Source organism: Actinoalloteichus hoggarensis, from assembly GCF_002234535.1.
GTDB classification, from domain to species: Bacteria; Actinomycetota; Actinomycetes; order Mycobacteriales; family Pseudonocardiaceae; genus Actinoalloteichus_A; species Actinoalloteichus_A hoggarensis.
Genome location: NZ_CP022521.1, coordinates 6,129,698 through 6,187,368, shown reverse-complemented (window position 1 = coordinate 6,187,368; position 57,671 = coordinate 6,129,698). Strand labels below are relative to the sequence as shown.

General features: G+C 71.3%; 46 protein-coding genes (1 of these 46 cut by a window edge). 23 read left to right on the top strand and 23 right to left on the bottom strand.

The features are described 5' to 3' along the window. Positions 1–164 carry the beginning of a TetR/AcrR family transcriptional regulator gene (locus AHOG_RS26320; RefSeq protein WP_093943715.1) on the bottom strand. 706 nt of this gene lie to the left of the window's left edge, so the window shows 164 of its 870 coding nt (coding positions 1–164); it begins with the start codon at positions 162–164; the stop codon falls past the left edge of the window. A gap of 92 nt (positions 165–256) precedes the next feature. Between AHOG_RS26320 and AHOG_RS26315 the strand changes: the two genes are divergently transcribed. Beyond that, a complete protein-coding gene (locus AHOG_RS26315) occupies positions 257–2,092 on the top strand; it encodes a right-handed parallel beta-helix repeat-containing protein (RefSeq protein WP_093943714.1) in 1,836 nt (611 codons plus the stop codon). Positions 2,093–2,123: 31 nt separating this feature from the next. Here AHOG_RS26315 and AHOG_RS26310 read toward each other — a convergent pair whose 3' ends face one another. The 3 genes from AHOG_RS26310 to AHOG_RS26300 form a co-directional block, all read right to left on the bottom strand. Beyond that, positions 2,124–2,621 carry a DUF2771 family protein gene (locus tag AHOG_RS26310; RefSeq protein ID WP_245856454.1) on the bottom strand — a complete coding sequence of 166 codons (498 nt, stop codon included), beginning with the start codon at positions 2,619–2,621 and terminating at the stop codon, positions 2,124–2,126. 132 nt (positions 2,622–2,753) lie between these two features. After that, positions 2,754–5,360, bottom strand: coding sequence for an MFS transporter (locus AHOG_RS26305; RefSeq protein WP_093943713.1), 2,607 nt, complete (start codon positions 5,358–5,360; stop codon positions 2,754–2,756). A gap of 163 nt (positions 5,361–5,523) precedes the next feature. After that, the gene (locus AHOG_RS26300) at positions 5,524–6,378 is read right to left on the bottom strand and encodes a glutaminyl-peptide cyclotransferase (protein ID WP_245856453.1); all 855 of its coding nucleotides are present in this window, start codon (positions 6,376–6,378) and stop codon (positions 5,524–5,526) included. A 60-nt stretch (positions 6,379–6,438) separates the two neighbouring features. Here AHOG_RS26300 and AHOG_RS26295 point away from each other — a divergent pair, with 60 nt between their 5' ends. Continuing rightward, positions 6,439–7,857 (top strand): DUF3027 domain-containing protein, encoded by a 1,419-nt coding sequence (locus AHOG_RS26295; protein ID WP_093943712.1) that lies wholly within the window; start codon positions 6,439–6,441, stop codon positions 7,855–7,857. Further along, positions 7,854–10,955, top strand: coding sequence for a sacsin N-terminal ATP-binding-like domain-containing protein (locus tag AHOG_RS26290; RefSeq protein WP_093943711.1), 3,102 nt, complete (start codon positions 7,854–7,856; stop codon positions 10,953–10,955). The genes AHOG_RS26295 and AHOG_RS26290 overlap by 4 nt, the downstream gene beginning before the upstream one ends. Before the next feature lie 211 nt (positions 10,956–11,166). Here the strand turns inward: AHOG_RS26290 and AHOG_RS26285 are convergent, their stop codons facing one another. Next, the gene (locus AHOG_RS26285) at positions 11,167–11,460 is read right to left on the bottom strand and encodes a DUF2530 domain-containing protein (RefSeq protein ID WP_245856452.1); all 294 of its coding nucleotides are present in this window, start codon (positions 11,458–11,460) and stop codon (positions 11,167–11,169) included. A 360-nt stretch (positions 11,461–11,820) separates the two neighbouring features. Here AHOG_RS26285 and AHOG_RS26280 point away from each other — a divergent pair, with 360 nt between their 5' ends. The 5 genes from AHOG_RS26280 (at position 11,821) to AHOG_RS26255 (ending at position 17,943) form a co-directional block, all read left to right on the top strand. Next, positions 11,821–12,603, top strand: a complete 783-nt coding sequence (locus AHOG_RS26280; protein ID WP_157737053.1) for a hypothetical protein — start codon at positions 11,821–11,823, stop codon at positions 12,601–12,603. Beyond that, positions 12,600–12,935 (top strand): hypothetical protein, encoded by a 336-nt coding sequence (locus tag AHOG_RS26275; protein ID WP_093943709.1) that lies wholly within the window; start codon positions 12,600–12,602, stop codon positions 12,933–12,935. The genes AHOG_RS26280 and AHOG_RS26275 overlap by 4 nt, the downstream gene beginning before the upstream one ends. Positions 12,936–13,893: 958 nt before the next feature. After that, positions 13,894–15,447: an NCS2 family permease gene (locus AHOG_RS26265; RefSeq protein ID WP_093943707.1), complete on the top strand. Its 1,554-nt coding sequence runs from the start codon at positions 13,894–13,896 to the stop codon at positions 15,445–15,447. A gap of 167 nt (positions 15,448–15,614) precedes the next feature. Beyond that, on the top strand, positions 15,615–16,043 hold the full coding sequence (locus AHOG_RS26260; protein WP_093943706.1) for a MarR family winged helix-turn-helix transcriptional regulator: 429 nt from the start codon (positions 15,615–15,617) through the stop codon (positions 16,041–16,043). A gap of 181 nt (positions 16,044–16,224) precedes the next feature. Beyond that, a complete protein-coding gene (locus tag AHOG_RS26255; protein ID WP_093944831.1) occupies positions 16,225–17,943 on the top strand; it encodes an MFS transporter in 1,719 nt (572 codons plus the stop codon). A 380-nt stretch (positions 17,944–18,323) separates the two neighbouring features. Here AHOG_RS26255 and AHOG_RS26250 read toward each other — a convergent pair whose 3' ends face one another. Then, entirely contained in the window at positions 18,324–19,820 is a 1,497-nt protein-coding gene (locus AHOG_RS26250; RefSeq protein WP_093944830.1) for a glutamate-cysteine ligase family protein, read from the bottom strand. Positions 19,821–20,006: 186 nt separating this feature from the next. On the opposite strand from AHOG_RS26250, the gene AHOG_RS26245 reads away from it, so the two are divergent. Beyond that, entirely contained in the window at positions 20,007–20,837 is an 831-nt protein-coding gene (locus AHOG_RS26245; RefSeq protein ID WP_093943705.1) for a TrmH family RNA methyltransferase, read from the top strand. Between the two features lie 191 nt (positions 20,838–21,028). After that, complete coding sequence (locus tag AHOG_RS26240; protein ID WP_093943704.1) at positions 21,029–21,649, top strand: DUF2537 domain-containing protein; 621 nt, start codon at positions 21,029–21,031, stop codon at positions 21,647–21,649. A gap of 299 nt (positions 21,650–21,948) precedes the next feature. Here the strand turns inward: AHOG_RS26240 and AHOG_RS26235 are convergent, their stop codons facing one another. Together AHOG_RS26235 and AHOG_RS26230 are read right to left on the bottom strand one after the other, a co-directional pair. Beyond that, complete coding sequence (locus AHOG_RS26235) at positions 21,949–23,814, bottom strand: ABC transporter ATP-binding protein (protein ID WP_093943703.1); 1,866 nt, start codon at positions 23,812–23,814, stop codon at positions 21,949–21,951. Continuing rightward, on the bottom strand, positions 23,811–25,844 hold the full coding sequence (locus AHOG_RS26230; RefSeq protein ID WP_245856451.1) for an ABC transporter ATP-binding protein: 2,034 nt from the start codon (positions 25,842–25,844) through the stop codon (positions 23,811–23,813). The genes AHOG_RS26235 and AHOG_RS26230 overlap by 4 nt, the downstream gene beginning before the upstream one ends. Before the next feature lie 373 nt (positions 25,845–26,217). Here AHOG_RS26230 and AHOG_RS26225 point away from each other — a divergent pair, with 373 nt between their 5' ends. From AHOG_RS26225 to AHOG_RS26215, 3 genes are all read left to right on the top strand, one after another. Next, positions 26,218–26,454: a hypothetical protein gene (locus AHOG_RS26225; RefSeq protein ID WP_245856450.1), complete on the top strand. Its 237-nt coding sequence runs from the start codon at positions 26,218–26,220 to the stop codon at positions 26,452–26,454. Between the two features lie 358 nt (positions 26,455–26,812). Continuing rightward, complete coding sequence (locus AHOG_RS26220) at positions 26,813–27,832, top strand: OmpA family protein (protein ID WP_093943701.1); 1,020 nt, start codon at positions 26,813–26,815, stop codon at positions 27,830–27,832. A gap of 9 nt (positions 27,833–27,841) precedes the next feature. Next, positions 27,842–28,879 (top strand): sunset domain-containing protein, encoded by a 1,038-nt coding sequence (locus tag AHOG_RS26215; RefSeq protein ID WP_093943700.1) that lies wholly within the window; start codon positions 27,842–27,844, stop codon positions 28,877–28,879. Positions 28,880–29,010: 131 nt separating this feature from the next. On the opposite strand, the gene sepH is transcribed toward AHOG_RS26215, so the two are convergent. Next, entirely contained in the window at positions 29,011–30,021 is a 1,011-nt protein-coding gene (gene sepH / locus AHOG_RS26210; RefSeq protein WP_093943699.1) for a septation protein SepH, read from the bottom strand. Between the two features lie 217 nt (positions 30,022–30,238). Continuing rightward, positions 30,239–31,375 (bottom strand): phosphoserine transaminase, encoded by a 1,137-nt coding sequence (gene serC, locus AHOG_RS26205; RefSeq protein WP_093943698.1) that lies wholly within the window; start codon positions 31,373–31,375, stop codon positions 30,239–30,241. 365 nt (positions 31,376–31,740) lie between these two features. Between serC and pdxH the strand changes: the two genes are divergently transcribed. The 8 genes from pdxH (at position 31,741) to AHOG_RS26165 (ending at position 43,338) form a co-directional block, all read left to right on the top strand. Then, entirely contained in the window at positions 31,741–32,394 is a 654-nt protein-coding gene (pdxH, locus tag AHOG_RS26200) for a pyridoxamine 5'-phosphate oxidase (RefSeq protein ID WP_093943697.1), read from the top strand. Positions 32,395–32,595: 201 nt separating this feature from the next. Further along, on the top strand, positions 32,596–34,515 hold the full coding sequence (locus tag AHOG_RS30395; RefSeq protein WP_311770200.1) for an MFS transporter: 1,920 nt from the start codon (positions 32,596–32,598) through the stop codon (positions 34,513–34,515). 159 nt (positions 34,516–34,674) lie between these two features. Beyond that, a complete protein-coding gene (locus AHOG_RS26190) occupies positions 34,675–36,054 on the top strand; it encodes an APC family permease (protein ID WP_093944828.1) in 1,380 nt (459 codons plus the stop codon). Between the two features lie 148 nt (positions 36,055–36,202). Continuing rightward, positions 36,203–37,129: an aldose 1-epimerase family protein gene (locus tag AHOG_RS26185; RefSeq protein ID WP_093943695.1), complete on the top strand. Its 927-nt coding sequence runs from the start codon at positions 36,203–36,205 to the stop codon at positions 37,127–37,129. Between the two features lie 192 nt (positions 37,130–37,321). Continuing rightward, positions 37,322–38,539, top strand: coding sequence for an amidohydrolase (locus AHOG_RS26180; RefSeq protein WP_093943694.1), 1,218 nt, complete (start codon positions 37,322–37,324; stop codon positions 38,537–38,539). Between the two features lie 113 nt (positions 38,540–38,652). After that, positions 38,653–39,723, top strand: a complete 1,071-nt coding sequence (locus tag AHOG_RS26175) for a carbohydrate kinase family protein (RefSeq protein ID WP_093943693.1) — start codon at positions 38,653–38,655, stop codon at positions 39,721–39,723. Between the two features lie 760 nt (positions 39,724–40,483). Continuing rightward, entirely contained in the window at positions 40,484–41,788 is a 1,305-nt protein-coding gene (locus AHOG_RS26170; RefSeq protein ID WP_093943692.1) for a citrate synthase, read from the top strand. A 224-nt stretch (positions 41,789–42,012) separates the two neighbouring features. Then, positions 42,013–43,338 (top strand): cryptochrome/photolyase family protein, encoded by a 1,326-nt coding sequence (locus tag AHOG_RS26165; protein ID WP_245857089.1) that lies wholly within the window; start codon positions 42,013–42,015, stop codon positions 43,336–43,338. Between the two features lie 151 nt (positions 43,339–43,489). Here AHOG_RS26165 and AHOG_RS26160 read toward each other — a convergent pair whose 3' ends face one another. Genes AHOG_RS26160 through AHOG_RS26145 form a run of 4 tightly spaced genes read right to left on the bottom strand, consistent with a single transcriptional unit; the run spans position 43,490 to position 46,648 of the window. Continuing rightward, entirely contained in the window at positions 43,490–44,710 is a 1,221-nt protein-coding gene (locus AHOG_RS26160; protein WP_093943690.1) for an ABC transporter permease, read from the bottom strand. Next, positions 44,707–45,618 carry an ABC transporter ATP-binding protein gene (locus AHOG_RS26155; protein ID WP_211290497.1) on the bottom strand — a complete coding sequence of 304 codons (912 nt, stop codon included), beginning with the start codon at positions 45,616–45,618 and terminating at the stop codon, positions 44,707–44,709. The genes AHOG_RS26160 and AHOG_RS26155 overlap by 4 nt, the downstream gene beginning before the upstream one ends. Beyond that, the gene (locus AHOG_RS26150; RefSeq protein WP_093943689.1) at positions 45,615–46,379 is read right to left on the bottom strand and encodes a hypothetical protein; all 765 of its coding nucleotides are present in this window, start codon (positions 46,377–46,379) and stop codon (positions 45,615–45,617) included. The genes AHOG_RS26155 and AHOG_RS26150 overlap by 4 nt, the downstream gene beginning before the upstream one ends. Beyond that, complete coding sequence (locus tag AHOG_RS26145; protein ID WP_093943688.1) at positions 46,376–46,648, bottom strand: helix-turn-helix transcriptional regulator; 273 nt, start codon at positions 46,646–46,648, stop codon at positions 46,376–46,378. The genes AHOG_RS26150 and AHOG_RS26145 overlap by 4 nt, the downstream gene beginning before the upstream one ends. A gap of 174 nt (positions 46,649–46,822) precedes the next feature. On the opposite strand from AHOG_RS26145, the gene AHOG_RS26140 reads away from it, so the two are divergent. Then, positions 46,823–47,008: a hypothetical protein gene (locus tag AHOG_RS26140; protein ID WP_157737052.1), complete on the top strand. Its 186-nt coding sequence runs from the start codon at positions 46,823–46,825 to the stop codon at positions 47,006–47,008. Positions 47,009–47,367: 359 nt separating this feature from the next. Here AHOG_RS26140 and AHOG_RS26135 read toward each other — a convergent pair whose 3' ends face one another. The 6 genes from AHOG_RS26135 to AHOG_RS26110 all read right to left on the bottom strand — a co-directional run bounded on the left by AHOG_RS26135 (position 47,368) and on the right by AHOG_RS26110 (position 53,376). Continuing rightward, positions 47,368–48,378, bottom strand: a complete 1,011-nt coding sequence (locus tag AHOG_RS26135; RefSeq protein WP_093944826.1) for an NADP-dependent oxidoreductase — start codon at positions 48,376–48,378, stop codon at positions 47,368–47,370. 99 nt (positions 48,379–48,477) lie between these two features. Beyond that, entirely contained in the window at positions 48,478–49,275 is a 798-nt protein-coding gene (locus AHOG_RS26130) for a GNAT family N-acetyltransferase (RefSeq protein ID WP_157737051.1), read from the bottom strand. A 69-nt stretch (positions 49,276–49,344) separates the two neighbouring features. Then, positions 49,345–49,734, bottom strand: a complete 390-nt coding sequence (locus AHOG_RS26125) for a hypothetical protein (protein WP_093943685.1) — start codon at positions 49,732–49,734, stop codon at positions 49,345–49,347. A 2-nt stretch (positions 49,735–49,736) separates the two neighbouring features. Further along, positions 49,737–52,559 (bottom strand): FtsK/SpoIIIE domain-containing protein, encoded by a 2,823-nt coding sequence (locus AHOG_RS26120; RefSeq protein ID WP_093944825.1) that lies wholly within the window; start codon positions 52,557–52,559, stop codon positions 49,737–49,739. A gap of 76 nt (positions 52,560–52,635) precedes the next feature. Beyond that, positions 52,636–52,887, bottom strand: a complete 252-nt coding sequence (locus AHOG_RS26115) for a hypothetical protein (protein ID WP_157737050.1) — start codon at positions 52,885–52,887, stop codon at positions 52,636–52,638. Between the two features lie 228 nt (positions 52,888–53,115). After that, positions 53,116–53,376 carry a hypothetical protein gene (locus AHOG_RS26110; protein ID WP_157737049.1) on the bottom strand — a complete coding sequence of 87 codons (261 nt, stop codon included), beginning with the start codon at positions 53,374–53,376 and terminating at the stop codon, positions 53,116–53,118. 252 nt (positions 53,377–53,628) lie between these two features. On the opposite strand from AHOG_RS26110, the gene AHOG_RS26105 reads away from it, so the two are divergent. Further along, complete coding sequence (locus AHOG_RS26105) at positions 53,629–55,404, top strand: M14 family zinc carboxypeptidase (RefSeq protein ID WP_169725908.1); 1,776 nt, start codon at positions 53,629–53,631, stop codon at positions 55,402–55,404. Positions 55,405–55,432: 28 nt separating this feature from the next. Here the strand turns inward: AHOG_RS26105 and AHOG_RS26100 are convergent, their stop codons facing one another. The 3 genes from AHOG_RS26100 to AHOG_RS26090 form a co-directional block, all read right to left on the bottom strand. Further along, complete coding sequence (locus tag AHOG_RS26100) at positions 55,433–55,627, bottom strand: DUF397 domain-containing protein (protein WP_093943681.1); 195 nt, start codon at positions 55,625–55,627, stop codon at positions 55,433–55,435. Further along, a complete protein-coding gene (locus AHOG_RS26095; protein WP_260404580.1) occupies positions 55,624–56,478 on the bottom strand; it encodes a helix-turn-helix domain-containing protein in 855 nt (284 codons plus the stop codon). Before AHOG_RS26095 ends, AHOG_RS26100 begins: the two co-directional genes overlap by 4 nt. Before the next feature lie 97 nt (positions 56,479–56,575). Continuing rightward, positions 56,576–57,616: a hypothetical protein gene (locus tag AHOG_RS26090; protein ID WP_093943679.1), complete on the bottom strand. Its 1,041-nt coding sequence runs from the start codon at positions 57,614–57,616 to the stop codon at positions 56,576–56,578. Positions 57,617–57,671 lie beyond the last annotated feature (55 nt).

The following is a 57,671-nucleotide window of genomic DNA, read 5'->3' as shown; positions in this document are numbered from 1 at the left end:
CGCATCGACAACTCGGCGAGGCCGTCGGCGTCGGCCAGTTCGACGGCCGTCGCCACGATGCGCGACAGGCTCAGCCGTTCGTCCGCCGCCTGCCACGTCGCCGGGCTCCAGAGCAGATCGACCGTGCGCTCCGGGTCGAGCGGACGGTCGTCGTCTCTGTTCATTCCCGCCTCCGTTGATCCCGCGCCGTGCCGACGTGGCATCGATGTTTATGGTGTAATCCGAAGTATATGGCATAACTAAGGAGGATGCACGGATGTCGAACACCGCGATCATCGTCGCGACCTGGGGTGACGACACCTGGCCGGGGACGCCCGACCTGCCGCTCGCGACGCTGCCCGCCGCGCAGCGTGCGGTGCGGGAGCGGACCGCCGAGATGACGGGGGACCTGGTGGTCCGACTGCGGGCGGGGGTCTACACGCTGGATCGCCCGCTGGAGTTCCGTGCTGATCAGGGTGATTCCGGCGTTGGGGGGCACCGGGTGGTCTACGAGCCGTACGGGTACGGGACCGCCGAGCAGGAGGAGGTCGTCGTCAGCGGCGGCCGCGCGATCGGCGGGTGGACGCGGGGGCCCGGCGGCGTGTGGTCGGCCCCCGTCGGCGACCTGGAGCCCCGCTGGCTCCACTGCGCAGGTCGTCGGATCGGACGGGCCGTGTCGACGGCCGGCCTGCCGGGATATGTGACGAAAACAGAGTTCGGATACGTCACGGACAGCGCGATCCCGCAAGGATGGGCAGGCCCGGACGGCATCGAGTTCGTCTACACCGGGGTCTATCCGTGGACCCAGGCTCGCTGCGCGGTGGCCGAGATCACCGCCGACGGCGACTCGACGAGGATCGTCATGGCCCAGCCGGCCTGGGACCACGCCCGACGGCTCTACGTCGGCGAGTGGAACGGCGCCGAGGGCAACGATGCCGAGGGCGACGCGGGTTGGGAGCCGCTCGACGCCCCGTCCGAGGTGGAGAACAGCCGTACCTTCCTCACCGAACCCGGCACCTTCGTCCTCGACCGGTCCGTTCCCGGCAGCCACCTCGTGCACTACCTTCCCCGGCCGGAGGAACAGCCGGACACCGCCACCGTTCTCGCGCCGGTACTCCAGACGCTGGTGAGTGGGCACGGGACGGCGCGGCGGCCGCTGACCGACCTCACGATCCGGGGACTGACCTTCGCCCACGGCGAGTGGTCGGGCGTCCGCGAGACGGGTGGTTACCTGCACTACCACGGCGACACGCACTACACGGGCGGGGCGGTGACGGAGATCGTGCTGCCCGAGGGCATGGGCAGGGTGACCGTCCCCGTCGACACGGCGCAGCTGCCCGCGAACGTGACGTTCTCCCACGCCCGCCGGATCGTGCTGGCGGCGAACCGCTTCACCGGCCTCGGCGCGGGCGCACTCGAGATCGGACCGGGCTGCACGGGGGTGGTGGTGCGCGGCAACACCGTTCACGACGTGTCCGGCAGCGGCATCGCGGTGCGGCAGGCCGCGGACTGTCTCGTCGAGGACAACCTGGTGCATGCCGTCGGCGCCGAGTACCGAGGCTCGCCCGCGATCCTGCTCGCCGCGACACGGGACGTCGTCGTGCGCCACAACGAGGTTCGTGACGTGCCGCACGCGGGCATCGTCGTCCTCGGCGGCGAGAGCGCTCGCGGAGCGCAGATCATCGGAAACCTCATCCACCACACGATGACGGTGTTGGCCGACGGCGGCGGCATCTACGTCTCGGCGCCGCAGGGCTCGTCCTTCGCGGGCGGCACGGTGCTGCGAGGCAACGTCATCCACGACACGATCACCTCGTACAACTTCGGCCTCTACACCGACTACGGCGCGGCCTGGGTGACCGTCGCAGGCAACGTCGTCCATCGAGGCGACACGCCCGCGGTGCTGACGGTCGCGCCGCCGTTGCGTCACGTCGCGTTCCTCGGGAATTACTGGGACGACCTGCCCATGGGTCATGACGACCCGCCGGAGACGGTGTACCTCGCCGGGAACACCGTGCTGCCGAAGGAGGACTTCGAGGCCGCCCTGGCCGCCGATCCGGCAGGCGCCGACATCATCGCCTCGGCGGGGCGACGCCCTCTTCGACCGGAGTAGCACCCTCGTCACAGGCTCGGCCGGGAGTCGGTCAGCGATCGTCGACGGAGAGCACCCAGATCCCGCTGGTGATGAAGCCGACCCCGGTCTCCGGGTCCTCGACGAGGACCGCGCCGAACCGCTGGACCTCCACGGCCTCCAGCTGAGCATCCGCCTCGGGCAGCCGCAGGGTGTAGGCCAGCCGTTCCTCCGGCGCGAACACCTCGCTGCGGCCGTCCACCACCTCGCCGTCCACCCGATAGCGGAAGACCACCTGCCACGGCGTGTCCCCGACGTGATGCGGCACCGAGATCTGCAGCGGTGCACCCGGCGGGACCCGCAGCACTCCCACGGCGGCCTCGTTCACCGAGCATTCGGTCAGCTGGGCGTCGCAGAGCTGCGCGGGCTCGACATGGATGGTCTCGCGATCCGCGTAGAAGCTCACCCTGGGCGTGGCCGGGGCTGCGCAGCCCGCCACCGTGAGGCAGGCCAGCATGGTCGCGGCGAGTCTGGCGAGCCGGGACCTGTTCACCGGCGGGGCGTCGGACACGACAGGCAGCCTAGTTCGCCGCCGCCCGGCGGCCGACCGGGTGGTGGGCGACGTACCGGAGTCGCGTCCGTCGGGCCCGGCGGCGATCCCGGTACCGCCGTCTGCCGACGGCATCGAGCTACTCGCCGAGCCTCACCGATCCGGCGGGGCCTCGATGGCCGTCGCCGTCGACGGGGACCGGGGTGCCACGTCGTCCGACCGACCCCTGCCGAGCTGCGGCCGCCGGGGAGCGTCCCGTCGATCCGGCGCGGGCGGCCCGCCGGGTCGGAAGCCGCGGGAGGGCAGCAGAGACCGGCCCCTGCTCGTCAGCACCGTCTGCACCAGGCCGAGGACCAGCAGTACCGACAGCACCGTGAAACCGATCCAGTACGAGGGCGGCAGCAGCAGTCCGAGCACGCCGCCGAAGACCCAGGCGAGTTGCAGGATCGTCTCCGAGCGCCCGAAGGCGGAGGCCCGAGACTCCTCCGACATCTCCCGCTGCACGACGGAGTCCAGTGAGATCTTGGCGAGCGCGCTGGCCGTCGAGCCGACCAGCGCCACCAGCGCCGCGGTGAGGATGCCTGGCACGATCGCGGCGAACACGGTCGTCGCCAGCGCCGCGCCCACCGAGATGAGGATCACCTGATGCGGTCTGCCCATCCGCAGTCGGGCGCCGACGCCGTTGCCGACGAAGTTGCCGAGCCCCGCCGCACCGACGATCAGCCCGAGCAGCATCACCTGGACGCCTGCCGACTCCTCGGTCTCGGCCTTCACGACGAAGGCGGCGAAGAAGGTGAGGAAGCCGGTCAGGGTGCGGGCCGTGCCGGTGCCCCAGAGGCCGACGACCACGTTCGGGCCCATGGGCTGTCGGCGTGCCTTGCGCGGTCGGGCGCTCAGCGAGGCGGGGACCTCGCCCTCGGTGACCTCCACCCACGCCGGGATGCGCAGGCACAGGACCGCGCCCGCCCCGGCCAGGAGCACGGCGAACCACAGTGCGCCGTCCGAGTCGAACACCGCGGCCAGCCCGCTGGCCAGCGCGCCGAACACCCCGCCCGCGGCCAGTCCGAAGATGTTGAGTCGAGCGTTCGTCTCGACGAGCGTGATCTCCGAGGGCAGCACTCGTGGGGTGACCGCGCCCTTGAGCACCCCGAACGACTTCGACATCACCATGCAGCCCAGGGCCGCCGGATACAGCAGCCAGCTGTCGAAGTTGACGGCCATCACCGCCAGCAGCGCGACACGGGTGGCGAAGGACGACGCCAGGGCGATGCGCCTGCCGCGCTGCAGGCGGTCGAGCGCCGGCCCGATCACCGGGGCGATCAGTGCGAAGGGGGCGACGGTGATCAGCAGGTAGAGCGCCACCCGGCCCCGGCTCTCACCGGTGGCCGCCGAGAAGAACAAGGTGTTGGCCAGGGCGACCGCGATGGCGGCGTCGACCGCGTAGTTCATCATCACGGCGTAGGTGAGGCGGTTCAGCCCGGACTTGTCCGCGCCGTCGGCGTGCGCGGCCCGGCGGAACGCCTGGACGGCCTGGCCGGTGAGCTGCCTGCTCCGATACATCGCCACGCGGGTGACGGTCAGCTTCTTCGGGCCTCGGGGATGCTCGGGGTGGTGCGCGCTGTCGGCCGGCTCCTCGTCGGCCGGGTGATCGACCCGGCGGGCGGGCACGGCCCGGTCGCCGAGGCGCTCCTCGGTGTCGTCCCGGCTCCGCGGTCGGCGCGTGCCCGGCTCGCCGCGCCGGGGCTCGCCGTCGTCATAGCCGTCGTCGCCGTAACGATCGCGGTCGTGGCCGTCGCCGTACCGCTCGTCGCCGTAGCGATCGCGGTCCTCGCCGCTCCGTTCCCTCGGCGGGCGACCTTCGCGGTGGTGGTCGCGGTGATCGTCGCGACCGCCAGCCCGCCGATCGTGATCCGGTCGGTTCCGGCGGCCGTCCGCCCTCGCCGCGTACGTGTGGTGCTCGTCATCGGGGTCCGATCGCCGGGGCGACCGGTCGCGCGGCTCGTCCTGCCTGCGTCGAGTCCGATCGTCGGGATCGTGGTCGTCCAGGTCCGTGTACTCGTCCTCGTACCGGTCGTCCCGAGGGCGATCACTCTCGCGACGATCACTCTCGCGACGATCACTCTCGCGACGATCACTCTCGCGACGATCACTCTCGCGACGATCACTCTCGCGACGATCAGGCCCGTAGCGGTCATCCCGGCGGCGGTCGTCCTCGTACCGGTCGTCCTCGTACCGGTCGTCGGCGTACCGGTCGTCGGCGTAGCGGCGCCGGTATCGCTCGTCGTCACGGCCGTCGCCGCCGTAGCGTTCGTCGCCGCGGCGATCGTCCGAGTATCCGCCGTCGGATCGGGCGCGTCCGTCGCGCCGGACCCGGTGGTGCCGATCGCCGCGATGATCCCTGTCGTCGCGGGCCCGGTCGTCGTCCCGGTAGTCGCGGGTGCGTCCCTCGTCGGAGTATCGGTCGCCTCGATCCCGTCCGCGGTCGTCGAGGTAGCGATCCTCGCCGCGTGCGTCGCCGGGTGATGCCGACCGCGCGCCTCGGCTTCGACGCTCCTCGCGGTCGTACTCCTCCTGGTCGTACTCGTCGGCATAGCGCGCAGGCCGTCGCTTTCGCGGCCGGTCCGGCTCGACACGATCAGGCCTGCGGGCGGGCGGCTGCCTGCGCGGCGACGTGTCTCGGGGCGTCCTCGCCTCGGCCGCGTCGTCACGATCCCGCCCGTCGTGGTGCTCGATCTCGGTGCGGCGGCTCGGGCGCAGCATGCCCTTCCGCCCGGCACGGCCGCGACGACGGTCGGGCTCTTCTGGCGGATCGGAACGCAGCACGGGGTCAATCCTGCCGTACGCGAGCCCTTACGCGGGCCTGGTCGCGGCGGTGAATCCCCGTCGCCGGAAGATCGCCGTCGAGTTCACGCCGATCGCCCGGTCACTCCGAAGGGACGAATCGGACCCGGAAGGTGCTCGGCCAGTGCTTGCCCGTGAGCAGGAACTCGTCGGTGTCGGGTATCGCGGCGATGCCGTTGAGCACGTCGGCGCCCGGCCGCTGCTCGGGCGGCAGCAGGCCGGTGGCGTCGACCACGCCGGTCACCTCGCCGCTGTCCGGGTCGATCCGCAGGATGTCGTCGCTGAACCAGACGTTGGACCACACCTGGCCGTCGACGCATTCCAGCTCGTTGAGCTGGTGACGCGGCTCGCCCTCCTGCCGAACCCGGACCGAGCCGAGCAGGGCGAAGCTCTCCGGATCGCGGAACTGGAGCTGATCGGTGCCGTCGCTCATCACCAGTCTGGTGCCGTCATGGCAGATGCCCCAGCCCTCGCCGGGGTACTCGAAGCGGTCCAGCTCGGCGAGCGTGTCGCGATCCCGTAACAATGCGACGTTGTTCTGCCAGGTCAACTGCCAGACCCGATCGTCGACGACGGTGATGCCCTCGCCGAAGAGCGGACTGGGCAGGTCGACCTGGTCGAGTACCTCGCCGGTCACCGGATCCGTCGCACGGAGGGACGACCGGCCCACCAGCCCGGTGCCCTCGTAGAGGATGTCGCCTGCGATCTCGAATCCCTGGGTGAAGGCGTCGGGATCGTGCGGTCGGGTCTCGAGGACCTCGACGTCGTAGCGCTGTGGGACGCTGCCCGAGTGCGCAGCGTCGTGGTCGGAGTGATCGCCGTCGGACTGTCGATCGTCTTGTGCAGGAGCCTCCGGAAACACGCCGCATCCTGCCGCCAACAGGCCGCAGAACATCAGCACGACGGTCCTCGACAAGGTGGATCTGCGCGGGCCCACTCTGACAGCGTGGCACGGGACGCAGCGGAGCAGAAGACGTCCGGCACAATCGGAGGGGTGATGTCTCCCAGCACCCCGAGGTTCGTGCCGGAACCACCGTCCGGTCAGGTCGGCGTGGCGGCGACGTCTGTCCGTCAGCCCGACCGGGCTCTGGCCGAGGCCGTCGAGCAGGCGAGGGCCGCCGCCCAGTCGGAGGCGGGTGAGGAGCTGGTCGGCGAGCACGTCGGAGTCCAGGCGGAGGACGACTCCTCGGCCACCCACCAGTTCGTCGCCACGCACGCCGGGTACGTCGGCTGGCGGTGGGCGGTGACGGTCGCCTTCGCGGGTCCCGGCACCCCGGTCACCGTCAGCGAGGTGGTGCTGCTCCCGGGGCCGGACGCGCTCGTGGCGCCGGACTGGCTGCCGTGGGATCAGCGGGTCCGGGCGGGTGATCTGGGCGTCGGCGATCTGCTGCCCTCGGCGCCCGACGACCCCAGGCTGGTGCCCGGCTACCTGGCCAGCGACGATCCCGCGGTCGAAGAGGTGGCCAGGGAGCTGGGCCTCGGCAGGCGCAGGCTCCTCGGTCGGCACGGCCGGGTGGAGACGGCACGACGCTGGTTCCAGAGCGACTTCGGCCCCGAGGCACAGATGGCCCGCAGCGCGCCCGCGCACTGCGGGACCTGCGGTTTCTATCTTCCCCTCGCCGGTTCGCTCCGAGCAGCCTTCGGGGCGTGCGGTAATGAGATGGCCCCGGCCGACGGCCGTGTCGTCCACGCCGAGTACGGCTGTGGCGCGCACTCCGACGCCGAGGTGGACAACGCCTCGCCGGTTCCGGTGGCGGAGGTCGTCTTCGACGATGCCGGGGTCGAGCTGATCCCGGTGGGCACCGTCCGTCCTCTCGGCACGGATGCCGATGCGGACGCCGCGGACGTCGACCCGGCCGCCGCCGAGAGCCCGGCCGAGGGCACCACCGCCGAGGGCCCCGCCGCCGACGGCACGGCCCCTGAGAGCAGCACCGACGCTCCCGTCGAGAACACCGTCGAGACGACCGCGGTCGCCGAGACGTCGGGCAGCCCGGCCCCCGAGGCGGGCGAGGTCCGACCGGAGCCCGGCGACGCGGCCGAGGCAGGCACACCGAGCCCGGACACGGCGGTTCAGGAGACCGAGGCCCACGCCGACCCCGCCGCCATCCCCGCGACGAGCGGCGAGGCGATCCCCGACACGTCGCGCCCGAAGCGGGTCCGCACCCGTCGCGGTCGCACGTCGGCAGGCGAGCCGAGCGGGCGGGCCGGAAGGGACACGCCGTCCGAGCCGGGCGAGACACCCGAGTCGACCGCACCCGCCGAGCAGTCCGAGCAGGCCGTCAAGCCCGCGCGTGCGCGCCGGGCGACGAGGTCGGCGAAGAACACGAAGACGGCGAAGGCCTCCGCCGCCGAGCAGGCCCCCGATTCGACGTCCAGCGCCGCGAAGCCCGTCGATGACGGCGGCTCGACCACGTGACGGAGGCAGCTCCGACGCAGGAGCCCACGGCCGATCCCTTCGGCACGGCGCGACTGCGTGAGTCCGTCCTGCTCGCCTGGCGCAGCTCGCCCACTCGGTTCCGGGAGGATGCCAACAGCGAGGACGACCTGCGCTTCGGCGGGTATCGAGACCGGCTGCTGATCGAACTCGCGCAGAACGCGGCGGACGCCGCCGCCGAGGCGGGTCTGGGGGGAACGCTGCGGCTCGCGCTGACCGGCGGCGAGCTTCGGGCGGCCAACACCGGCTCGCCGTTGTCCGCCGACGGGGTGGCCGCGCTGAGCGCCCTGCGTGCCTCGGCCAAGCGCGACGAGACCAGCGTCGGACGCTTCGGCGTCGGCTTCGCCGCGGTCCTGGCGGTCAGCGAGGAGCCCTCGGTGATCTCGTCGACCGGTTCGGTGGCCTTCTCCGCCGCGCGGACCGCCGCGATCGTGGCCGCCGAGGAGACGCTGGCCGACGTGGCCGCCGAACGGGACCACACGGTGCCGGTGCTCCGACTGGTCTGGCCGTCCGAGGCCGCCGAGCCGCCGCCCGAGGGCTTCGACACCGAGGTCCGGCTGCCGCTGCGCGCCGAGATCGACGGTGCGGCCGTGCTCGCCGCCTGTGTCGAGCAGGCTCCGGATCTCCTGCTGGCCCTGCCGGGGCTCGTCAGGATCGAGATCGAGGACCGGACCTGGCATCGCGAGGACCACGCCGACGGTCGTGTGACGGTGCACGGCCCCGACGGCCCTCGACACTGGCTGTGTCGACGGTCCGACGGGGTGCTGGCCGAGGACGAACTCGGCGAGTCGGGGGCGGAGGCCCGGCGACGCCGTCGCTGGTCGGTCTGCTGGGCGCTGCCGGTGGATGCCGACGGGACTCCGGAACCGCAGGCAGGCGATCGACTGCACGCGCCGACCCCCACCGACGACCTGCTCTCGCTGCCCGCGCGGCTGCTGGCCACGGTCCCGCTGGAGGCGGATCGCAGGCGGGCCCGTCCGGGCGTCGCCCTCGACGCGGTCCTGGACCGCGCCGCGGCGACCTACGCCGCGCTGCCCGCCGTCCTCGTTCCCGAACAGCGGATCGCCGTGGTGCCCGCGCCGGGCTTCCCCCGATCCGAACTGGACGAGGCACTGCGTGATCGGCTGCTGCCCGCCCTGCGCGAGACGGCCTGGCTGCCTGCCGCGACGGGCGCCGAGGTGACGGCACGGGACGCGGTGGTGATCGAGGACGGCACCGCCGAGCTGGTCGAGCTGCTGGCGGAGGTGATTCCCGGCCTCCTGTCCTCGACACTCGGCGCGGCGCGGCACACGGCGGCGCTGTCGGCGCTGGGCGTCCGTCGACTGGGCCCGGCCGAGGTCGTCGCCGAACTGTCCGGCCTCCGGCGAGAACCCGAGTGGTGGCGGCGGCTCTACGCCGCCCTGCTCCCGGCGGCGGGGCCCGGAACGCGGCTCGACGAGCTGGGCGCGCTGCCCGTGCCGTTGGTGGACGGCCGCACGGTCACCGGGCCGCGAGACGTGCTGCTGCCGGACGGCGAGCTGGCCGCCTTGACGGCGACGACGGCGGTCGACGTCACGGGCCTGCGCATCGCGCATCCCGACGCGGTGCATCCGCTGTTGGAGACGCTCGGCGCCCGACGAGCGGGCCCGGTGGAGCTGCTGGACTCGGACCCGGTGCGGGAGGCCGTCCTGGCGGGGCTCGACGAGGCCGAGGCGGGCGGGGACGTCACCCCGCTCGTGGAGCTGGTGCTCGGCCTGGTCGCGCGGGCGGGGGAGGAGCCGCGCCCGTGGCTCGCCGCGCTGCCGCTGCCCGCGGCGAACGGTGAACTGCGTGCCGCCGACGAACTGATGCTGCCCGACGCCCCGCTGGCCTCGGTCCTCGACGAGGACGCCGGGCTCGGCGTGCTCGACTCGTCGGTCGCCGAGCGCACCTCGGCGGACGTGCTGCGTCGTATCGGCGTCATCAGTGGTTTCAGCGTGTTGACGGTCGAGTCACCCGCCGGGCCCGATCACGATCTGGCCGACGAGGAACTCTGGTGGGCCGAGGTCGACGGCGACGCGGAGCCACCTGCCGAGCTGATCGCGGTGCGCGACCTCGATCTCGTCGCGGCGCACGCCTGGCCCGCCGCGCTGCGGCTGCTTCGTGCCGAGCCCGCGACCTGGCGGGCGGTACGCGCCCCCGGCTACACCGCCTGGTGGCTGGCCCGGTACGCCTCGCTCGCCGGACGTCCGCCCCGGCAGTGGCGGCTGCCCGGCGCAGGCGAACTCGCCGGGCTCTACGACCCGGTCCCCGATGCGGTCCTCGCCGAGGCGGACGTAGAACTGCTGGTGGCGGCCGGGGTTCGCACCGAGTTGCGGATCACCGGGAACGCGGACGCGGCGGAGCTGCTCGCCCGACTGGCCGATCCGGAGTCGACGATCTCGGTGGGGACGGCCCTGCGCGTCCATCGGGCCCTGGCCGATGCGGTCGCCGTCGGTCTGGTCGACGCCGAGCGGATCGAGCCCCCCGACTCGCTGCGCACGTTGACCGGTGCGGTGGCCGCCGCCGACGACGTCGTGGTGCTCGACGAGCCGTGGCTGCTGGCGGTCGGGGACCCCGCGAGCTGTGTCGCGGTGGCCGAGCCCGATCCCTTCGACGATGCCGCCGGCGACGGCGCGTCCGGTGGCGGTGGTTCGAGCGCGGTCGGCGGCGTCGTCCCGGACGATCTCGGCGGCTTCGGCGTGACCTCGGCCCAGGGCGGCGCGGTGGAGCTGGCCGAGCTGTTGGACCTGCCGTTCGCCTCGGACGAGTGGGCGGGCCGGGTCGTCGAGCCCGGTCGGCCGATCGACTGGGCGGCCCATGTCGGCGTCGCAGGCGTGATCGACCTGATGGGCGTCCGCGTCCCCGACGGTGTGCTGTGGCTGCACGAGAAGCTGACGGTGCGTTCGCGGGACGTCGACCGCCAGGTGCCATGGTGGGTCGACGAGGACGGCGCCGTGCACGCGGCCGACACACAGGACGGGGTGGCGCGGGCGCTGGCCTGGCGACTGGATCGCTGGTCGCAGCGGCAGCTCATCGCCGCGTTGCTCGTCGACACCACCGCGGTGAACCTGCTGGCCTGACGTCGTCGGCGCCGGGCGGCGTGGAGTCGACCGGCGCCGCGCCGACGGGTGGCGTCTCGTCGCGGGTCGGCGGCCGGGGACGTTGTGCTCACCAGAGTGACCGGTGCGGGCGGCCTCGCCACGACCTCGGAGTCCGGCGGGCGACTGCGCGGTCCGGCGCTCGTTTCTCCGGGGCCGGGCCGATCCGTGGCCGGGCCTGGTGACCTTCGGATCAGACGCCGGTCTGCGCCGAACGGGAGCCGCTGCGGGCGGCGGCCCGCTGCCACCGGAGGACGCCGTAACCGAGCAGCCCGAGCATGGTGCCCGCCAGGCAGGTCCACAGCCAGATCGAGACGTCCACCTCGGTCAACAGGTGCACCAGCAGCAGCACCACGCTGGCGACGCCCCACAGGCCGGTTCCGACGAGGACCACCGGGTCCGGCTCCGCGAGCCGTGGGTTCAGCGGTGGCGGGGTCTTCCACTGCCGGGGGGCGTCGTGCGGTTCGGTTCCGGTCGGTTCTGGCACGAGGTGCAGGTTACGCGCATCGACGGCGTGTTCGGGTGTCGTCGGCGAGGCGCCTCTTCGGTCGACCGCCGGGAACTGTGGCGAGCGTCCCGCGAGTCGCCCTGCCGTTGCCGCCTTCGACGTCGGTCGGCCGCGGCGACACGCCCGCCCCGGCCGTGAGGCTCGCCTTCGGCGTTCGACGGCGGCCGAATTCGCGACGACCGATCCGACAAGCGCGATCTCCGGGGCCCGCCGGCTCGATCGGTGACCACGGCGCGGCGGACTCCGGTGGTCGCCGACCGGCTGGTGACGCACCTACATGATCCGGGCACGGTGTCGTCCGGCATCATGTGGATGTCACCGAAAGTGAGGAGTCGACTCTTGTCGGTCTCGGACGTGGTCGGGCAACTCCGCCGAGCGCACGCGCTGTTGACGGAGGCGCGGCGGGCGACGATCGTGGCTGATGCGGCGATCACCGACGGCGCCGAGGTCTTCGGCGCTGCCACCGTGGGTTCGTCGCAGCCCGAGGTCGCACGGATCAACCGCCTGGCCCGTGCTTCCGGTGTGGAGGTTCGTGCCGCGCACGTGCTGTTCGGGCGGGCGCAGGACCTCATCGACGGCTACTGCCACGAGATCGCCGGACACGGCATCGGCGATGCCGGGCCGCCGGTGGCGGTGTCACCGTCCGCCGACGACACGGCGACTCGTCCGCCGCCGCCGGATCAGCTCCCGCCGGATCAGCTCCCGCCGGAGGTCCGCTACGCGGAGCAGATCGCCGAACTCCGGCGTGACGGTGTCAAGATCAGCCCGGAGAAGGTCGTTCGGGTGGGCCGCCATCAGCGGGGACACTTGGTATGGCTAGAGCGCGGAGACATCGAGTCTCGCGGCGAGGCCCATATCCTGCGGCCGGACCGTGCGGAGCAGTTCGAGAAGAAAGGGGTCCCGGCAGATCGCATCGTCGAACTGATCTTCGCTGGGATCGAGCGCGGAAGACACATCGGGTACGTACGGCGCGACTGCGAGATTTACGAAGTGGACTGCGAGGGCAGGCCACAACGGTTCGCCGTGGTGATCGCAGACAACGGCTTCATCGTCACGGCCCACCCGAGCCACACCGACGGTAGAGAGAACGTCCGCCCCCATCGACCTCGGAGGAACCCGTGACGACGATCAGTCTGGGAATGCTCGCAGGCTATGCCCAGGGCCCTTTCTTCTGGCAGGGCGAAGGCATCAACTGGACAGTCGCTGAGGCGTCCGAGCAACTCGGACTCAGCGCGGGCCTTGCGCACGACCTCACGGTCTGGGATGACCAGTGGCAGGACACGCTCGACCTCGCGGACGTCGACAACTGCGGTTTCGACACCGACGAGGAGAAGCACGCCTGGATCGAGCGGGGCAAGGTGCTGGCCGCACGGATCAAGCAGGAGTCGTCGGTCGTGGCTCGGGTGGACTACCAGGCCAACGGCTACTACCCCAACGGTGCCTGCGTGTTCTGACCCGTTGACGTTTAGGCGAGGCGTGATCCACGCGAGGTACCCGGCGTTGTCGGTAGCGGTGAGACCTGTCCCGTCGAGCGTGGTGGGGAGCAGTCCGCTTGTCCGGTCGTTGATCGCACCCTGCCATAGGTACGGGCGAACCGGGATCGCATCGAGATACAGCGGTCCCGATGCCAGCGTGAGTGCCACGAGAACCACGACATGCGCCCCGGCCGGGATGACAACCGGCCCGTCCCACGGCGTCGTGACCATCCCCGTTGTCCGGGCTGCACTGGGCCACGCGGGTGAGCGTGGACAGACCAGCGCCGACATACAGCCCCCGCGGTGAGGCTGCCGCTCGACGGCGCCTCGTTGATCGCCAGTCGTAGCGCCGTGGTGGTGATCCCGCCTCCGGCGACCCGCAGTCGAACCCCGTACGCCGAGTTGTCTCGCAGGAGGGCGGCCCACTCGCTGAGGTGTGCCGACCGGGCGGCGCTCGACAGCAGATCCACGAACAACGTCCGGTCGCGATCGACCGGTGGGCTGCCTTCTCCGCCTTCTCCGCCTTCGAGGGCTGCGAGTCGGTCGGCGTGCCCGGTGAGCGTGGCCCCCAGGCCGTCGATGTCGTCGAGCGGATGGATGCGGTCGGGTGGCGCTCGTGCGTCGAGTGCGTCGGGTAGTCCGGTCACCGCGGTGATCGGGTGGCCGTGTTCGGCGGGTGCCCGTTGACCGAGCGCGTCGGCCAGGCCCTCGACGTCGTCGAGCGGGTGGCCGTGCTCGGCGGGGGCCGCGCCGATGTCATCGCCAACCGCGCGCGGCAGCTCGGTGTGCGAGCGTCGGAGGAGGCCGGCGCGTGCGGCGGATCTGCCGCCCTAGGCGTGCCGGGCGAGGTCGATGCAGGTCGGTCCCGTCGAGCCCGTACCGTCTCGTCGGTTGCATCGTCGCTGCCTCGAGGGCAGGTCAGGAACAGGGAGTGCGAATGGCTTCGGCGCAGGAGGAGCGGCCCGAGGACGCGGCGGGGGAGTCCGCCACGTCGGCGTCGTCGGGGGCGGGTGTCGCAGGCGGCTCGGCGGCCCCGGCGCGTGGCCGAGGCTCCGTGCTCGATCGGTTCTTCAAGATCTCCGAGCGGGGCTCGTCGGTGGGCCGGGAGGTCCGGGGCGGGCTGGTCACCTTCGTCACGATGGCCTACATCATCGTGCTGAACCCGCTGATCCTGGGCAGTTTCGCCGCCGACGATCCCAGTGCCAAGACCGACATCCTCGGCGGCATCCTGACCGTTCCGCAGGTCGCGGCGGTGACCGCGCTGGTCGCGGGTGTGATGACCCTGCTGTTCGGGCTGATCGCGAACTATCCGTTCGGCTTCGCCGCGGGGCTGGGCATCAACACGCTGGTGGCCGTGACGATCGTGCCGCAGGTGACCTGGGCGGAGGCCATGGGCCTCGTCGTCGTGAACGGCGTGCTGATCCTCGTCCTGGTCGCGACGGGTTTCCGTACGGCGGTCTTCAACGCGGTGCCGCCGCCGTTGAAGGCGGCGATCGCGGCGGGCATCGGCGCGTTCATCTGCTTCATCGGCCTGGTGGACGCGGGCTTCGTGCGGCGCCTGCCCGACGCGGCGGGCACCACGGTCCCGGTGGGGCTGGGCATCGACGGCTCCGTGGCCTCCTGGCCTACCGCCGTCTTCGTCTTCGGCCTGCTGCTCACCGGCATCCTGGTCGCGAGGAAGGTGCGGGGCGCGATCCTGATCGGCGTCGCCGCCGCCACCGTGCTGTCGATCCTGATCGAGCCGCTGGTGGACGCGGGCCGGGGCGGGCCGGACAACGCGACCGGCTGGAGCCTGAGCTACCCGTCGCTGCCGTCGGACGTCCTCTCGCTGCCCGATCTGTCGCTGGTCGGCGACTTCTCCCTGGGCGCCTTCGTCCGGCTGCCGATCATCACGGTCTGTCTGCTGGTCTTCACCCTGCTGCTGGCGAACTTCTTCGACGCGATGGGCACGTTCACCGGCCTGGGCAAGGAGGCCGGGCTCATCGACAAGAACGACCAGCTGCCCGGCGTGGGGAAGGCGTTGTTCGTGGAGGGCGTCGGCGCGGTGGCGGGCGGGGCGGCCTCCGCCTCGTCGAACACGGTGTTCGTCGAGTCGGCCGCGGGCATCGCCGAGGGCGCCCGCACCGGCCTGGCGAACGTGGTGACCGGTGTGCTGTTCCTGGCGGCGATGTTCCTCACCCCGCTGTACCAGGTGGTGCCGATCGAGGCGGCGGCGCCCGCCCTGGTCGTGGTGGGTGCGCTGATGATCGCCCAGGTGCGGCATATCGACTTCACCGACTTCACGCTCGCGCTGCCTGCCTTCCTGACCATCGTGGTGATGCCGTTCACCTATTCGATCGCCAACGGGATCGGCGCGGGCTTCGTCAGCTACGTGCTGCTGCGCGCGGCGACGGGGAAGGCCCGCGGGATTCACCCGCTGCTCTGGGTGGTCGCCGCCGCCTTCGTCCTCTATTTCGCGGTCGGTCCGATCCAGGCGTTGCTCGCCTCCTGACCGGCGCGGCCGAGCACGGGCCGCGCGGCCGTCGTCGAGCGCAGTCTCGAGCCGCCTCGCCGCGAGGGGGGCGTCCGGCCGACCGCCCGTCGAGCCATGAGCAAGGATCGCTCGAGACGGAGCTCGCGACGTGCCGAGCGCCCCAGATAGTGAGGTAGGCTAACGAGGTGTCGGATTTTGACGACTCCGGTCTTGCCAGCAGACTCCGCGTGGCGGTGGTGCGGCTCAACCGCAGGCTTCGTGCCCAGCGTGCCGACTCCTCGGCGACGCTCACTCAGCTCTCCGCGCTCTCCTGCCTGCACAAGTGCGGGCCGCTGACGCCGGGGGAGCTGGCGGCCAAGGAGAACGTGCAGCCGCCGTCGATGACGCGCGTGATCAGCGCGTTGGAGGATGCCGGGTACGTCAGCAGGCGCCCCCACCCGACGGACGGCAGGCAGGCCATCGTCGAACTGACCTCGGCGGGCACGGGCTACATCAAGGCCGAGGTCAGCGCGCGGGAGCGTTGGCTGGAACGGAAGCTGGCCGAGCTCGACGACTCCGAGCGCGCGGTGCTCTCGCGCGCGGCGGAGATCATCGAGCGCGTGGCGGGGAGCTGATCGGATGACCTGCCCCGTCGCGGCACCGCGAGACGCGAAAGAAGCGCGCTGAATCATGCCGGCGTACGCGTCCGACGACGCCGGCAGGCCCGCGAACGGTCCCCATCCCGCCGAGGCGAACCCGACACCGCCGCCGCCGTCGTCGTCCGGTCGACGGGCGCGGCCGCCGAAGAGGGCGGGCATGTTCGCGTCGCTGCGGGTGCGCAACTATCGGCTGTACGCCAGCGGGCAGATCATCTCTCTGATCGGCACCTGGATGCAGCGCATCGCCCAGGACTGGCTGGTCCTCAAGCTGTCCGGTGACAGCCCCGTCGCGCTGGGCATCGCCATCGCGTTGCAGTTCCTGCCCACGCTGGCGCTCACGCTGTGGGCAGGCGTGTTGGCCGACCGCCTGGACAAACGCAAGATCCTGCTCGTGGTGCAGACCGGGGTGGCACTCTGCGCGCTCGGCCTCGGCCTCCTGGATCTCAGCGGCGTGGTCGCGCTGTGGCACGTCTACCTGTTCTGCCTGCTGCTCGGCTGCATCACCGCCGTGGAGACCCCCGCCCGCCAGTCCTTCGTGATGGAGATGGTCGGGCGGGAACAGGTGGCCAACGCCGTCGCCTTGAACTCGATGACCTTCAACACCGCGCGGATCATCGGGCCCGGCGTCGCGGGATACGTGATCGCGGCGATCGGCACCGGCTGGCTGTTCGTGGCCAACGCCGCCAGCGTCGGTGCGGTGATCCTCGTACTGCTGCTGATGGACACCTCGAAGCTGCATCGCTCGCCACCGGTGCCCCGGAGCAGGGGGCAGCTGCGGGAGGGGCTGCGATATGTCCGCAGCAGGCCGGATCTGACCGTGTTGATGGCCTTGGTGTTCCTGGTCAGCACCTTCGGCATGAACTACAACACCACGTTGCCGGTCATGGCGAACAACTTCTTCCAGACCGGCCCGGAGGGTCTGGGGCAGCTTTCGATGCTCATGGCCGTCGGGACGTTGAGCGGCGCGGCGCTGGCCGCCCGGCGAAGCCGGAACGGCAGACCGCGGCTGCGGCTGCTGCTGTCGGCGGGGGCCGCCTTCGGCGTGCTCTCGGTGGTGGTGGGACTGATGCCGGAGTTCTGGTCCTTCGGCCTGCTGTTGATTCCCGTCGGCATCACGTTCATGACCTTCAACCTGTCGGCGAACGCGACCGTTCAGCTCACGGTCGAGCCGACCATGCGCGGTCGCGTCATGGGGTTGTACATGCTCGTGCTGCTCGGCGGGATGCCGCTGGGCAGCACGTTGTCCGGCTGGTTGGCCGAACGGGTAGCCGTCCCGGCCCCGATCATCGTCGGCGGAGTGATCTCGCTGCTGGCGTCGCTGGCGGGCGGGCTGATCCTGGCCAGGGTCGGCGGCGTGCGGCTGCGCACGCTGCTGCGCGGGCGACGGGCCGAGACGGTGGGCAGGCCGTCGGCGTCCGTCGCGTCCGCATCGGAGCCTGCCCTCCGGTCGGGCGGTGTGGTCGCCGGGACGGAGTCGGCCGGGGCGGAGCGCGCCGCGGTTCGGGCGGGCGGGACCGCGCAGGCCGCGCGCGATGGTGTCGGCCCGCCTGCTGCGGACCGAAACGGTGTGGCCGGGAACGGAGATGCGGCTGACGACGGTGTCGTGCAGGACGGTGCGGTCCAGGATGACCGTGCCCAGGACGGTGGTGCTCGTGGCGGCGCCGCTTCGGAGCCGCTGCCGGACGTCGCGTTGCCCGAGGTCGCGGCTCCGGAGGCGTGCGGGTCGGGGGAGTCGCCCAGTGCTTCGGCCTCCCGCGCCGGTACGGCCTCACCCGAAGGGGCCGCCTCCGGTGCGGCCCGAGCCGATGCGGCCGACGGGGCCGAGGGCGAAATGCGCTCCGGCCTGCCGGGGACGATGCGCGGCGAGCGGCCCTGAGACTCGCACGCGGACCCGCGCCGAGAAACGGACTCGGACCCGTGCTTTCCGGCGTGCCCGGCCGGCGTGGTCATCGACGGGGCGATCCGGTGGCGACGAGACCTCGCACACCGCACCCCCTTGGCGCAGAAGGAAACTTAGGCTACCCTAATCCTCGTTCGCTTCGTGGTGGGAGCGGCAGTCAGTTCGGGAACAGGCTCGGCCCCGGCACTGCTTCGGTGGTGCCGGGGCCGAGTCGTCTGCGTCGGCGGGCCGACCTGGTGGTCTGCGTCGGCGGGCCGACCGGACGGCTTGCGTCGGCGGGCCGACCGGACGGCTTGCGTCGGCGGGCCGACCGGACGGCTTGCGTCGGCGGGCCGACCGCGCGTCGTGGTCGGTGATCAGCCCGTCGGCCAGGTGTGCACCGGATCGCCGTGGTGCATCAGCTCGACGTACTCCCCGAGCATGGCGCGCAGAGCCGACTGCCGGTCGGCGCCGCGCTCCTCGAAGGCCGTGACCCTGCTGCGCTGCCAGCTCGCCCCGGTCTGCCGGGTGAGGCATCGCTGTTCGATGACGCTGAGATAGCGCTCGCGTGCCGCGTCCGAGACGCCGCATCGGGCGAGTCCGTCGTGTGCCATGGGCAGCAGGGTGCGCAGCACCAGCTCGTGCGGCGGCGTCCAACCCTGGCCGGGCCAGTAGAGCTGGGCGTCCATTCCGTGTCGCGCACCGGAGTACAGGTTCTCCTCGGCTGCGTGGAAGGACATCTGGCTCCACAACGGACGCTCCTGGTCCGCCAACGCCCGTTGCGCGCCGTAGAAGAACGCCGCGTTCGCCATGGTGTCGATCACGGTGGGACCCGCCGGGAGCACTCGGTTCTCCACCCGCAGATGCGGCTGGCCGTCGACGACGTCGTACACCGGTCGGTTCCAGCGCCACACCGTCCCGTTGTGCAGCCGCAGCTCCGAGAGTCGGGGTGCGCGCCCGGCCCGGAGCGCCTCCAACGGGTCCTCGTCATCGGCCTCGGGCATCAAGGCGGGGAAGTACCGGGCGTTCTCCTCGAAGAGGTCGAAGATCGACGTGACCCAGCGTTCGCCGAACCACACCCTGGGTCGCACGCCCTGATTCTTCAGTTCCTGGGGGCGGGTGTCGGTGGCCTGCTGGAACAGGGGGACGCGCGTCTCATGCCAGAGAGCCCGATCCAGCAGGAACGGCGAGTTCGCGGCCGTGGCGACCTGGACGCCCGCCAGGCACTGCGCGGCATTCCAGTGATCGGCGAAGTCCTCGGGGGTGACCTGGAGGTGGAGTTGGACAGAGGTGCACGCCGACTCGGGCAGGATCGAGTCGGCGTAGCTGTGCAGTCGCTCCTGTTCGTGTCCCGGCAGCGACACCCCTTCGATGTTCAGCAAGATCTCCTCGCCGCGCGAGGAGAAGATCTCGTGGTTGAGCACCGCGTAGCGGTCGTTCTCCGACAGCCAGTGGGGGTCGAAGTGCTCGCCGCGTAACGTCGGCAGGATCCCGATCATCACCAGGCCGGTTCCCACGGTCTTGGCTCGCACCTCGGCGCCGTCCAGCGACGCGCGCAGCTCGTCCTCCAGCAACAGCGCCTCGTCGCCGCGCAGGGGATGCGGGCGCACGTTGATCTCGATGTTGTGCTGGCCGAGTTCGGTCTGGAACGAGGGGTCGTCGATCTTCCGCAGCACCTCGGCGTTGGCCATCGCGGGCACGCCCTGCGCATCGATGAGGTTGAGTTCGATCTCCAGTCCGATGTGCTCGCGCTCCGGGGAGAAGCTCCTCTCGGCGAGCATCCTCGCCAGCGCGTCCAGGCAGCGCTGCACCTTGTCTCTGAATCGTTGACGGTCTTCGGGACTGAACGACCGGCCGGCCGGATCGTTCCCCATGGTGCCTCCCTGCTGGGCGCGGTAGCGGATGCTCACCGTGACACAGGGAGTAACCACCAGGGCAGCGGCCAAAACGGTGCCCGGTGTCACAGGACTTTAACGCTGCGTACACGCGGCAGGTCATGGGATCTGTGCGGGAAAGTGCCTTTCGCCACCGCGGACGCTCGTCGATGCGAGACTGCCCGTGTGGCGCACTGGACCCTGATCTCAGACCCCGCCGACCCGGAGGTGGATGACTTCCGCGATCTCTCCGCCGCTGATCGACGGCCTGACCGGCCCGGCGGCCGGGGGCTGGTGATCGCGGAGGGCACCGTGGTCGTTCGTCGACTCCTGGACTCCGGTTATCCGGTGCGTGCGCTGCTGGGTGTGGAACGCCGCGTCGCCGATCTGATGCCGGACATGGTCGATCTGGACGTTCCCGCCTTCGTGACCTCCGCCGAGGTGATGGCGGAGATCGTGGGCTTCCATCTCAATCGGGGAGTGCTGGCGGTGGCGGACCGCGCGCCGCAGCCGAGCGCGGCGGAGCTGATGAGCACCGCCAGAACGCTGGCGGTGCTGGAGGGCATCGGCGACCACGAGAATCTCGGCGCGCTCTTCCGCAACGCGGCCGCACTCGGAATCGACGGCGTCCTGCTCGGCGGCGGCTGTGCTGATCCGCTCTACCGACGCGGCGTCCGAGTCTCGATGGGCCATGTCCTGCGCGTGCCCTTCGCCGAGCTGCGGCCCTGGCCGGACGGCCTCGGGACGCTGCGGGAGGCGGGTTTCCGCGTCGCGGCGCTGACGCCGGACGCCACCGCCCTCCCGCTTTCCCATTTCGAGCTGGCCAGCGGGCGGGGCGCGGTGCTGCTCGGCTCGGAGGGCCCGGGGCTCACCGCCGAGGCGATGGACTGGGCCGATCTGCGGGTGCGCATTCCGATGGCGGTCGGTGTCGACTCGCTCAACGTGGCCACGGCCGCGGCCATCGCCTTCCACCATCTCGGTGTGTTCCCCGAGCCCGCGGAGTACCGCAGCCGTTGACGATGCCACCGCCGCGCGGGTGGCGAATGGCCTGTGGCGCGAGCGGGGGGCACCCCCGCCGCAGGTCAGGGCGGTGTCACCGCCCGCAGGGGAGACACCGGCCCCACCGCGTGCCCGCCGGTCGCACCGCGGCTCGACGACTGCCACCGTGAGAGCAAGAGGAGACGCCGCCCAGGAAGGGGACGGTCGCCGTGGAACTGCGGGTTCGAACCGGACGCCCGGTGCTGAGCCGGAGACCTGCCCCGGCAGGGGAGGAGAGATCGACGTCGCCGGATCTCGAGGCCCTGCCCGCAGGTCTGCGAGACGCGCTGACCGAATGGGCCGAGGTCGCCGAGAGCGTCGTCGACACCGAGGCCGCCGAGGGCACGCTGGGTTCCGCGGTCTCCGACCGGGGGAGACGGCTGGCCGCCGTTCTCGCCATGGTCACCGACAGCGACGTCCTCTATCTCGACCCGATCCGGGAGGTCCAGGTGCGGATCACACCGCCCGAGAAGCGCGCCGGAGCCGAACCTCGACCTGATCGGAGACTCGCGGGCGGCGTCGAGCCGACACCCTGGGCGACCGGACTGACGGTGAGCACGGTCGTCGCGATCATCGTGACGATCGCGCTGACGACCGTCTCACTGGGCTGGGCCGAGACCGCCGCGTTGTTCGCGGCCGGAATCAACCTCGTCGTCGTCGGCGGGGTGGTCCCCGCCATGTGGCTGCTGCGTCGAACGCCGGTCTGGCGGTGGATCGTCTACGGTGCGGCCGCCGGGGTGCTGCTGTCGTGGACCGGCCTGCTCATCACCGCTCTGGCCGCCCTCGGCTGAGCCCCACGGGCGAGTACCGGGGTCCACGACGGGTACCGGGTCGACGGCGAGCACCGCCTGCGGACCGTCGTGGGCCGCGCGGCGCCAGGACCACCGCGTCGCAGGCCGTGTCCGGAGACCCGCCGCCCTGGCTGCGGGGCGACGTGGAACAGGGCGGCACCCCGACGCCCCGCGGCCGATTCCCGTGGCGCGACGTGGTGGCGCCGTGCGCTGCCGCTCCCCGCCGGACACCGCCGCGCTCGGCGCCCGTGATGGTCGGTCCCGTGATGGTCGGCGGTGGACTCGTCGCCGTGATCCGCTCAGACCAGCGAGTCGTGCCAGGCACGATGCAGGCCCGCGAACCGTCCCCCGGCGGTGATCAGCTCCTCCGGCGCGCCGTCCTCCACGACCCGCCCCGCGTCCACCACCAGTACCCGGTCGGCGATCAGCACCGTCGAGAGCCGATGGGCGATGATCAGCGCCGTCCGACCCGCCAACACCGTCTCCAGGGCGTGCTGCACCGCGCGTTCCGTCGGCAGGTCGAGACTGGACGTGGCCTCGTCCAACACCAGGACCCGAGGATCGGCGAGGAATGCGCGGGCGAACGAGACCAGCTGGCGCTGACCCGCGGACAGCCTGCCGCCTCGCTTGCGCACGTCGGTGTCATAGCCGTCGGGCAGACCGGTGATGAACTCGTGCGCCCCCACCGTGGCGGCGGCGTGCTCGATCTCGGCGCGGGTGGCATCCGGCCTGCCCAGGGCGATGTTCTCGGCCACCGAGCCCGAGAACAGGAACGACTCCTGGGTGACCATCGCCACCGAGCGCCGCAGGTCGGCCTCGGCCAGATCGCGGAGATCGACCCCGTCCAGCCGCACCGCGCCCGCGCTGGGGTCGTAGAACCGGGCGACGAGCTTGGCCACCGTGGACTTGCCCGCCCCGGTCGTGCCCACCAGCGCCACGGTCTGGCCGGCCGGGATGTCCAGGTCCAGCGGCCGCAGCACCGTGGGCAGCTCGGCACCGTAGCGGAACTCCACCTGGTCGAAGCTCAGCCGCCCCCGTGCGGCGGGCAGGGCCTTGGGCTCGGCGGGCTCCGGGACCGAGGGGGTCTCCTCCAGCACGCCCGAGATCTTCTCCAGGGCGGCGGTCGCCGAGATGTAGGAGTTCAGGAACATCGCCAGCCGGTCCATCGGGTCGTAGTACCGGCGCATGTACAGCAGGAACGCCGTCAGGACGCCCAACTCCAGACTTCCGGTCGCCACCGCCCAGCCGCCGACGACGAGGACCGAGGCGATGCTCAGATGTGCGATCCACTTCACCACGCCGGTGAAGACGGCCAACACGTTGAGCGCCCGGCGGTTCGCGTCGCGGAACTCCCGGTTGAACTCGTCGATGATCGCGTCGTTGCGACGTTCCCGGCGGTAGGCCTGCACGGCTCGGATGCCGTTCATCGTCTCGACGTACTGCACGATCACCTTGGCCACCGACGACCTGGTCTGGCGATACGAGTGACGTGACCGCCGGTGGAACCAGCGTGCCACCAGGACGAGCGGCACCGTCGCGACCAGGGTGAGCAGCGCCAGGGAAGGGTCCAGCCAGAGCAGCAGCGCCGCGATGCCCACCATGCTCAACAGTGAGGTGCACAGACTGTCCAGGCCCTCCTCCAACAGCTCCTGCATCGCGTCGAGGTCGCTGGTCATCCGGGAGATGAGCCTGCCGGAGGTGTAGCTCTCGTGGAAGGAGACGGACAGGAGCTGGCCGTGTCGGAAGATCCGCTGCCGCAGATCGAGCAGGAGGTCCTGACTCGCGCGGCCGGACACCAGCGCGAAGCCGAGCTGGAACAGGCCGGTCAGCAGATTCGTCACGGCGTAACCCGCCGCGAACAGCACGACCGGGACGGGATCCCCCTCCAGCGCGGCGGGGACTCCTCGGTCGATGGCGCCCGCGACCAGCAGTGGTCCCGCCAGGTAACTGACGCTGCTGAGCGTGACCAGCACCAACGCGACCGCCACCCGACCACGAACCGGTCGGATCAGCGAGCCGAGCAGTCTGCGGGACCGGGCGGCCAACCGCAGATTCGCACCTCTGCTGAGCTCGTCCTGGTCCTCGGCGGCGACGCCGCGCCACGCCGTGGCCGTCTGATCGTCCGTCGGCGCGTCGGGACGGTCCTGCTCGGTCGATCCGGTCATCGCGCCCGCATCCCCTCGTTCGTCGCGGTCTGCTCGCCGTCCGCTCGTTCGAGGTGTGCCCGCCGCCGGTGCGTCCGGGTGCCGCCGTTCCCCGTCGGAGCCGCCTGCGGGGCCGACGTGACACCTGCGGGTTCGGCCGTGCCCCCGGCGCCGTCGCCGAGGACGGTCGTCAGGCCGTCGACCGCCCCGCTCGCCGGCCCGGAGGCGGGAGCGACCTCCTCATCGAGCGTCGACAACATCCGGCGGTATTCGGCGCTGGCCGCGAGCAGCTCGTGATGGGTGCCCACCGCCTCGATCCGGCCGTCGACGAGCAGCGCCACCCGGTCGGCCAGGGCGACCGTGCTGGGTCGGTGCGCGACGACCAGCGCCGTCACGTCGCGCAGCACCTGCCGAAGGGCGGCTTCGACCTCAGCTTCGGTGTGCACGTCCAGCGCGGAGAGCGGATCGTCCATCACCAGCACGGACGGCCTGCCCACCACCGCACGGGCCAGCGCCAGTCGTTGCCGCTGGCCGCCGGAGAGGGACAGACCCTCCTCGCCGATCCTGGTGTCGAGCCCCCACGGCAGGGCCTCGACGAAGTCGAGCGCGTGCGCCACCCGCAGCGCCGCCACGATGTCCTGCTCGCTCGCCTGCGGGGCGCCGAGCGTGACGTTCTCTCGGACGCTCATCGAGAACAGCACCGGGTCTTCGAAGGCGGTGGCCACCCGAGTCCGCAGCAACGACAGGGGCAGGTCGCGCACGTCCACGCCGTCGAGCAGCACCCGGCCGTCCGTCACGTCGTAGAGCCGCGACGGCAGCGTGGTCAACGTCGTCTTGCCGGAGCCGGTGCCGCCGACCAGCGCCAGCGTCTCGCCGGGGCGGACCACCAGGTCGATGCCACGCAGCACGGTCGTCGGCGCGGCGGCGGACGTCGTCCCCGACGGGTGAGCCGCCGGGCCGTCGATCTTCGAGCCGTCGACCGCCGCGGATCTGCCCGGCCCGTCGTCCGCGGCCGAATAGGCGAAGCGGACCTGCTCGAAGCGCAGCTCGCCGCGGGCGTCGGCGGGCAGCGTGGCAGGCCGCGCGGGCTCGTCGACGGTCCGGACGGCGTCTCGAACCTCCCAGTACCGGTCCGCGGCGGTGGCCGTCTGGCTGGTCTCGGTGAGCAGCCAGCCCATCGACTCGATCGGCCATCGCAGGACGGTCGCCGTGGTGACGGCCGCGACCAGGGCGCCGAGCGTCAGTGATCCGTTCGCGACGGCGAGGCCGCCCAGCGCGATCATGACCGCGATGCCGGTCTCGGGCAGCGCGATCACCACGAGCCACAGCCGACTCATGATGCGGACCTTGCGCAGTTCGGTCGTGCGCAGTGCTCGGGCCTGCTCGGCGAACCTCCTGCCGAGGTGCGGTCCCCGTCCGAAGGCCTTGAGCACCCGGACGCCGAGCACCGACTCCTCGATGGTGGTGGCCAGGTCACCGGTCTGATCCTGGGAACGTCGGGAGCTGATGCTGTACTGCGCCTCGTACCGGGCGCACAGCACGGCGACGGGGATGCCCGCGGCCAGCAGGACGATGCCGAAGAAGGGCGCCAGGACGAACAGCACGCCGAGACCCACGATGATCGTGATGGTGTTGACGACCAGGTAGATTCCGATGAAGGCGAGGAAGCGCCGTACCTGGGCCAAGTCGCTGACGGCCCTGGACAACAGCTGACCGGAGGACCACTGATCGTGGAACGACGCGGGCAGTCGCTGTAGGTGGTGGTAGAGGTCGCGCCGCATCGTGGCCTCGATGCCGGTCGTCGGCCCGGAGATCAGCCTGCGGCGCAGATAGATCAGCAGGGCCTCCGCGCAGCCCAGCAGCACCACCACGCCGGTCATCCACACCAGCCCGGACAGGTCCGACTCGGCGATGGGCCCGTCGATGATCCGCTGCATGACCAGCGGGATGGTCAGCCCGGCCAGCGTGGCCGCAAGCGCGCAGAGCCCCGTCGCGATCAGGGGGAGCCCGACAGGCCGGACATAGGGCAGCAGCCGGAGCAGGCTCCGCACGGCCGAACGGCGCCTCGGGGAGCCGTCGACCGCCGCCACGGCCGAGCCGGCCGGGGACGGGGATTCGGGCACGGCCGAGCCGTCGTAAACCGGGGTTTCGGGCACGGCTGCGGAATCGTCCCGCTCGCGGACGGCGTCGGTGTCCGGTTCGTTCGACGGATCCGACGGACTGACGGGGGAACCCTCGGGGGGTAGGTCGGTGCCCATGACGACGCTGACGTTACGGAGTGCGGCTCTGCGGAGCATCTCCTTTTCACGTGCGTCGCCGCCGGGTGCGGCCGTCCCCCCGTGCGTGCTCGACGGATCGCCGACGACCGTGTGGACGTCGGTGCCCGGATGCCGTGCGGCGGTCGTCCGGGCATGATCGGAGGCCATGACCGACCGACGTTCGGTGACCTTCCTCCGCACCCCGTCCAGCATGGCCTTCCCGACGGGCAGGCTGCTGGCCTCGATCGACGGCGTCGGCCACGTCCTCGCGGCGGACGGCTGGCTTCGGCTCGGCGCCGTCCTTCCGTCGGTGACGGCGGAACTGTCCAGGGCCGAGGCGGAGGACTGGTGTGAGCAGGAGGGCTGGGACCTGAACCTGTTGGACGAGATCTATCGCGGGTAGGCGGCTCGGGGCTCCGTGGACGGCGACGCGGCCCGCATGCGATCGGTTCGTCCGCCTTCGCGACCGGGAGCCCGCGAGCCGGGTCGGCGTCGAGGGCCGACCCCGGGGTCGCCCCCTGCCGACTCGAGACCCTCGGCCTTCCCGACCTCCCGCGTTTCTCGATCGAATGACGAAGACTGCTCGTTCGAGTGGACTCCGCAGGACGCCCGTCTCACGCGCGGCGCGTTTCCCTCGGTGATCGATCCGACACTGGTAGGTCTCTTCGGTGAACGATCACGTCGACGTCGGTCCGCTCGCCGCGCGCTGCGCAGCCGACGACCGCGTCTGCCGGAAGGGCCGGGCCGACTGACGGAGTGCGATGGTGCATAGGCAACTGCCGAAGGTGGGGCGGACACAGAACTGGCGTTGGCTCGCGATGCTGGTTCTCGTGCCCGCCGTGTTGTCCACGGCCGGGATGGTCTGGCCGGGCGCGGCGATCGAGGAGACCTTGACCCGACGATCCGAGGAGGCCTTGACCGAGGCCCGGATCACCTGGAGCGGTCTGGAGGTCCGAGGTCGTGACGTCCGTGTGTCGGGCGTCCCCTCGGGCAGGCGTGCGGAGGCACGGGAGCGGATCGAGGCGGTCACGGGCGTGCGTGCCGTGTCGGCCCTCGCCGACGGCTCGGCGGGCGGCGGACTGTCGATCATTCCGCGCGGCAGGCAGCTCGCGGTCTCCGGCATCGCGCCCGACGAGCAGTCCGCCCGGCTGCTGCTCGACGCGATCCGTGAACGGCGGGACGGTCGGGAGGTGGTCGACGCCGTGCTGGTCGCCGAGGGCGCCACGCTGCCCGCCGACCGGGCACTCATCGCCGAGGTGCTCGCCGCGGTGCCGGAACGGACCGCCACGACCGTGAGCATGTACTGGTGGTCCGACACCCTGTTGCTGACGGGTCCGGTGATCGACGAGCAGACCGCCGTCGACCTGCGGACGGCGGTGCGCGCGGTGCTTCCCGCCGAGGTCCTGATGGAGGACCGCACCTGGCAGGCCCGGCTCGGCGAGACCGCGACCTTCGGAGCGGAGGCGTTCCAGGAGACCGTCAGCGCGACGCTCGCCGACGGGGGCGGGCTCCGCTTCGCCCCCGGCTCGGCGCGGCTGACCGCGTCGGGAGCCGAGACGCTGCGGCAGCTCGCGGCGCTGCTGCGGGTGGCGCCCGGCATGCCGGTGACCCTTCACGGCCGCGCGGCGGGCGGCGAGGCAGATCTCGCCGGAGCCCGCGCGGAGGCGGTCCGCGCCGAGCTGCTCGATCAGGGGGTGTCCGGTTCGCTGGTCACCATGCGCAGCTCGGTGGACGCCGCCGATGACAGTGACGTCGACGTCGTCGACGTGCAGATTGGTTAGGAGAGAGCGGTGGCCTGGTTGTTCGGGCAGGTGTTCCTGTTGTGTGCGTTGTCGTTCCTGCTGGGGTCCTTGGTGACCTGGCTGTTCGTGACGCGGCAACGGCGGATCGAGACCGGGCGGGCCGTGCGGACCGTTCCGGTGGGGGAGGTCTCCGAGGCCACACGGCCGCAGGCGATCGAACCGGAACGCGGTGACGGCCCTGGGAAGGCCGACCCTGAGCGGTCGGATGCCGAACGATCGGGCGCTGGGAGGTCAAGCGCCGTGCGGTCGGGCGCCGTGCGGTCGGGCGCGGAGAGGTCGGGCGCGGAGAGGTCGGGCGCGGACAGGTCCGGGAGGACGTCCGCCGAGAAGTCGGAGCCGGGAAAGGCGGGGCCGGTGCGGGAGCTCGTCGAACCCGCCGGCGGCCCCGGCCCGGAGGTGCTGCCGGGGCCGCTGCTGCCGACGGAGTCCCGAGCCGCCACGGCGGGGGCACAGGACGCGACGAAGTCGAGCACGACCTTCGAGGACCCGCTGTCGGTGCGGCTCACCTATGCCGCGGATGACGGACTCGCCTGGCGCGAGCCGGAGGCGGCGGAGTCCACGAGGGCCGAGCAGGTGATGGCGGCGGGCGACCCGAAGAGCAACGGGCAGGAGCAGCAGGACGGTTCGTCCGGCGGGGAGAACGGCACGGGGCAGCACGAGTCCGAGTCGGGTCGCCTCGAACGGGCCTCGGCCTCGGTCGCCCGAGTGCCCGCGCAGAGCCGCGGTCCGATCGACGCCGAGGAGGAGCCGCCGACCCGTTCGGAGTCGTCCGAGACGGAGACGACCGCGTCGCCGCGCATGGTGGTGCCCGGCCCGTACCGGAACTCGGCTCGGCCATCGCCCGACGGCACGGCACCCGCGCCGGGTTACACGGTGAAGGGCAACCAGAAGTCGAAGCTCTACCACACCAGCGACTCGCCGTACTTCGCTCGCACCAAGGCGACGGTCTGGTTCCAGAGCGAGACCGACGCGGAGCAGGCGGGCTTCACGTCCAGTGCCGTCCGCCGGTCGACGTCGGTCCGCTGAGAGGAGTCCGATTCTGATCCGGTCGCCGTGGTCGAGGATCGCGGCGCCTGCGAGGCCGTGAGACGACGAAGGGGCGGTCGCCGAACGGTGACCGCCCCTTCGCTCCGTCCGACCGCCGTCGGCGGGCCCGATCAGCCGCGCTGGGATCGGACGCCGAGAAGCACGTCCTCCCAGGAGGGCACGATCGGATGGTTCTTCTTTCGCCGCCCGCCTGCCTTGCCCGCGTCTCCGACGTGATCGGCGTCGGCCGTGCTCTGCGCCGCGGCGCCGTCGATTCCCTCGGCCACCGCGCTTCCGCGGGCCGTCGCTCGACGATCACCGGGGCGCGGTCCCGCCGTCAGCGGCGGCACGATCGCCTCTCTGGCCGCCGCGTCGATCGCCGCCTCGACGCCGTCACCCGCGCGCAGCGGCTCACGATCGGCGGGCTCGCCCGCCGCGACGTGCTCCTCCACCGCGGGCTCCTCGTCGGCGATCGCGGGGATGATCGTGGTGTCCTCGTAGGGGTTGTCCAAGGCCTGTCGTGCCAGCTGGGTGACGGGTCGGACCGTGCGCAGCGGCCTGCTCGGCGACGGGTCGAGGAGGTCTGCCGCGTGCTCGTCCAGCGCGATCACGGTGCCGCCGTGCGCGCCGCGGTGGAAGACCCAGTGCGCACGATTGTCGGACCGGCCCGCGTGCCAGCGCAGCGAGATGACCCACTTGCCGTCCTCACCGCGCCACGAGTCCCACTCCGAGTCGCAGTATTCCTGTCCGCGCAGGCTGAAGGCGTGCGCGACGACCTCGCCGAGGGTCTGGACGTCGGGACCGTCCTCCCGCATCGGATGCGCCCGCTGGGCGAGATCCGCCGTGCGAGAACGCTCCAACAGCACCGGGTACGCGAAGCGCTCCACACGGTGTGGTGGAATCCCCGCCGCCTCGGAGACCTGCTCCACCGAGGCCCCCGCCCGGATTCGCGCCTGGATCTCCTTCGGCCGCATCTGGCTTTCCAGCTCGACCTGCACCTGACCGAGGTGAGTGGCATCGCCCCGGGCGGCAGCACGCAGCCGCTCGTCGACCGGGATCGAGAAGCGCTCACCGCGCGCCGGGTCTTCGCAGATGACGGTCCTTCCGTCGTCGTCGAGCCCGACGACTCGCAGCGCTCGCATCACGACCTCCCCCGATGACCACAGGCCCCCGCGGACACCGGCGAAGCCTGGGTGCGGTACCCCGAATCAGCAGGGCCGCACGGCCCCACCCCGGTCCGGGAGGTCCGTCTCATCTACCTACAGTGCCGCCATTTCACCCACACGGCAGCTTGTCTCCACCTCCGATCTTGCCCTCTCTGTAGTCATCGCGCCAGTTCAATGCCGATTAGCCGCCCGTTCAGACCAGTCGTTCAACCACCCAGTCGACGGCGCGGGTCAGGATTTCGACGTCCGAGGGCTCGATGGCGGGGAACATCGCGACGCGCAGCTGGTTGCGTCCGAGCTTGCGATACGGCTCGGTGTCGAGGATTCCGTTGGCCCGCAACGCCTTCGCGATCGCGGCGGCGTCGACCGTCTCGTCGAAGTCGACGGTGCCCACGACGGAGGAGCGGTGCGCCGGGTCGGCGACGAACGGGGTCGCGACGGTCGACTTCTCCGCCCAGGAGTAGAGCCTGCTCGCCGAGTCGGCGGTGCGGCCGGTCGCCCAGTCGAGTCCGCCGTTGGCCAGCAGCCACTCGATCTGGTCCGCGAGGAGGAAGAGGGTGGCGACCGCGGGAGTGTTGTAGGTCTGATCCTTGCGCGAGTTGTCCAGCGCGGTGGGCAGCGAGAGGAACTCGGGCACCCAGCGGTCGGACGAGCCGATCTCGTCGATTCGTGCCACGGCGGCCGGGCTGACCAGCGCGATCCACAGTCCGCCGTCGGAGGCGAAGGACTTCTGCGGCGCGAAGTAGTAGACGTCGAAGTCCTCGGCCTTGACCGGCAGGCCGCCCGCACCGGAGGTGGCGTCGACGGCGATCAGGGCGTTCTCGGAACCGGCGGGCCTGCGCACGGGCACGGCGACGCCCGTCGAGGTCTCGTTGTGTGCCCAGCCGATCAGGTCGACGCCCTCCTGGGCCGTCGGCTCCGGCGCGCTGCCCGGCTCCGCCTTGATCACGATGGGGTCGGCGAGGAAGGGCGCGCCCTGGGTGACCTTCGCGAACTTCGAGGAGAACTCGCCGTACGCGAGGTGGAGCGAACGCTCGCGTACCAGACCGAAGGCCGCGGCGTCCCAGAAGGCGGTGGTGCCGCCGTTGCCGAGGATGACCTCGTAGCCCTCCGGCAGGCCGAACAACTCGCGCAGGCCCGCGCGTACCCGCGCGACGAGGGACTTGACCGGCTTCTGCCGGTGTGAGGTGCCGAGCACCGCGGCGCCGTCGGTCGCGAGCCGCGCGAGCTGCTCCGACCGCACCTTGGAGGGGCCGCAGCCGAAGCGGCCGTCGGACGGCAGCAGCTCGGCGGGGAGCACCAAGGTGGTCGGATCGACTGTCTGGGTCATGACGGCGCCTCCGTGTGGAGCAGCGGACGGGTACTCCTCCGGCGCCGTTGCCGGATGAGCCAGTGTTGCAGCTCTATGACGGACAGATGACTTCAGGGGGTCGCGTGGAAGATCAACTCTAACCTGGCGCGCCCGCGTCCGCGAGGCGGGTGGGCGGTGGATGATCCCGGACGCCGCTGGAGCCCGACTCGACGCTGGATCGGTCACGTGATCGATCACTACCCTGATCTGCGTTTTCCTGGTGGTCAGGATCACCCGTCGGTTGGCAGACCTTCACCTTGTGGGTGCTATCGGTCGACGGCTCGGTGAACGTACGGTGCCTCGTCACGGGTGCCATTGCGGTCGAGGCGGGGAGTGTGAGACCCATGTCCGAAATGAACGTCGTTCTGCCTTCCATGCGCGTCGCGTACGAGGAGGGCACGCTGGGCGAGGAGCAGCTCGCCGGGACGTGGTTCGCACAGCTGCGCCACTGGCTGGACGAGGCGGCGGCCGCCGGACTTCCCGAGCCGAACGCGATGGTCCTGGCCACCGCGGACCCGACGGGCAGGCCCTCGTCGCGCACGGTGCTCGCGAAGCTGCTCGACGAGCGCGGTCTCGTGTTCTTCACCAACTTCACCTCCACCAAGAGCCACGAGCTGGCCGCGACCCGATACGCCTCCGCGACGTTCCCGTGGATCGCCATGCAACGGCAGGCGACGGTGCGCGGACAGGTGGAGAAGGTGGACAACGCCGAGACGGCCGCGTATTGGGCACAGCGCCCGCGCGGTGCCCAGCTCGGAGCCTGGGCGTCGCCGCAGTCGACCGTGGTCAGCGGGCGCGGCAGCCTGGACTCGGCGTTGACGGCCGTGCAGCGGCGCTTCGCCGACGTCGAGAACGTGCCGGTGCCGCCGCACTGGGGCGGGTGGCGAATCCGTCCGGAGGTCGTGGAGTTCTGGCAGGGCAGGCCGGACCGGCTCCACGACCGACTCCGCTATCGCCAGGACCGGGACGGCTGGCGGGTGGAGCGCATCGCGCCCTGAACCGACCACCGGGCCGACACCATGGCCCACCACGTGAGGGCCCCGCCGTGACGGCCTGCGGATCGTCTGCCGCGATCGCTCGTGTCGGCGGGGCTTTCGTCGCCGAGGCGAGGCGGCGCGACCCCGGAACCCGTAGGTCGTCGTGTGCGCGGCGGTCCTGCCAGTAGTCCTTCGCATCGCTAAGGGCATTAGGCTGCGGTGGTGAGTGGGCAGGCACGGGACGACGACGAGGCATCGACGTCGCCCACACCGTCTCGTCGGCGGCGCGGCAGGCTCGGCAGGCTGATGCTGGACACGGAGCCGCTGCGGATCGCGCCCTTCCGACGGCTCTGGACGTCGACCGTGGTCACCGCCGTCGGTTCGCAGTTCGCCGCCGTGGCGGTGCCCAAGCAGATCTTCGACATCACCGGCTCGTCGGGCTGGGTCGGCCTGACCGGCCTGTTCGGCCTGGTCCCGCTGCTCGTCTTCGGGCTGTGGGGCGGCGCGATCGCCGACACCGTCGACCGCCGCAAGCTGATGATCGTCACCAATCTCGGCATCGCGGCCACGGGGCTGATGTTGTGGGCCGCGGCCGCCGTGAACACCGACTCGGTGTGGACGGTTCTGCTGCTGTACGCCCTGCAACAGTCGTTCTTCGCGGTGAACATGCCCGCCAGGACGGCATCGGTGGCGCGGCTGGTCTCCACCGCACAGCTCCCGGCGGCGCAGGCGTTGACGGCGACCGTCGCGCAGCTCGGGGCCGTGGTGGGCCCGCTGCTCGCGGGCATCCTGCTGCCCTTCGTAGGCCTCTCCACGCTGTACCTGGTCGACGCCCTCCTGCTGCTGGTGGCGCTCGCGGCGGTGTGGCGGCTGCCCGCGATGCCGCCGTCGGCCTCCGCGCCGAGACGGCCCGGGCTTCGGTCGGTCCTCGACGGCATGCGCTACATGCGGACACATACCGTCCTGGTCGCGGTCCTCCTCCTCGACGTGATCGCCATGGTGTTCGGGCTGCCGAGGGCGTTGTTCCCGGAGATGGCCGAACGGACCTTCGGGGACCCGCCCGGCGGCGGCCCGGCGCTGGGCCTGTTGTATGCCGCCCTGCCGCTCGGCGGCCTCCTGTTCGGTCTCTTCTCCGGCTGGGTGACCCGGATACGACGGCAGGGCGCCGGGCTGGTGATCGCCGGCCTGTGCTGGGGGGTCGCCGTCGTCGGCTTCGGGCTCGCCGACTCGTTGTGGCTTGCCGTGCTGTTCCTGGCGGTCGGTGGTGCGGCCGACCTGGTGGGCACGATCTATCGGGGCGCGTTGTTGCAGACGGTCGCCACCGACGACATGCGAGGCCGGACTCAGGGCGTGTTCCTCGTGGTGGTGGCGGGCGGCCCGCGACTGGCCGACGTGGTGCACGGCGCCGCGGGAGCGTCGGTCGGCACCGCGGCCGCCACGGCGGGCGGCGGCGTGCTGGTGGTGGTGCTGACGATCGTGGGCGCGTTGCTGATGCCCGCGGTCTGGCGGTACCGGCCGCCCCTCGACGAGGACACGACGGCGAGGGGGCCGGGGCCGGAGTCGGGCTCGGATGAGGCGGGTCTCCCCGATGTCGGCTCGCCGACGACAGCCGGGGGGACGGCGGCGGTGCCGGACGCGGCGACCGCCGAGGCACAGGGCGCCGTGTCGGACCCTGTCGGTTCGGACCCTGCCAGGTCGGCGCCGGATGCCGCGGCCTCGGACGGGGCGACCTCGGATGGGACGACCTCGGACGGGGCGACCTGCGACGGGATGAGCTCGGACGGCGCGCCGTCGAACTCCGTGCCGCCCGAGGCCGCGCGGCGAGCCGCCCCCACCGGTGCGGGAGTCGAGGACACGGCAGTCGAACCGTATCTCGTACGCCCCGGGGACGGCGGCCCCGGCGTCGTGGACTTCGGAGCCTCGGACTGCGGGATCGCCGACTCCGGGATCGCCGACGCTGGAATCGCCGACACCGAGGGCGGCGACGCCGAAATCGTGCACCGCGCCGTTCTGCATCCCCCGATCGCGGCCACCGGTCTCGCCCGCGCCGAGACGATGTCCTCGGACGGCGAATCGGACATATCCGCCCGGAATGTCGGAACGGGAGAACGACAGCAGGACGGCGACGGCACTTTCAGGTGAGTTTTGCGCTGAACGGGTGAGGCTCGGCGGTGATGTCCGCCGTTCTCCGCCGTTCGACTCACCCTTTCCGGGATGGTCGGCACAGTCCGTTCCGGCAGACGGGTCTCATCCGCACCGGCCGCTACCCGGATCGTCGCCTGCGCGGCACACTCCATGGTCATGGTGAACGGGACCAGCGGGGAATCGCCGGTACGACCTGCTTCGGACGAGCCCACGCTGAAAAGGGTGATGGGGCCCCGGCTGCTGCTGCTGTTCGTGATCGGCAACATCCTGGGCACCGGCATCTACGCCGTCAGCGGCCGAGTGGCGGGCGTGGTGGGCGGTGCGCTGTGGGTGCCGTTCCTGATCGCCTTCGGGATCGCGTTCCTCACCGCGTTCAGTTATGTGGAGCTCGTCGGCAAGTACCCGCGTGCCGCAGGGGCGGCGCTGTACACGAATCGGGCGTTCCGGAGTCCCTTCTTCACCTTCATGATCGCCTTCGCGGTGATGTGCTCCGGCATCACCTCGGCGTCCTCGGCGGCTCGCGCGGTCAGCGGCGACTACCTCCAGGAGTTCGTGACGGTGCCCGCGCTGCTGGTCGCGATCGTGTTCATCGCGCTGCTGGCCCTGGTGAACCTGCGCGGCGTCACGGAATCGCTCATCGCCAACGTCGTGCTCACGGTGATCGAACTGCTCGGATTGCTCATCGTGATCGCCATCGGCGTGGGCGCGGTCCTCAACGGGGCGGGCGATCCGAGCAGGCTGCTGGAGTTCAACGCCGAACACGGCACGCTGCTGGCGGTGACGTCCGCGACGGCGCTGGCCTTCTTCGCCCTCGTGGGCTTCGAGGACTCGGTGAACATGGCCGAGGAATGCCATGAGCCCTCGAAGATCTTCCCTCGCGGCCTGTTGCTCGGCCTGAGCATCACCGGGCTGATCTACGTGCTGGTGGCCCTGACGTCGTCCCTGCTCGTCGAGACCGACGTCCTCGCGGGCTCCGACGGGCCGCTGCTGGAGGTGGTGCGGATCGGTGCGCCGGGCTTCCCGCTGATCCTGTTCTCCGCCATCGCGATCTGCGCGGTCTCCAACTCGGCGTTGATGAACATGATGATGGCGAGCAGGCTGCTCTACGGAATGGCGAGGGAGCGGATCATCCCGCGTCAGTTCGGCCGGGTGCTTCCGGTGCGTCGCACCCCGTGGGTGGCGATCGTGTTCACCAGCATGGTGGCCGTGGTGCTGGTGAGCACGGTGGACATCGCCCTGCTGGGCGGCACGACGTCCCTGCTGCTGCTGGTGGTCTTCGGGGTGGTCAACATCGCGGTGCTGGTGCTGCGCCGCGAGGAGGTCGACCATCGACACTTCCGCGCCCCGACGGCGATGCCGGTCCTCGGTGCCGTCACCTGCTTCCTGCTGGCCAGTCCGCTCACCGGCAGGCCTGCCGAGGAGTACGGCATCGCGGGCATCCTGTTGGCGATCGGCTTGGTGTTCTGGGCGCTGAACCGGATGATCGTCGGCAGGGCTCCGATCGATCCGGCGGCGGGCTCGCGGCCGGTCGACTGAGCCCCGGCGGGGACCTGCTCGGCACGGGCCGCCTCCGTCTGGTCGTCCTGCGGCCCTCGACCGGCGTGAATCGCCGATCGGCGCGAACCTGATCTTGACAGCATGTCCGGCGCGGCCGGGCCCGAGTCTTCCCGAGGAGATCACGACGATGTCGTCCACTGACCAGGCCGTCCGACCCGTCACCGGCGAGCAGTACGAGATCCGTCACGGCACGGTCCGCGCGGTCGCCACGGAGGTCGGCGCGGGCCTGCGCGAGTTCGAGGTCGACGGTATCGCCTACCTGCACTCCTTCCCGACGCATCAGCTGCCGCCGTTCGGCGCGGGCACGTTGCTGGCTCCGTGGCCGAACCGAGTCGCCGACGGCCGATGGACCCTCGACGGCGAGCCGCAGCAGCTCGCGCTGACCGAGCCCGCCCGGCACAACGCGATCCACGGTCTGCTCCGGCAGGCCTCCTGGGAGGTCGTCGAGCGGCAGGAGACCCGGATCGAACTCGCCGCCTGGGTCAACGCGCAGGCGGGCTGGCCGGTGCCGCTGCGGGTGGCGGTCGTCTACGAGGTAGGTGCGGACGGACTCACGATCACCCACACCGCGACCAACGTCGGCGATCGTCGCAGTCCGTTCGGTGTCGCCTCGCATCCGTTCCCGAGGGCGGGGAACACGCCGACGCTCGACTGCACGTTGACGCTGCCCGCCGCCACCGTCCTGCCCGTCGACGAGCGGCTGCTGCCGACCGGGCCCGCCGAGCCGGTCGACGGGACGGACTTCGACTTCCGCGCCGGGAGGCTGCTGCGCGGGGTCACGCTGGACACCGCCTTCGGCGGCTGCATGCCGGACGAGTCCGGCCTGGTCCGGCACCGTCTGCTCGGCCCGGACGGCTCCGGAGTCGAGGTATGGGCCGAGCCGGTGTTCAAGTGGGTGCAGGTGTTCACTCCGGAGGATCTCGGGGGCAACGGCCCGGCGGTGGCGATCGAGGCGATGACCTGCCCGCCTGACGCGCTGAACTCGGGCGTCGACCTGATCTGGCTGGAGCCGGGCGAGAGCTGGCGGGGCAGCTGGGGTGTGCGCCCGGTGTGATCGCGGGCGCCGCCGGGCTTGCCGCCGCCGGAAACGTGGCCGGTGGCGGCAGGCGGTGTCCGGCCGCGGGGTGCGTCGCGTGGTGGACGCTCGGGCGGGTCCCTCGTCGGTCGGAACCCGTGCACGCCGGGCGCGGTGGCGCTCGGAGGCCCGCATTGCCGTGGCCGATCGAAGACGTTAGCGTTGCTAACCATGACAGATGTCCTCATCACAGGCGGATACGTGGTCCCGGTCGACCGCGAGCCGATCTCGGGCGGCGCCGTGCTGATCCAGGCCGGGAAGATCGTGGCGGTCGGCTCGCCCGACGAGATCACCGTGCCCGACGGCATTCGCACGGTGGACGCGAGCGGCCAGTGGGTGCTGCCCGGCTTCGTCGAGTCCCACGGGCACATCGGAGTCCACGAGGAGGGCGAGGGCTGGGCGGGGCAGGACACCAATGAGATGACCGACCCGAACGGCGCCCGCTTCCGGGCGCTGGACGCCATCAACGCCGCCGACATCGGCTTCCATGACGCGTTGGAGGGCGGCGTCACCTCCTCGGTGATCAAGCCGGGCTCCGGCAATCCCATCGGCGGCCAGACCGTCGCGGTGAAGAACTGGGGCCGCACCGTCGACGAGATGCTCGTCCGGCAGCCGGTCAGCGTGAAGAGCGCGCTCGGCGAGAACCCGAAGCGGGTATACGGGGAGCAGAAGAAGACGCCTTCCACCCGCCTCGGCGTGGCCGCGATCATCCGGGACGCCTTCCTGAAGGCGCAGGACTACCGGGAGCGTCGGGAGCACACCCGGCAGGAGGGCAAGCCCTTCGAGCGGGACGCGACGATGGAGGTCCTGGTGAAGGTCCTGGACCGGGAACTGCCCTGGTGCCAGCACACGCACCGGGCCGACGACATCGCCACGGCGATTCGGCTCGCCGAGGAGTTCGGCTACCGCCTGGTGATCAACCACGGCACCGAGGGACATCTGGTCGCCGACCTGCTCGCCGAGAAGCAGATCCCGGTCATCATCGGCCCGTTGTTCACCACCCGGTCCAAGGTGGAGGTGCGACAGCGCCATCTGCGCAATCCGGGCATCCTCGACCGCGCGGGCGTGGAGATCGCGATCACCACCGATCACCCCGTCATCCCGATCAACTTCCTGGTCCACCAGGCGACGCTGGCGGTCAAGGAGGGTCTGGATCCGGCGGCGGCACTGCGATCCCTCACGATCAATCCGGCCCGCATCCTGGGGCTGGACGACCGGGTCGGCTCGCTGACGCCCGGACTGGACGGCGACGTCGTCCTGTGGTCCGGGGATCCGCTGGACGTGATGAGCCGCGCGCTGCGGGTCTTCGTCGACGGACGGGAGGTCCTGACCTACGACGAGGACACCAGAGAGCAGACGATCGCCGATCCGTTCTACCGCGAGGGCTGAGGCCTCGGACGGGCTCCTCTGGTCGCGGCGGACGGCCTTGCCGATGCGGCCTCGTGTCTGGTAGGTCAGGGCGACGCCGATCGCGGCGGCGATCTCGTGGATGAGGAGTACGGATGATCCTGGTGGGCGGCGAAGCGCTGGTCGACCTCGTTCCGGAGCGGTCGACCCGACGGCGATCCGGCGCCGACGACCTCGCTTCGCTGTCCCCCCGGCTCGGGGGCGGCCCGTTCAACGTGGCGATGGCGGCGGGCAGGCTGGGCGTTCCGACGGGCTTCCTCTCCCGGGTCTCCACCGACGCCTTCGGGCACGCCCTGCTTGCCCGGCTCGCGGCGTCCGAGGTGGACGTGTCGTTGGTGCAGCGAGGGCCGGAGCCCACCAGCCTCGCCGTCGTCGACCTCGATGACGGCGGCTCCGCCCGGTACACCTTTCACGTCGCCGCGACCGCCGATCGGCTGGTCGAGGAGCCCGACGCCCTGCCCGCCGAGGTGAGCGCGGTCTGCCTCGGGACGCTGGGCATGGTCTTGGAGCCGGGGGCGAGCCGATACGAGTCGCTGCTGCGCCGTGCGGCGCGCCGCGGAACCCTGACGCTGCTCGACCCGAACATCCGGGCGGCGCTCATCCCGGACGCCGAGGCGTATCGCAGCCGATTCCTGTCCTGGCTTCCCGACGTCGGCGTGCTCAAGCTCTCCGACGACGACGCCGCCTGGCTGGCCGCCCTCGAGACCGCCGCACCCGGCGACCCCGCTGAGCGGCGCGGACAGGCCGCGGGAGCCGCGGCGGCCGAGGAGGAGCCTGCAGGCCTGGACCCTCGGGTGCTCGCGGCGGCGCGCCGCTGGCAGGAGGCCGGGCCCTCGGCGGTGATCCTCACCAGGGGCGCCGACGGCCTGGTGGTCCTGCTCGCCGGCGGACGCCTCGTCGAGGTGCCCGGTGTCCCGGTCGTGGTCGCGGACACCATCGGTGCGGGGGACACCGTCTCCGGCGCGGTGCTGGCGTGGCTGCATCGGCGTGGCGTCGTGACGCCGACCGCCCTCGCGGATCTGGGCGAGGGGGACTGGGCCGATTGTCTGTCGTTCGCCGCGGCCGCCTCGGCACTGACCTGTTCCCGGCCGGGCGCCGAGCCGCCGTGGGCCGCCGAGCTGCCGGGGTGGTCCACGGCCGGGAGTCCCCCGACCACTCCGGGCTGAATCGGAATGCCCCTCGTCGCCGTCGGATATTCGCCCGCAGGCGACCGGACGGCTCGGACGGGCGTTTTCGGGGCCCTCGGTGACTGATGATGTCGACTATTCGCCCCGCCGCCGACATCTTCTGATCGAGGACATCGAGAATTGTCACTTTCCGTGTCCTCGATCAGTGCCGACGTTCGGCGGTTTCTTTATCGTCTCCAGGCGTCGAATGCGAAGAGATCGTCATGGCGAGGTGGCCGAGACCGGTCGAAACATGAAGAATTTATACTTTCGATCGCCGTGCGGTGGTGCTACCCCGGACGGCCCAGCGGCCAAGACTGATCACTGTGTGTGATGTCCGTCTCATTGCGCTCCGATGTGCCTCTCATGGGCGCCGTCGACACCGCGCGCCGTTCCCGGGTCGAGGTCGGCCGTTCGACCGCCCCCGCCGTCCTTCGGATGGAGTAGTCGACGACTCCGTAGCGCAACCATCCGTCGCATCCGAGCCCGCTCGCCCAAGCCCGCGCGGACGGCCGAGGGTGCGCCTGCGGGCCGAATTGTGAGCTGAGCCTCCCCCGAATCTGTGATTGTGATCCCAACTGGGCCTGCCGGCTAACGCGATGGGTAGGCGAGGGCCATTCAGGGGACTAGCGTGGCGAGAGACAGGACCCCGACGAGGCGGTGCTGACGTTTCAGCTGTGGGCAGCCGATTCGGCTTGCGGTGGCGTAGTGCGACCAGCACGGTGAGCGTTGTCTCGTCCGAGTGTTGAGAGGGACCAGTATGCCCGACGACGCGAATTCTCACCGTTCCGTCGCGCTGCGCCACGAGGGCGGCGACCATGAGATGTCAGTCGTGCCCGCCACCGACGGGGCGTCTGGTATCGATCTCGGCAAGTTGCTCGCGAAGACGGGGTTGGTGACGCTCGACTCGGGCTTCGTCAACACCGCGGCCTGCTCCTCCTCCATCACCTACATCGATGGCGACGCAGGCATCCTCCGCTACCGCGGATATCCGATCGAGCAACTCGCGCAGCGGTCGAACTTCATCGAGGTCAGCTACCTGCTGATCTACGGTGAACTGCCCACCCAGGCCCAGCTCGACGAATTCTCCGACAAGATCCAGCGGCACACGCTGCTGCACGAGGACCTGAAACGGTTCTTCGACGGGTTCCCCCGGGATGCGCACCCCATGCCGGTGCTCTCCTCGGCGGTCTCGGCGCTGTCCACGTTCTACCAGGACAGTCTCAACCCGCTCGACCCTCATCAGGTCGAGATGTCGACCATCCGCCTGATGGCCAAGCTCCCCACCATCGCGGCCTACGCCTACAAGAAGTCCGTGGGCCAGCCGTTCCTGTACCCGGACAACTCACACGGGCTGGTGGAGAACTTCCTGCGGATGACCTTCGGGCTGCCCGCCGAGCCCTACGAGGTCGACCCGGCGCTCATCCGCGCCCTAGACCTGCTGTTCATCCTGCATGCCGACCACGAGCAGAACTGCTCGACGGCGACCGTGCGCATGGTCGGCTCCTCCGAGGCGAACCTGTTCGCCAGCGTCTCGGCGGGCATCAACGCCCTGTTCGGCCCGCTGCACGGCGGGGCCAACCAGGCCGTCCTGGAGATGCTCGACGGCATCCGGGCCGACGGCGGCAACGTCGAGAGCTTCGTGGACAAGGTCAAGAACAAGGCCGACGGCGTCAAGCTGATGGGCTTCGGCCACCGGGTCTACAAGAACTACGACCCGCGCGCCGCCATCGTCAAGAAGACGGCGGACGAGGTGCTCGGCAGGCTCGGCGTCGACGATCCACTGCTCGACATCGCGTTGAAGCTGGAGGAGCGGGCGCTGTCCGACGACTACTTCGTCGAGCGCAGGCTCTACCCGAACGTCGACTTCTACACCGGCCTCATCTACAAGGCGATGGGCTTCCCGACCCGGATGTTCACCGTCCTGTTCGCGCTGGGCAGGCTGCCCGGCTGGATCGCGCAGTGGCGCGAGATGATCGAGGACCCGACGCGCAAGATCGGCAGGCCTCGCCAGGTGTACACCGGCGCGACCAACCGGGACTTCATCCCGCTCGACGAGCGCTGATCCGCCGCACTGTCACGAGGGGCGCCCCGAACGGGGCGCCCCTCGCGCGTGTCCGGGTTCGCGCCGCACGCCGACCGACTACCCGGACGGTCGCGTCTCGTCCCGCCGGGCATGCGGCCCGCTGCGCACGGGCCTGCCTGCCGCTAGCGTCAGCGATCGTGGCCGGGAACGAGACGAGCGTGTTGTGGTTCCGGCGCGACCTGCGCTGCGGAGACCACCCCGCGATGGCGGCGGCGGGAGAGCGGGCGGACCGGGTCCTGGCCCTGTTCGTCCTCGACGACCGGCTGCTCGGCCCGGCGGGCGCCCCGCGACGCACCTTCCTCTTCCGCTGCCTGCGGGCGCTGTCCGAACAGCTCGACGGCCGCCTGTTGATCGTGCGCGGCGACCCCGTCGAGGCGGTTCCCTCGGTGGCGCGGGCGGTGTCGGCCTCCACCGTGCACGTCACCACCGACACCGGACCGTACGGACGGCGTCGGGACGATGCGGTGTGCCGACTACTCGCCGATCAGGGTGTGGAGCTGATCGGCACCGGAACCCCCTACGCCGTCTCGCCCGGCCGGGTGCGCAAGCCGGACGGCACTCCCTATCGGGTCTTCACCCCGTTCCGCCGCGTCTGGGGTGACCACGGATGGCGCCAGCCGTCGGCGAGCGATCCCGCCGAGATCGCCTGGGTCGACCCCGACGCGGTGCGCGGCGGACCCGCCTCGGTGCCCGTTCCCGCCGACGACGATCTCGGTGAGACCCGGCTGCCCGCGGCCGGGGAGCGGGCCGGGCTGGACCGCTGGGCGGACTTCCGCACCGACGGACTGGCCGAGTACGACCGGAAGCGGGATCGGCCCGCGCTGGACGGCACCAGCAGGCTGTCGGTCTACCTGCACTGGGGCTGCCTGCATCCCCGCACGCTGCTGGCCGATCTGGCGGGTGATCAGGGCGAGGGCGCGAATGCCTTCCGGCGGGAGCTGGCGTGGCGGGACTTCCTCGCCGACGTGCTGTGGCATCGGCCGGAGTCGGCGCGGCGCAACCTCGATCGGCGCTTCGACGGGATGACCCACGACACGGGAGCGGGCGCGTACGAGCGCTTGGCGCGATGGCAGGCCGGGCAGACCGGCTTCCCCTTCGTCGACGCCGGGATGCGGCAGCTGGCGCGCGAGGGCTGGATGCACAACCGCGTGCGGATGATCGTGGCCAGCTTCCTCGTCAAGGACCTGCACCTGCCCTGGTGGTGGGGTGCCCGGCATTTCATGTCGGCCCTGGTGGACGGTGATCTGGCGTCGAATCAGCACAACTGGCAGTGGGTCGCGGGCAGCGGCACCGACGCGGCGCCGTACTTCCGGGTGTTCAATCCCGTGACACAGGGCAGGCGCTTCGATCCGGACGGCGACTACGTGCGGCGGTACGTCCCCGAGTTGCGGACGATCGAGGGCAAGGCGGTGCACGAGCCCTGGAAGGCGAAGGACGGGGTGCCCGAGGACTATCCGGAGCCGATGGTCGACCATGCCGAGGAGCGGCAGGAGGCGCTACGGCGCTACGGCGAGATCAGCGGCCGCTGAGGACGCCGATTCGGGCGGCCGCGGTCGGGGTGTCGACGCGGTTCAGGCGACGATGCGGCTCGGGTGCCGACCTGGCCTCGGCGATGACCCGGTCTGGCGGACGACTCGGCCCGCCCCCGAGCGGGAGCGGGCCGAGCGTCCAGCGATCGGATCAGGCCTTGGTGAGCGCGTCCTTCAGCTTCACCCGGCTGCCGGTGCGCAGCACGGCGTTGGAGTAGACCCGCGAGGCCAGCGCCAGCAGCGCCGCCGCCGCCGCGAGGCTGACGACGACGGCCACCCCGATCTGCCAGATCGGCACCACCGAGGTCGCGATCCGCACCGGCATCATGAACGGCGAGAAGAACGGGAGCATCGACAGCAACTCGCCCGTCTCGTTCTCCGGGTCCCCGACCAGCAGGGTGAAGGTCAGGATGAACGGGATGAGGACGAGCATCATCATCGGCGTCATCACCGACTGCACATCCTCCTGCCGGGAGACCAGCGACCCGGAGGCCGCGGCGAGCGTGGCCAGCAGGAAGAAGCCGAGCAGATACCACAGCAGGCCGGAGAGCGTGGCGCTCAGCGCGGCTGTCGGCACCGTCAGCAGTCCGGCCGCCACGGCGCCGCCGACGCCGATCACCGCGATGGACAACAGCTGGACGAGTCCGACCGCCCCGATGCCGATGACCTTGCCGAGCATCAGCTGGTAGGGCCGGATCGTGGCGAGCAGCAGTTCGACCACCCGGCTCGACTTCTCCTCCACGACGCCCTGCGCCACGTAGGAGCCGTACATCATCATCGACATGTAGAGCAGGAAGCAGGTGGCGATGCCGATGAAGAGCTGTTCGGCCTGCTGCGGGTTCGCCTCTTCGAGGTTCGTGATCTGAACCTGCGCCGCCGCCGCGACGTCCTGCTGGACCTGTGCGGGATCGAGACCGCCCGCGGTCAGCTGGGCATTCAGCGCCGCCTGCTGAGCGATGCCGGACAACAGGACCTCGACGGTGTCGGAGAGGTCGGTCTTGACCGTCACCTGCGGTGCGGCGGGCGTGCCGCCGACCAGGACGTCCAGCTCCTCGTCGCGGACCTGCCGCTCGCCGGCGGCGACGTCGGACACCTCGCTGACGACCAGCTCCTCGCCGAGCGCCTCGCCCGACGCGGACAGCTCCGCCGAGATGGAGGTCATCTCGCCGGTGAGCCCGATGGACGTCGAGCTGTCGCGGCCGCCGATGAAGGTCATCATGGCGATGTAGAGCGCGATGGCCGCGACGAGGCCGAGCGTGCCGAAGACGAAGCTCTTCGACTTGAGCCGGGTGTCGATCTCCCGCTTGGCGACCAGCATGATCGCCTTGATGGGGCTGACCGCCCGGCTGCGGGAGGAAGTCGGGGCGCTCACTGCGCCACCTCCTGACTGACGACGTTGCGGAACAGTTCGGTGAGCGCGGGGCGGTGGGGGGAGAACTCCCGGACCGGGCCGGTCGCCAACGCCGCGGCGAGCAGCCGCTGGTCGTCGACGCCGGGCGACAGCTCTACCACGTGAACGGAACCGGTCTGCTCGATGAGACGCACGCCCGCGATCGCGTCGTTCCATCCCGGCTGGGCGGAGGGAACGTCGATCCGAATGCGCAGGGCCGCGTCACCGCGCAGCTCGTCGACCGTGCCGCAGGCCACCATCTCGCCCGATCGGATGATTCCGACGCGGTCGCAGAACCGTTCGACGAGTTCGAGCTGATGACTCGAGAAGATCACCGGCGCTCCTGCCGAGGCCTTCTCCCGCAGCACGCTGCTCATCACGTCGACGGCCATCGGGTCCAGCCCCGAGAACGGCTCGTCCAGGATGAGCACCTCGGGATCGTGGATCAGCGCGGCGGCGAGCTGCACGCGCTGCTGGTTGCCGAGGCTGAGCTTCTGCACCTCGTCCTTACGGCGCTCGGCCAGGCCGAGTCGTTCGGTCCACTCGTCGGCGGCCCGGCGGGCGTCGGCGGCGACCATGCCGTGCAGCTCACCCAGGTACACGAGCTGGTCGTGCACCTTCATCTTCGGGTAGAGCCCGCGCTCGGACGGCATGTAGCCGATCTTGCGTCGGGTGTCGAAGTCGACCGGGCGGCCCTGCCAGCGGACCTCGCCGGAGTCGGTGGCCAGCACGCCCATCGCGATGCGCATGGTGGTCGTCTTGCCCGCGCCGTTGCTGCCGACGAACCCGAAGAGCTCGCCGGAGCGGACGTCGAAGGTCATCTCGTTCAGCGCGACGAGTTCGCCATAGCGCTTGCTGAGCCGGTCGATCTCTAAGGTGGCTTCAGTCACCGTCGTCCTCCCCCATCTGGCGTCGTGCGGTTGTCTCTCTCAGGCGTCGCCGCAGGGGGCGACGCGGTGTTCCCGATGCGAGCGGCCCCGTCGTCGGCTCTCGGGGGATTCTCGCTGGTGGGGACAGTCTGTGTGGTCGGTGTGTCCCTCGAAGGGAGTATTGACGACGTGGTCGTCGGCTCAGGCGTGACATCCCTCGCAGTCGCCGCGACTCCGGGGGCCGTGTCGACCTCGTCGAGCAGGTCGGCCGGGTCGTCGTCGGGCAGGGTCCAGGCCAGCACGCCGACGGGGACGGTACTGCTGAGCAGGGTCACCGAGGCGATCACCGCTGCCAGGTGTGCCGCGGTGACCTCTCTGCCGTCCAGCGAGCCCAGCGCCCCGCAGATCGCCCCGTTGAGCGTCATCGCCGTGATGAAGCCGTACCGGGTGGTCCTGTCCCGCAGGGCCTTCTCCCGTTCGTCGAGCACCAGGCTGCTGGATTCCGAGATGCCGCTGGTGACGACGCGGAGCACGATCCACTGAACGACCCAGAGCAGGACGAGGGCAAGCCACAGCAGCTGATGCGAGCCGGGCTCGCCGCCCGAGGCCACGGCGACGACGGCACCTGCGAGCGCGGTCGCTCCGCAGGCGACCGCCAGCGGCCTGCGGTGAGCCCGGTCGCGCCAGCCTGGCAGGGTGCGGCCCAGCCGCTCCAGGCGGCGTCGATGCGCGGCGACACGGATCTCGTGGTAGCGCCGTCGCAGTTCCGCGGGTCTTCTCACGATCCGCCCCGTCTGCCGTAGAGCTCCTCGGACAACGGTGTGAACGGCGTCCGGCTGAAGACCGCCTCGACGGGCAGTCCGAAGACCTCGCAGATCCGCAGGGCGAGGTCGAGGCTCGGATAGTGATCGCCGCGCTCTAGCGCGCCGATCGTCTGGGGATTCACCTCGACCTCCTTCGCCAATGCCACTCTCGACAGCCCGCGTTCCGTCCGCAGCACCTGTATCCGATTGAAGATCGGCAGGTCTTTCCCCCGACGGACTGGGCTCACGCAACGTAATGTTGCAAAAACCCAACGAGAAGTCAAAAAGGCTTCATATTTGACGGCCGAACGACCGTGGCGAGTCGCGAACTCGTCTCAACAGGTGATCGACTGGCTACGATCGGCGCCCGTGGCGGCCGATGGGCGGACATGCCCGGACGGCACGGCAGGGAGGAGAGCGGGATGGCGTTGTACAGCGAGGCGGCTCGGTGCGAACCCTGCTCGCATCAGGCCCTGCTCGATGAGGACATCGCCCGGCGACTGGTGCGGGCCGCGGCCGGCTGCCTGTCGGCCCGCCGCTGCCCGCACTACGACGACGGCTGGCACGTCCGGGCGCCCGAACCCGCGACTGACTCGGACGACGAGTGAGCCCGTCCCGCCTGGCGGGACCCCTCGATCGCCTCGCTCGGAGCCGGAGCCACCCGTGAGCATGCTCCGGGCCCGGCCGCGAGACCGCACGGGCGCTCCCGCACGCGGTGGAGACGGCCGCCCGGTGTGCGGCCTACCCGGTGCGCTGCCCCGGCCGGCGCGGACCGCACGGCAGGCCCATGCCGGACCACACAGGCGGGAGGGCGGACGAGCCTTGGAGACACGGTGGGGCCGCCGAGTCTCCGGACCCCCGCGGCAGGCTCGACTCGGTTCGCAGGCAGGCGCCGGACACGCCGTCCGGGCCCGGCATTCCTCCAGGGCCCGCGTCCCCGCCCCCGCGCCTGCGCCCGAGCGGGCCGTCAGAGGGTGACGACCATCTTGCCCACGTTCTCCCCGCGCATCATGCCGATGAGCGCGTCAGGGGCGTTCTCCAGGCCCTCGACGACCGTCTCCCGGTAACGCAGGCTGCCGTCGCGCACCCAGCCGCCCACCTCGCGCAGGAACTCGGATCGCAGCGCGGCATGATCGCTGACCAGGAAACCGCGCATGGTCAGTCGATGCGTGACGAAGCGCATCAGATTGCGCGGCCCCGGCGCGGGCTCGGTCGCGTTGTACCCGGAGATCCCGCCGCACATCGCGATGCGTCCGTGCAGCCGCAGCGCGCCGACGGCAGCTTCCAGGTGCTCCCCGCCCACGTTGTCGAAGTACACGTCGATGCCGTCGGGCGCGGCGGCACGCAACTGCTCGGCCACCGGCCCGTCCTTGTAGTCGAAGGCGGCGTCGAAGCCGAGTTCCTCGGTCAGATACCGGACCTTCGCCGGCGAGCCCGCGCTGCCGACGACCCTGGCCGCGCCCTTGAGTCGAGCCACCTGACCCGCCACGGAGCCGACGGCCCCCGCCGCGCCGGACACGAAGACGACGTCGCCCTCCGCCAGCGCCGCCACCTCCAGCAGCCCCGCGTAGGCGGTCAGACCCGGCATGCCCAGCACGCCGAGGTAGGCGGTCGGCGGCGCGAGATCGGGATCGATCCGCATCGTGTGCCGGGCGTCGACGGCCGCGTACTCCCGCCAGCCGAGGCCGTGCACCACGAGGTCGCCGGTCCGCACCGACTCGATGTCCGACATCACCACCTCGCCGACGGCCAGTCCCTGCATCGGCGCCCCGATCTCGAACGGCGGCGCGTAGGACTCGGCGTCGCTCATCCGGCCGCGCATGGCCGGGTCCACGCTCATCGCCAGGTTACGGATCAACACCTGCCCCGGTCCGGGGGCGGGCATCGGCACCTCGACGAGCTCGAAATCGGTCGCCACCGGCCAGCCGACGGGCCGCGCCGCCAACCTGATCTCCCTGGAGTTCGACGGTGTCACCATGACCAGCTCCTTCACGTTCGACGGAATCGATGTGACGGGAACGGCGCGACGCAGGACGGCGGGGCGCCGACGCCGACCGGGCCGGGACGGCCGGTCGGATCACCCCTGCCGGGCGTGGTCGGCCGTCTTCTCCGGCGAGGGCCGCGCCCGCGTCGCGACCGCCCATAAGGCGGTGACCCGGCGATAGTCGAAGCCGAGCCGTCGATAGACGCGGATGGCCGCCATGTTCTGCTGGTCGACCATCAGCGTGGCGTGGCCGTACTCACTGATCAGCGAGTCGCGGATGAACCCGCACACCGCCGTGGACGCGCCCCGGCCCCGATAATGCGGCGCGGTCGCGACGCCGCCGAGGAATCCGACCGCCGGACCGCTCCACGCCGTGCCGCCGACCGACACCAGCTGGCCCTTCGTGTTGTGCCAGCCCGCCCAGCGGCTCCGCTCCGGCCCCGAGGGCAGCACGAAGGCATCGGGATTGCTCAGTCGGATCAGCGCGTCCGCCTCATCGATCTCGTCGTCCCGCAGCCACCGCGCCCGATGCGTCTCCACCGGTGTCCCCGGCCTGCTCAGCTCCATCCAGCCGAAGTCGGCACGCCCGGCTCCCCGGAAGCCCGCGAGCAGCGGCGCGTCGGCGAGGTCGGTCCACAGCAGGGGCCGGTAGTCGGGTCCGTGCCGCTCCCAGGCGGCGATGAGCAGCTCCGCGACGTCGCGTTCCGGCCCGTCCACCACGATGCGGTCGTCCCGATTCAGCCGCGGCGCCACGACGGCCACCGCGTCGCCGAGTCGGTAGGCCCGGCCTCTGCCGTACGGATGGGTCGGCAGCAACACCTGCGAGGCCCACTGGACCAGCAGGCTGTCGATCGAGGCGGCCACCTCGTCGGGGCCGAACAGTTCGTGCACGCGCCGGATCATCCGCTGTGGGGGCTTTCCGCTCTAGAGGTTGGGTGCAAGGCCACACGCCCTGGAAGGTCAGGACCGACGACGGGACAGCATCGGCAGGTCGAGCAGACCTCTGCGGCGCAGCGCCTCGTCCAGTCGATCGAATGCGCGGTCGATGTCGAGTTCGCACTCGTCGAGGTCGTAGGCCAGCGCCACCGCCGCCGGCCTGGGCAGCGGCGTCATGGTCAGCCAGCGCTGATCCCACAGGGCCTCCACCGCCGCCTCCCACCGCAGCCGCACGACGAGCCGGGTGACCCTCTCACGTTCGGCGGCGCGAAGCACGTCGTCTCTGGCCTCGGCCACGGCCTCGTGAAGCTCCGCGGCGAGTCGCTGATCGTGGGCCCGCATCGCCGCGAGGGCCCCGGTGGCCGTGCCGCACAGCTCCTTGTACCGCTCGCCTGCCGAGCCGAACTCAGTCATCGTCACTCCGTGGGTCGCCGCGAGAAGTCCGCCTGTCCTGGGTCACCCGCGTCGCAGGGAATGACGACCTGCGGCCGGGCATGATGAAAGCGGTCGAAGAACAGTCCGCGTCGCGGGCGGGGCGACCAGGTGATGACCTGATTGGCGGCCAGACTGCCGAGCTCCTGCCCGTGCACGTCGAACGCCACCCACGCCCCGATGTCCTCCAGCCCGCCCATCGCCAGTGCGCTCTTGAGTCTGCCGGTACTGCGCCACCAGCCGATCACATGGGTCTGGAGTTCCGGCCCGTGCTTGAGCACCAGCCGGAGCGTGTCCAGGCCCGTGCGGGCGCCCACCCGCTCCTCCAGCCTCGGATGCGCCGAGTCGACGCCGAACAGCAGGAGATAGTGGGGCTCGGTCCGGGTCCCGTCGGGCGGGGCGTCGGACAGCCTGGCCTTCAGCTCGTCGGCGGTGGCGTCCACCAGTTCACGAATCCGCGACAGCTCCCTGATCTCGGCCTCGTGGTGCTGCCCGCGCAGCTCCGTGACCAAGCCTTGAGCCGCCTCCGCCGAGCCCTCCACCAGCGGCGCCACCGTGAATCGCACTGAGCCGGGGGTGTGCTGCCTGGCCAGGGACAACGCCGCCGAGACGAGCACCGCGCTCGCGTCGCGCCGCACGGAGCCCAGCACCGCGATGTTGCGGCCGGGACTGGCCGCCAGCGGGACCGTCGCGCCGCTGCCCGCCATGTCGATGATCTGGCCCAGCAGCGCCGCCGGATCCTGTCGCGCCCCCGTCGCGGACACCGTCAGACGGACGAAGTCGGGCAGGGTTCGCAACGACGGGGTGTTGCTGCCGTCGAAGAGCCGCGGCTCGGCCAGCTCGGGGGGCCTGCGCTGCCACAGGTCGGCCTGTAGGCGATCGGCGGTGCCGCGCGCCGTGGAGTCCGGGATGCGGGCCACCTCGTTGCCGTGCGGCACTCCCGAGTCGTGATTGATCACGGCGTGCCTGCGCGGGATCTCCATGGCGGCCTGGTTGACCTCGGTGAGCACCCGACGTGCCTTGGGCAGCGCGATGCGCACCGTGAACTGCTCGAAGATCGCGGGCTTGCCCCAGAACACCTCGATGCCGGAGACGTCCTGGCTCGACAGCACCAGGTGGATGCCCTGCGACCGGCCCCGCCGGGCGACGTCCTCCAGCAGGGCGGCGGCCATGCTGGTCACCTCGTCCCTGGCGGCGAACAGATACTGGAACTCGTCGATCACCGCGACGATCCGGGGCAGCCGGGCCGCGGGGTCCTCGGCGCGCAGCTCCTCCAGCTTGGTCACCTCGTGTTGCTTGGCCCGCTCGGCTCTGCGCCGCATCTCCTCGGAGAGATAGCGCAGCAGCGCGACGCCGAACTCACGGTCCTCGTTGACGTTGACGCCCACCAGCCGGGCGTGCGGCAGCCAGCTCGGATCGCGGCGTCCCGGGGCGAACTGCGCGAAGGACACGCCCTCCTTGAAGTCCAGGAGGTAGAACTCCAGCTCATGGGGTGAGTAGCGCGCGGCGAAGCCGCCCAGCATCGCGTAGAGGAAGTTCGTCTTGCCGGAGCCGCTCGGCCCGCCGATGAGGGCGTGCGGGGAGGCGTCGCCGAGCGACACGTACACCGGGTCGCCGTCGGCGTAGCCGATCGGCGTCTGCAGTCCGGTGGCGGAGTGATACGTCCACGGCTCGTGGGGCAGCAGGTCGTCGAAGGTGCAGACCCGGCTCCGTCGCGTCAGCAGCTCGTCGGCGATCGCGTTGCACGCTCGAGGCACCAGCTCCCGGGGCAGGGGCGGGTCGAGATAGACCGTGGCGTGCGGCCCCGTCATGCTGCATCGTGCCGTCTGATCGTCGTGCAGTCGGAGCGTCTCCACGGCGCTGTTCACGGTGATCGGCAGGTCGACGATGATGAGCTGCACACCGCAGGACAGCCCGTTGCGGGCGATGCGCTGCAACTTCTGCTGGTGTTCCTCGCGCAGCGCGCTCCGATTGCCGAAGAGCACCGCCACCCGCCACGGCTCCGGACGTCTGCCGGTCTCCGAGTGCAGCGCCCCGATCGAGCGTCTGCCGTCGACGAGCACGCTGGTATGGATTCGGCGGATGTGCTCGGCGAACTCGTCGAGCAGATCGTGCAGCCGCGCCGGATCGTGCACGGTGAGCAGGCCGGCCCTGGTCAGGGGATACAGGCCCGGCAGCGAGCCGGTGAGCGCGCCGACGTCCCACACGTGCACCTGCACCAGGCCGGGCTGGAAGTGACTGAGTACCCGCAGCAGGAGCGTCTCGACGAGATTCTCGGCATCGGCTCGAGACGCGGGCGACGACGTGATGTGCAGGTGCGCCCCGTCCAGCAGCGGCACCGCCACCGGGAACGGCTCTGGAGACGGCGCACTGTCCATCACCGCCGTGCCGACCCGCCAGAGTTCGGGGACGCCGCCGTCGCCCGCGCTGCCGTCCCGCCTGCCGGGCGAGCCCAGCCACTCCGGATACGGCGCGGAGGCGGACCCCGGCGCGGAGGCGGCCACCAGGTCCGCCAGCTCGGCGGGCACGGTGCCGGTCCAGTCGGCGAAGTGCCGGTCTCGGTCCTCCGAGGCTCGGCGTACCACGTTCTGGAGGGCGGGGTTGCGCAGTCCGACGGCCAGCTCCGGGTCGACCAGCGCACGGTCGATCCCCGCGTCCCGCAGCCACAACTCGAAGACACGTTCGGCGTGGACCTGCTGGGCGGTGGTGTGCTGTCGGACCGCGACTCCCAGGGCGCGGGCCACGGCCAGCCGAAACTCCTCGAAGGACTCCGTGATGCGACGTCGTCGCTCGTCTCGCCTGTTCACCAGCACACCCCGTGACGCCTCTCCCTGATCGGCTCGGTGACCACCGGCCTGTCGAGATCAACGTTACTTGCGATCATCACAGCCGGCTGAGCACCGCATCCACCGCCTGCTCCGAACCCGTCAGCGACTCCAGGGTCCGGTCGAGATCTCCCCTGGCGCGGCCCGCCTCCGGCGGGGTGATGGTCTCGTGGTGGTCCGACTCCACCTCGGCCACGATGGCCAGGGCCTCCTCGACCAGGCGGAGGGCCGTGGCCGTGCTGGTGCGTGCCAGGTTGATCTGCTCTCTGACCTGTTCCAGCGCGGCACGCACGTCTTCGACACCCGACATCTCCGCGTCACCTTTCGACCACTGCTCGATCACTGCCGTGTCCGCCGTGTCTGTCCCGACGGCGTCGCGTCGCCGATGCGTCGCCGCGGTCCGTTCGGAGGAACCTGATGGAATGAGTCCGAGCGAGATCGGCCTGAACCGATCAGTCTCCGCCGACGGGTTCGCGCCGTGCCGCCGTGTCGAGGCCGGTGGACGCCGCGCGTCGGGTGTCGTCGCCCGGACGGGTGCTCACAGTCGCGAGACGTACTCGTCGGCGAACCCCACCCAACCGTTGAGATTCCCGTTGGCGGCGGTGAGGTTCTCGCCTGCCTGCGTCAACATCCCGAGGCCCTGTGGCACCGCGACCTGGGCGCTGCCCTGGGTCGCCGAGGAGAAGATGGAGTGCGCGTCCTGCGTCGCCTCGACGGCCGACGCCACTGCGGCGAGCGCCTGACTGACCCTCTCGTTGGCCAGCGCGACGCTTGCCCGAACCTCTTCGATGCCTGCCATGCCCCCTGCCTCCACATCCTGCCGAAGTCGCGCCCGACGATCGTCGCCGCGTGTGTGTGTTCGAGGTTAGTGGGTGATCAGCTCGGCCATGCAAGGAACATCGTCGTCCTCCGACACGCTCGGCGGTCGTGCCTCACCCGCCTGGCCCGGACGTCCCTAGTCAGGTGCGGCGGAACGGCGTCTTGCCGGTGTCGGAGAACCGTGCGGAGAATTCGAGGTCCGTCTCCTTCGTACTCGTCTCAGGCGGTGTCGATGCTCACGGCCAGACAGCGACAACGGATCGGGCCGCTGCTCCTCGCGGCGGCCGTCGCACTCACCAGCACTCCCGCGGCCGTCGCCGCGGCGGACCTCGCCGTCCCGGCGGGGGTCGAGGACCAGATGCTGCTCCACCGGATTCCGGTCGGCGACCAGCCGCACGCCGTGCTCGCCGAGCGGCTCACGCGCGAGGGCTTCGAGGTGGTCGGTCGGGAGGGTGACCACCTCGTCGTCCTCGGCGACGCGGACACTCGGGACGAACTGGCCGAGGCGGGCGAGGAACCCGTCCGGTCCGACCCCGCCGCGCCGACCGTGCTGCCCGCGGAAGCAGGAGGCCACCCGCTGCCCGACCGGCTCGCGGGCCGGGAGTACCCGACCTTCTACGGCGGCTACCGCACCGTGGCGGGCCATCAGCGGTTCGCGGCCGACGTCGCCGCCGCCTACCCCGATCTGGTGCGCAAGGTCGAGTACGGCGACTCGTGGCGGCGACAGCAGGACTGGCGGACGGGTCACCGACTCACCGCGCTGTGCATCACCGCCGACGCGGGCGAGAACTGCGCCCTGAACCCCGACACCCCGAGGCCGAGACTCCTGCTGCTGGCCCAGGTCCACGCCCGCGAGCTCACCACCAGCGAACTGGCCTGGCGGTTCGTCACCGAACTCCTCGACGGCCACACCCGAGACGCCGAGATCACCACGCTGCTCGCCGACACCGAGATCTGGGTGGTCCCACAGGTCAACCCCGACGGCGTCACCGTCGTGGAGGAGGGCATCGCGGAGGTCGGCCTCGGCGCGAGCAGTCCGGCCTGGCAGCGCAAGAACGTCGACGACGCGAACAACGTCGTCGAATGCGGGACCGGCGGCTCCTGGTCGTCCGATCACGACGGCATCGACCTGAACCGCAACTGGGACACCCGCTGGGGCGGCGTCGGCACCAACCCGAACCCGTGCGCGCAGACCTACCCGGGGCCGAGAGGGAACTCCGAACCGGAGACGGCACGGCTCGCCACGTTGATCGAGGCGCTCTTCCACGATCAGCGGGGACCCGGCGAGGACGACGCCGCGCCGCCGACCACCACCGGCACCATGATCACCCTGCACTCCACCGGCGACCTCGTGCTGTTCCCGTGGGGTCACGACGCGACACAGCAGGCGCCCAACGACGCGGGACTGCGCTCGCTGGGCTTCCGGCTCAGCCACTTCAACGGTTACACCACCGGTCAGCCGCCGGAGGTGCTCTACGGGGTCACCGGGGCCACCGACGACTGGACCTACGACACGCTCGGCATCGCCTCCTACACCTTCGAGATCGGCTCCTCGGCGTCGGGCTGTCCGGGATTCCACGCGGCCTACTCATGTCAGGACATGTTCTGGGAGCTCAATCGCGACGCACTGCTGTACGCGGCCAAGACGGCACGACAGCCCTACGCGCTCTCGCTCGGGCCGACGGTCTCGGAGGTGACCAGCATCCGTGCCCTGGGCCGATGGGCGTCGGTCCACGCCACCGCCGCCGACGACGCCTACGGGGAGGCGGGCGTCGGCAGACCCGCCGCGCAGGACGTGGTGGCCGCCGAGGTCTACCTGGGCGCACCGCCGTGGGCGGGCGGCACCCCGCAGCCCATCAGAGTGCAGGGCGCCGGTACCGAGGTGAGCGTGGGCGGAGTGATCAGCACCGCCGGGCTGCCCGCGGGCAGGCATCCCGTCCATGTGCGAGCCCAGGACGCGGACGGCGACTGGGGGCCGATCACCTCGGCGTGGCTGGCAGGCCCGTGACCGAGCGCCGCGGGGTGGCCCGGTTCGATCAGAGCCGGACCACCCGGTCGAGCCGATCGGCGCGCAGCGCCGTGACCAGGGCGTCGAAGGCGCGCCGGCCCACGAGCAGCGTCGCGCCCGCCCGATCCTTGGTGTCGCGGATGCGCACGCATCCCGGTGTCCGACGAATCTCGACGCACTGGCCCTGGCCGTTGCTGCGGCTGCTCGTGCGCCAGTCGTTCACGTCGTCTTCTCCTGTTCACGCAGGGCGGTCGCGAGGAAGGTCCGAGTCTCGGCCGGAGCCAGTGCCATCGCCCGCAGGTGATCGAAGGCATCGCGGAACCGCCGCACCTCCGCGGCGTCCTCCACGGCGACGCTGCCCGCGACGTTGTCCAGCAGGACCACGCCGGGATCGGTCTCCGGCAGCCCCAGCCAGGCGAACGGGCTGCCGATCGCGGGATGCGGGCCCGCCGAGAACGGAAGCACCTGCAGAGTGATGTTCGGGTGATCGGCGAACTCCAGCAGGGCCGCCGTCTGCTCCCGCCAGGCCCGGCCCGTCACGATGCGCGGACGCAGCGCCGCCTCGTCCATGACGGCCCACAACGTCGACGGCCCGGTCAGCAGTCGTTGCCTGCGCGCCAGCCGCAGGGAGATCCGCGCGTGCGCCGTCGCCTCGGAGACCCGAGGAATCCACGACTCGACCAGCGCCCGGACGTAGCCTTCGGTCTGCAGCAGGCCGGGGACGACGTCGATCTCGAAGTTCCGGACCTCGTCGGCCTCCGACTCCAGTTCCAGGAAGTCACGGAAGGCGCCCGTGGCCCCCGCCGCATAGGGCTGCCACCAGCCGGGCTCTCGGAGCCGCGCGGCGATGTCCACCAGCGCGGCCTCCTGCTCCGCGGTGGCTCGGTAGAGCGCGCAGAGCGCACGGACCTCGGTGACGCTCAACGACGTCGTGGCGTTCTCCTTCCGTCGTGCGGTGCTGCGTGACCAGCCCATCTCGGCCATGACCTGCTCGATCTCGATGCCGGTGTCGTTCCGCATCCGGTGAAGCCGTGCACACAGTCGCCGGTGTCGGATCGTCGGTCGCCCTTTCATGGCGCGCACGATAGCCCGCTGTCGATCACGCCCGACGACCATGATCAATCAAGCGCGACGGGTAGTCCCCGGTCGAGTGGACCCGGACGCGCGTCGCTCACCGCGACCACCACGACCAGCGCTGTTCGTCATGAGGCAGCGAGCGCCGATGCTCGGCCGACAGCAGCTCCGCCCGAGACGGCGGTGCCGAGCCCGCACGGTCGGACCGCGTCGGGTCGCCCGCGTTCGTCCGAGGCGGTTCGCCGTCGTAGGCCGGGAAGTCGGCTGTCCGATCGTCGGCGTCGTCCGGTTCGGACGGATCGTGGGCGGGCCCGTCGGCCTCGGCGTCGATGCGGCCGCGGACGACGAGTCGCAGTCCGACCAGGCCGTTGCGCCCGGGTGAGCCGGCCGACCATTCGGTGACGGCCGAGTCGTCCGCCTCGTGGAGCGTGGACCAGCCTGCCTTGCCGAGCGCGGCGGCGGCCTGACGCGCGACGTCCGCAGGCGTGCCGAGTCTGCTGCCGACGTCCATCGTCACCGCGAACGTCCGGCCGTCGGTCGACTCGGTGCGGAGGATCGTCGCTCTGCTCCCCAGCCTGCCCGCCACCGCACGGGCCTGCCAGTGCGCGCCCGCCTGCCGGTCCGCCTGGACCGACACACGCAGCCGGATGGTCGACTCGACGGCCGGCTCGGCGTCCTGGTCGCCGCCGAAGAAGCTGAAACCGCCGGTCGCGTCGCCGGCGGGATCGGCCCCTGCGGGTTCGACGTCGGGCAGCGCGCTGTCGTCGGACCAGGCCTCGATCAGCAGTCGTTCACCCGACGGCACGACGGCGCCGAGCAGCTCGGGGTCGTCGAGCACGGCCCAGGCCGTCGGCGGCTCGCACGAGACCCGATGGGTGGTGTACTCGGAGCCCAGCCGCCGCAGGAACCGGCGGACCGCCCGGCTCAGGGTGCCGGATTCGTCTTCGCCCGTCGTGACCTCGGCCGGTCCGCGGATCGTGACCGACCAGCAGCCCGGCTCCTCGGCGGAGCAGTCGACCGACTCGACGATCCGGCCGCCCGCCAGGGACAGCAGACTCTGGCAGGCCGCCCGAGCCCGCCGATCGTCCTCGACGCCGACCACCACGGTGATCAGCAGTTCGACTCGGTCCTCGCCCATTGGACCAGGATTCTCCCTCACCACTACCGGCCACCGGAACCGCACCTGCTCGGGG

Bases quoted from the DNA above. Each gene is read 5' to 3' on its own strand.
- AHOG_RS26315 (WP_093943714.1), top strand. From the start codon at position 257: ATGTCGAACACCGCGATCATCGTCGCGACCTGGGGTGACGACACCTGG.
- AHOG_RS26305 (WP_093943713.1), bottom strand. From the start codon at position 5,360: ATGCTGCGCCCGAGCCGCCGCACCGAGATCGAGCACCACGACGGGCGG.
- AHOG_RS26295 (WP_093943712.1), top strand. From the start codon at position 6,439: ATGTCTCCCAGCACCCCGAGGTTCGTGCCGGAACCACCGTCCGGTCAG.
- AHOG_RS26265 (WP_093943707.1), top strand. From the start codon at position 13,894: ATGGCTTCGGCGCAGGAGGAGCGGCCCGAGGACGCGGCGGGGGAGTCC.
- AHOG_RS26255 (WP_093944831.1), top strand. From the start codon at position 16,225: ATGTTCGCGTCGCTGCGGGTGCGCAACTATCGGCTGTACGCCAGCGGG.
- AHOG_RS26250 (WP_093944830.1), bottom strand. From the start codon at position 19,820: ATGGGGAACGATCCGGCCGGCCGGTCGTTCAGTCCCGAAGACCGTCAA.
- AHOG_RS26235 (WP_093943703.1), bottom strand. From the start codon at position 23,814: ATGACCGGATCGACCGAGCAGGACCGTCCCGACGCGCCGACGGACGAT.
- AHOG_RS26225 (WP_245856450.1), top strand. From the start codon at position 26,218: ATGACCGACCGACGTTCGGTGACCTTCCTCCGCACCCCGTCCAGCATG.
- AHOG_RS26220 (WP_093943701.1), top strand. From the start codon at position 26,813: ATGGTGCATAGGCAACTGCCGAAGGTGGGGCGGACACAGAACTGGCGT.
- sepH (WP_093943699.1), bottom strand. From the start codon at position 30,021: ATGCGAGCGCTGCGAGTCGTCGGGCTCGACGACGACGGAAGGACCGTC.
- serC (WP_093943698.1), bottom strand. From the start codon at position 31,375: ATGACCCAGACAGTCGATCCGACCACCTTGGTGCTCCCCGCCGAGCTG.
- pdxH (WP_093943697.1), top strand. From the start codon at position 31,741: ATGTCCGAAATGAACGTCGTTCTGCCTTCCATGCGCGTCGCGTACGAG.
- AHOG_RS26190 (WP_093944828.1), top strand. From the start codon at position 34,675: ATGGTGAACGGGACCAGCGGGGAATCGCCGGTACGACCTGCTTCGGAC.
- AHOG_RS26185 (WP_093943695.1), top strand. From the start codon at position 36,203: ATGTCGTCCACTGACCAGGCCGTCCGACCCGTCACCGGCGAGCAGTAC.
- AHOG_RS26180 (WP_093943694.1), top strand. From the start codon at position 37,322: ATGACAGATGTCCTCATCACAGGCGGATACGTGGTCCCGGTCGACCGC.
- AHOG_RS26175 (WP_093943693.1), top strand. From the start codon at position 38,653: ATGATCCTGGTGGGCGGCGAAGCGCTGGTCGACCTCGTTCCGGAGCGG.
- AHOG_RS26170 (WP_093943692.1), top strand. From the start codon at position 40,484: ATGCCCGACGACGCGAATTCTCACCGTTCCGTCGCGCTGCGCCACGAG.
- AHOG_RS26165 (WP_245857089.1), top strand. From the start codon at position 42,013: ATGGCGGCGGCGGGAGAGCGGGCGGACCGGGTCCTGGCCCTGTTCGTC.
- AHOG_RS26140 (WP_157737052.1), top strand. From the start codon at position 46,823: ATGGCGTTGTACAGCGAGGCGGCTCGGTGCGAACCCTGCTCGCATCAG.
- AHOG_RS26135 (WP_093944826.1), bottom strand. From the start codon at position 48,378: ATGGTGACACCGTCGAACTCCAGGGAGATCAGGTTGGCGGCGCGGCCC.
- AHOG_RS26125 (WP_093943685.1), bottom strand. From the start codon at position 49,734: ATGACTGAGTTCGGCTCGGCAGGCGAGCGGTACAAGGAGCTGTGCGGC.
- AHOG_RS26115 (WP_157737050.1), bottom strand. From the start codon at position 52,887: ATGTCGGGTGTCGAAGACGTGCGTGCCGCGCTGGAACAGGTCAGAGAG.
- AHOG_RS26110 (WP_157737049.1), bottom strand. From the start codon at position 53,376: ATGGCAGGCATCGAAGAGGTTCGGGCAAGCGTCGCGCTGGCCAACGAG.
- AHOG_RS26105 (WP_169725908.1), top strand. From the start codon at position 53,629: ATGCTCACGGCCAGACAGCGACAACGGATCGGGCCGCTGCTCCTCGCG.
- AHOG_RS26095 (WP_260404580.1), bottom strand. From the start codon at position 56,478: ATGAAAGGGCGACCGACGATCCGACACCGGCGACTGTGTGCACGGCTT.
- AHOG_RS26090 (WP_093943679.1), bottom strand. From the start codon at position 57,616: ATGGGCGAGGACCGAGTCGAACTGCTGATCACCGTGGTGGTCGGCGTC.